Origin of the sequence: Thermaurantimonas aggregans (genome assembly GCF_003851885.1) — a bacterium.
GTDB lineage: Bacteria > Bacteroidota > Bacteroidia > Flavobacteriales > Schleiferiaceae > Thermaurantimonas > Thermaurantimonas aggregans.
Window position 1 is genome coordinate 1 of sequence record NZ_BHZE01000017.1, and the last position, 57,671, is coordinate 57,671.

At 43.3% G+C, this 57,671-nt stretch carries 41 protein-coding genes (1 of these 41 running past the window's edge); 13 read left to right on the forward strand and 28 right to left on the reverse strand.

The features are described from left to right. Positions 1–149: 149 nt before the first annotated feature. Both EIP89_RS08260 and EIP89_RS08265 read right to left on the reverse strand, forming a co-directional pair. Positions 150–2,303, reverse strand: coding sequence for a S46 family peptidase (locus EIP89_RS08260; protein ID WP_124398206.1), 2,154 nt, complete (start codon positions 2,301–2,303; stop codon positions 150–152). A gap of 148 nt (positions 2,304–2,451) precedes the next feature. After that, entirely contained in the window at positions 2,452–4,371 is a 1,920-nt protein-coding gene (locus EIP89_RS08265; RefSeq protein WP_124398207.1) for an alpha-amylase family glycosyl hydrolase, read from the reverse strand. Between the two features lie 63 nt (positions 4,372–4,434). Here EIP89_RS08265 and EIP89_RS08270 point away from each other — a divergent pair, with 63 nt between their 5' ends. Next, positions 4,435–5,757 carry a pullulanase X25 domain-containing protein gene (locus EIP89_RS08270; RefSeq protein WP_124398208.1) on the forward strand — a complete coding sequence of 441 codons (1,323 nt, stop codon included), beginning with the start codon at positions 4,435–4,437 and terminating at the stop codon, positions 5,755–5,757. A gap of 272 nt (positions 5,758–6,029) precedes the next feature. On the opposite strand, the gene EIP89_RS08275 is transcribed toward EIP89_RS08270, so the two are convergent. The 3 genes from EIP89_RS08275 to porX all read right to left on the reverse strand — a co-directional run bounded on the left by EIP89_RS08275 (position 6,030) and on the right by porX (position 9,153). Beyond that, entirely contained in the window at positions 6,030–6,800 is a 771-nt protein-coding gene (locus EIP89_RS08275; protein WP_124398209.1) for a S1/P1 nuclease, read from the reverse strand. A 75-nt stretch (positions 6,801–6,875) separates the two neighbouring features. Further along, the gene (locus EIP89_RS08280) at positions 6,876–7,577 is read right to left on the reverse strand and encodes a ComF family protein (RefSeq protein ID WP_124398210.1); all 702 of its coding nucleotides are present in this window, start codon (positions 7,575–7,577) and stop codon (positions 6,876–6,878) included. Positions 7,578–7,599: 22 nt separating this feature from the next. Then, positions 7,600–9,153 carry a T9SS response regulator signal transducer PorX gene (porX, locus tag EIP89_RS08285; RefSeq protein WP_124398211.1) on the reverse strand — a complete coding sequence of 518 codons (1,554 nt, stop codon included), beginning with the start codon at positions 9,151–9,153 and terminating at the stop codon, positions 7,600–7,602. Between the two features lie 24 nt (positions 9,154–9,177). Between porX and EIP89_RS08290 the strand changes: the two genes are divergently transcribed. Next, positions 9,178–10,452 (forward strand): HD domain-containing protein, encoded by a 1,275-nt coding sequence (locus EIP89_RS08290; RefSeq protein WP_124398212.1) that lies wholly within the window; start codon positions 9,178–9,180, stop codon positions 10,450–10,452. A 250-nt stretch (positions 10,453–10,702) separates the two neighbouring features. On the opposite strand, the gene EIP89_RS08295 is transcribed toward EIP89_RS08290, so the two are convergent. From EIP89_RS08295 to EIP89_RS08335, 9 genes are all read right to left on the reverse strand, one after another. Next, positions 10,703–18,211, reverse strand: a complete 7,509-nt coding sequence (locus EIP89_RS08295) for a GEVED domain-containing protein (protein ID WP_124398213.1) — start codon at positions 18,209–18,211, stop codon at positions 10,703–10,705. 85 nt (positions 18,212–18,296) lie between these two features. Then, the gene (map, locus tag EIP89_RS08300) at positions 18,297–19,094 is read right to left on the reverse strand and encodes a type I methionyl aminopeptidase (protein WP_124398214.1); all 798 of its coding nucleotides are present in this window, start codon (positions 19,092–19,094) and stop codon (positions 18,297–18,299) included. Between the two features lie 14 nt (positions 19,095–19,108). Then, positions 19,109–19,540, reverse strand: a complete 432-nt coding sequence (locus tag EIP89_RS08305; RefSeq protein WP_124398215.1) for a BT0820 family HAD-type phosphatase — start codon at positions 19,538–19,540, stop codon at positions 19,109–19,111. Between the two features lie 5 nt (positions 19,541–19,545). After that, positions 19,546–21,078 (reverse strand): 2,3-bisphosphoglycerate-independent phosphoglycerate mutase, encoded by a 1,533-nt coding sequence (gpmI, locus tag EIP89_RS08310; RefSeq protein ID WP_124398216.1) that lies wholly within the window; start codon positions 21,076–21,078, stop codon positions 19,546–19,548. 56 nt (positions 21,079–21,134) lie between these two features. Further along, positions 21,135–23,912 carry a TonB-dependent receptor gene (locus tag EIP89_RS08315; protein ID WP_124398217.1) on the reverse strand — a complete coding sequence of 926 codons (2,778 nt, stop codon included), beginning with the start codon at positions 23,910–23,912 and terminating at the stop codon, positions 21,135–21,137. A 105-nt stretch (positions 23,913–24,017) separates the two neighbouring features. After that, the gene (locus EIP89_RS08320) at positions 24,018–24,305 is read right to left on the reverse strand and encodes a P-II family nitrogen regulator (RefSeq protein WP_124398218.1); all 288 of its coding nucleotides are present in this window, start codon (positions 24,303–24,305) and stop codon (positions 24,018–24,020) included. After that, positions 24,296–25,246, reverse strand: coding sequence for a sodium-dependent bicarbonate transport family permease (locus EIP89_RS08325; RefSeq protein WP_124398219.1), 951 nt, complete (start codon positions 25,244–25,246; stop codon positions 24,296–24,298). The genes EIP89_RS08320 and EIP89_RS08325 overlap by 10 nt, the downstream gene beginning before the upstream one ends. Positions 25,247–25,255: 9 nt before the next feature. After that, a complete protein-coding gene (locus EIP89_RS08330) occupies positions 25,256–25,954 on the reverse strand; it encodes a hypothetical protein (protein ID WP_124398220.1) in 699 nt (232 codons plus the stop codon). 49 nt (positions 25,955–26,003) lie between these two features. Then, the gene (locus EIP89_RS08335; protein WP_245966129.1) at positions 26,004–28,046 is read right to left on the reverse strand and encodes a S9 family peptidase; all 2,043 of its coding nucleotides are present in this window, start codon (positions 28,044–28,046) and stop codon (positions 26,004–26,006) included. Positions 28,047–28,173: 127 nt separating this feature from the next. On the opposite strand from EIP89_RS08335, the gene EIP89_RS08340 reads away from it, so the two are divergent. Together EIP89_RS08340 and EIP89_RS08345 are read left to right on the forward strand one after the other, a co-directional pair. After that, complete coding sequence (locus tag EIP89_RS08340; RefSeq protein ID WP_245966130.1) at positions 28,174–29,049, forward strand: SDR family oxidoreductase; 876 nt, start codon at positions 28,174–28,176, stop codon at positions 29,047–29,049. Between the two features lie 253 nt (positions 29,050–29,302). Beyond that, complete coding sequence (locus tag EIP89_RS08345; RefSeq protein ID WP_124398223.1) at positions 29,303–30,193, forward strand: glycerophosphodiester phosphodiesterase family protein; 891 nt, start codon at positions 29,303–29,305, stop codon at positions 30,191–30,193. Positions 30,194–30,210: 17 nt separating this feature from the next. Here EIP89_RS08345 and EIP89_RS08350 read toward each other — a convergent pair whose 3' ends face one another. The 6 genes from EIP89_RS08350 to EIP89_RS08375 form a co-directional block, all read right to left on the reverse strand. Continuing rightward, on the reverse strand, positions 30,211–30,990 hold the full coding sequence (locus tag EIP89_RS08350; RefSeq protein WP_124398224.1) for a (Fe-S)-binding protein: 780 nt from the start codon (positions 30,988–30,990) through the stop codon (positions 30,211–30,213). Between the two features lie 9 nt (positions 30,991–30,999). Further along, on the reverse strand, positions 31,000–31,584 hold the full coding sequence (locus EIP89_RS08355; RefSeq protein ID WP_124398225.1) for a hypothetical protein: 585 nt from the start codon (positions 31,582–31,584) through the stop codon (positions 31,000–31,002). Continuing rightward, the gene (locus tag EIP89_RS08360) at positions 31,584–32,018 is read right to left on the reverse strand and encodes an LNS2 domain-containing protein (protein ID WP_124398226.1); all 435 of its coding nucleotides are present in this window, start codon (positions 32,016–32,018) and stop codon (positions 31,584–31,586) included. Before EIP89_RS08360 ends, EIP89_RS08355 begins: the two co-directional genes overlap by 1 nt. A gap of 21 nt (positions 32,019–32,039) precedes the next feature. After that, a complete protein-coding gene (locus EIP89_RS08365; protein WP_124398227.1) occupies positions 32,040–33,353 on the reverse strand; it encodes a 4Fe-4S dicluster domain-containing protein in 1,314 nt (437 codons plus the stop codon). Between the two features lie 34 nt (positions 33,354–33,387). Next, entirely contained in the window at positions 33,388–34,353 is a 966-nt protein-coding gene (locus EIP89_RS08370; RefSeq protein WP_124398228.1) for an MlaD family protein, read from the reverse strand. A 76-nt stretch (positions 34,354–34,429) separates the two neighbouring features. After that, on the reverse strand, positions 34,430–35,692 hold the full coding sequence (locus EIP89_RS08375; protein ID WP_124398229.1) for an N-acetylmuramoyl-L-alanine amidase family protein: 1,263 nt from the start codon (positions 35,690–35,692) through the stop codon (positions 34,430–34,432). Here EIP89_RS08375 and EIP89_RS08380 point away from each other — a divergent pair. Both EIP89_RS08380 and EIP89_RS08385 read left to right on the forward strand, forming a co-directional pair. Continuing rightward, positions 35,681–38,440, forward strand: a complete 2,760-nt coding sequence (locus EIP89_RS08380) for a putative LPS assembly protein LptD (RefSeq protein ID WP_124398230.1) — start codon at positions 35,681–35,683, stop codon at positions 38,438–38,440. The genes EIP89_RS08375 and EIP89_RS08380 overlap by 12 nt on opposite strands. 12 nt (positions 38,441–38,452) lie before the next feature. Continuing rightward, complete coding sequence (locus tag EIP89_RS08385) at positions 38,453–39,223, forward strand: TIGR02757 family protein (RefSeq protein ID WP_124398231.1); 771 nt, start codon at positions 38,453–38,455, stop codon at positions 39,221–39,223. A gap of 9 nt (positions 39,224–39,232) precedes the next feature. Here the strand turns inward: EIP89_RS08385 and coaD are convergent, their stop codons facing one another. The 4 genes from coaD to ruvC form a co-directional block, all read right to left on the reverse strand. After that, on the reverse strand, positions 39,233–39,691 hold the full coding sequence (coaD, locus tag EIP89_RS08390) for a pantetheine-phosphate adenylyltransferase (RefSeq protein ID WP_124398232.1): 459 nt from the start codon (positions 39,689–39,691) through the stop codon (positions 39,233–39,235). Further along, positions 39,691–40,674, reverse strand: a complete 984-nt coding sequence (locus tag EIP89_RS08395) for a D-alanine--D-alanine ligase family protein (RefSeq protein ID WP_124398233.1) — start codon at positions 40,672–40,674, stop codon at positions 39,691–39,693. The genes coaD and EIP89_RS08395 overlap by 1 nt, the downstream gene beginning before the upstream one ends. A 442-nt stretch (positions 40,675–41,116) precedes the next feature. Beyond that, entirely contained in the window at positions 41,117–42,010 is an 894-nt protein-coding gene (locus tag EIP89_RS08400) for a 3-hydroxyacyl-CoA dehydrogenase family protein (RefSeq protein ID WP_124398234.1), read from the reverse strand. A 93-nt stretch (positions 42,011–42,103) separates the two neighbouring features. Continuing rightward, complete coding sequence (ruvC, locus tag EIP89_RS08405) at positions 42,104–42,658, reverse strand: crossover junction endodeoxyribonuclease RuvC (RefSeq protein WP_124398235.1); 555 nt, start codon at positions 42,656–42,658, stop codon at positions 42,104–42,106. Between the two features lie 33 nt (positions 42,659–42,691). Between ruvC and EIP89_RS08410 the strand changes: the two genes are divergently transcribed. From EIP89_RS08410 to EIP89_RS08435, 6 genes are all read left to right on the forward strand, one after another. Then, complete coding sequence (locus EIP89_RS08410; RefSeq protein WP_124398236.1) at positions 42,692–43,783, forward strand: glycosyltransferase; 1,092 nt, start codon at positions 42,692–42,694, stop codon at positions 43,781–43,783. 16 nt (positions 43,784–43,799) lie between these two features. Next, the gene (locus EIP89_RS08415; protein WP_218019356.1) at positions 43,800–44,969 is read left to right on the forward strand and encodes a sensor histidine kinase; all 1,170 of its coding nucleotides are present in this window, start codon (positions 43,800–43,802) and stop codon (positions 44,967–44,969) included. A gap of 60 nt (positions 44,970–45,029) precedes the next feature. Beyond that, positions 45,030–48,812, forward strand: coding sequence for a type II CRISPR RNA-guided endonuclease Cas9 (gene cas9 / locus EIP89_RS08420; RefSeq protein ID WP_124398237.1), 3,783 nt, complete (start codon positions 45,030–45,032; stop codon positions 48,810–48,812). A 218-nt stretch (positions 48,813–49,030) separates the two neighbouring features. After that, positions 49,031–49,771 (forward strand): phage portal protein family protein, encoded by a 741-nt coding sequence (locus EIP89_RS08425; protein WP_371851066.1) that lies wholly within the window; start codon positions 49,031–49,033, stop codon positions 49,769–49,771. Next, positions 49,746–50,066, forward strand: coding sequence for a hypothetical protein (locus EIP89_RS08430; protein WP_124398239.1), 321 nt, complete (start codon positions 49,746–49,748; stop codon positions 50,064–50,066). The genes EIP89_RS08425 and EIP89_RS08430 overlap by 26 nt, the downstream gene beginning before the upstream one ends. A gap of 12 nt (positions 50,067–50,078) precedes the next feature. Next, positions 50,079–51,050, forward strand: coding sequence for a phage minor head protein (locus tag EIP89_RS08435; protein ID WP_124398240.1), 972 nt, complete (start codon positions 50,079–50,081; stop codon positions 51,048–51,050). 605 nt (positions 51,051–51,655) lie between these two features. Here the strand turns inward: EIP89_RS08435 and cas2 are convergent. The 4 genes from cas2 to EIP89_RS08455 form a co-directional block, all read right to left on the reverse strand. After that, positions 51,656–52,003, reverse strand: a complete 348-nt coding sequence (gene cas2 / locus EIP89_RS08440) for a CRISPR-associated endonuclease Cas2 (protein WP_124398241.1) — start codon at positions 52,001–52,003, stop codon at positions 51,656–51,658. A 4-nt stretch (positions 52,004–52,007) separates the two neighbouring features. After that, positions 52,008–52,910 (reverse strand): type II CRISPR-associated endonuclease Cas1, encoded by a 903-nt coding sequence (gene cas1, locus EIP89_RS08445; RefSeq protein WP_124398242.1) that lies wholly within the window; start codon positions 52,908–52,910, stop codon positions 52,008–52,010. Between the two features lie 162 nt (positions 52,911–53,072). After that, complete coding sequence (locus EIP89_RS08450; RefSeq protein WP_124398243.1) at positions 53,073–55,481, reverse strand: LruC domain-containing protein; 2,409 nt, start codon at positions 55,479–55,481, stop codon at positions 53,073–53,075. A gap of 12 nt (positions 55,482–55,493) precedes the next feature. Next, positions 55,494–55,853 (reverse strand): hypothetical protein, encoded by a 360-nt coding sequence (locus EIP89_RS08455; RefSeq protein WP_124398244.1) that lies wholly within the window; start codon positions 55,851–55,853, stop codon positions 55,494–55,496. Between the two features lie 387 nt (positions 55,854–56,240). Here EIP89_RS08455 and EIP89_RS08460 point away from each other — a divergent pair, with 387 nt between their 5' ends. Beyond that, positions 56,241–57,671 carry the 5' portion of a lipopolysaccharide biosynthesis protein gene (locus EIP89_RS08460; protein ID WP_124398245.1) on the forward strand. Its footprint extends 24 nt past the window's final position, so only the first 1,431 of its 1,455 coding nucleotides appear in the window; it begins with the start codon at positions 56,241–56,243; its stop codon lies off the right edge, out of view.

Consider the following 57,671-nt stretch of genomic DNA (forward strand, 5'->3'; position numbering starts at 1 on the left):
TTCAAAAATCAATTTTTTGAAATATCACTACCAAAAACCTGCTTTAAGTCTAATTCATTTTTTGTAACATTAAATACCATTTAAAAACTGATAAAAAAAAGCTGCCCTCTTTTAGGACAGCTTCTTCCATTTTAATTTCTAAGAGTAATTTATTTGCGAATTTCCATCTCTTCGAGTAAGTGGCCTGCATTGGCAAACTTATCGATGATGAAAAGCACGTATCGGATATCGACATTAATGGTGCGCTGGAGCTTTTCGTCGAAGATTACATCGCCTGCCATTGCTTCAATGTTTCCGTCGAAGGCGCAGCCGATGAGTTCACCCTTTGCGTTGAGTACTGGTGAGCCAGAGTTACCGCCAGTAATGTCGTTATCTGTTAGAAAATTAACGGGCATAAATCCAGCCTTATCGGCATATTGACCAAAATCGCGCGCATTGTAGAGATCAATGAGTCTCTTTGGTAAGTCAAATTCTTCGTCGCCAGGCTTGTATTTTGCGATTTTGCCCTTCAGGGTGGTGTAATAGTTACGAGCTGCGTCATTTCTCGGATCGCGGGGCAGAGCCCTCACAGTGCCGTAAGTGAGGCGCAGCGTGCTGTTTGCATCTGGATAGAAGGCCTTATTCGGATTAGCACGGCGGAAGCCGTCAACCATTAGTCTGAAAGCACGGCGGTATTTGGCTTCGAGTTGTTTCTGCTCCGGTGTTTCTTCGCGGTATTTTTCGAAGAGGGCAGATGAGATTTTGTAAATCGGATCTGCTTCAATCAGCGCTATATCGCCGAGTTCTATCACTGCCTTAATGCGTTCAGCTGATGAAAATACGCTTGCTTTCAGCGCGTTAGCTACATAAGGATGGAAGTTGTCGCCCGTGCGCTTGCGAAGTTCTTCGATGTAGGGAGCTATCGGATAGGGAGCGGACTTTGAGCTGTAGAGCGCCAGTTGTGCAGCTAGTACATCCTCTTCGAGCGGCATATACATGTCGGCGTATTGTTCATCGATTGTAGCGAAAATGCGCTCTTTGAGCATGTTGCGTCGTTCAGCATCAGCCTTCAGCAGTGCGTCGATGGAATTTTTGATGCGCACCGGGAAGATGGACAACGTCGCTGTTCGGAAAATGGTCATCAAGTAGTTGTCGTGGCGGGCTTTTAAGTTGGTAGCATCGTAATATGCCTGAATATCAGCCATCACACTGCCATAGAGCTCGCGGTTTTCAGGTTTATTAGCCCAGCGCTGAAAGATGCGCTCTTGCTTTTGGCGCGTAGCCACGGTACGGTGCTTAGTTAGGGCATCGATCATACCCTGGCGGTTTTTCCAATAGTTGGCCACTTGAGAGTATTTCGTTGCGTACATCAAGCGCACAGCATCGTCCTTGTCCATATATTTTTTCATTACATCCATACCGAGCTTTGATCCTTCAACCCAAGCCGGATATGCATATGAAACGTTTTGCTGAACACCGGCTGAAGGCAACCAGCGATTTGTACGGCCCGGATAGCCAAGAATCATAGCAAAATCGCCTTCTTTAATTCCGGCCAAAGAAATTGGGAAAAAGTGCTTTGGCTTAAAGGGCACATTCGCTTTGCTGTAGGCTGCAGGTTGATTGTCAGGCCCTGCATACACGCGAAAGAGTGAAAAATCACCTGTATGACGCGGCCATTCCCAGTTGTCGGTATCGCCACCAAACTTGCCAATGCTCTCTGGCGGTGTACCTACCAAGCGCACATCGGAATAGTCTTGATACACAAAGTAGTAATATTCATTGCCTTCGTAGAAGGAGCGCACCGAAACCACATATTTGCCCCCCTCACTGTTTTCGCGCTCGATTTTGGCAATCTCTTCGCGGATGATGCGGTCACGCTCCTCCTCGGTCATTGAGTTGTTTACCTTACTGAGGATGCGCTGTGTAACATCGTCCATGCGAATAAAGAAGCGCACGAAGAGCGACTTGGGCTTGAGCTCCTGATCGCGTGTCTTAGCCCAAAAGCCATCGCGCAAATAGTTGTTTTCAGGTGTTGAAAGTTCTGCTATAGCTCCGTATCCACAGTGATGATTGGTGAGCAGCAGTCCATCGCGCGAAATAAGTTCTGCCGTACATCCGCCATTAAACTGGACTACTGCATCTTTTAAGCTCGAATTGTTGATCGAGTAAATCTCTTCGGCCGTAAGCTGAAGGCCGAGCTTTTGCATATCTCTGTAATTGAGTCGGGCGATGTGCATCAAAAACCACATTCCCTCATTGGCCCGAGCTACAGGAGGTATCAGTAGTACTAGGGCAAGGCATAAGCCTACTAATCGTTTTTTCATCAGATTAAGGAATTAGATTCATTTAAAAGGCGAAAATAATACGGGTACGAATGTATTTACACTCAATAGACGCAAACTCTATCGCGTGTATGTTAAATGGACTTATTTAAAATTATCCTTTTAAATAAGGACCTTATTCTTTAAGAGGTTATTGAATTCTAAAAAGCGTAAAGGATGTAGGCGGTAAAACTAGCGTTTGCCTATTTTCACTTTCGCCAGACCATTCCACGAGATCTCCATATACGTATTTTAATTCTGCAAATTCAAAAAATTCTGCAGGAGTAAATGGCATGGGTTTATTGTTTACGTTTGATATAATGAGAAATGTGTTATAAGCATCTGACTTTGTATAAAAATAGATTCCATTGCGAGGCACATACTGCGTAAGCTTGCCTGTAGCCAGTGCCGGATGTTTTTTACGCAAGCGAATAAGGGTATTTATGAAGTTAAAAGCTTCGTTTTCATCAGGAGTTCTGCCCTTAGCAGTAAACTTGTTAATTGTATCATCAGGCCATCCGCCGGGAAAATCCTGGCGGATTAAACCATGTCCATCGGTATGAGCCATCAAGATTTCGGTGCCGTAATAGATACACGGAATGCCTCTTAAGGTCAGTAGCCATCCCAGAGCAATTTTGAGTTTTTGCAAATCCTTACCCAATACCCCGTAAATGCGCGCTACATCGTGGTTGTCGAGAAAGGTGACAAGCTTTTCAGGAGCTTTATACAAATAATCGGAAGCGAGAACGTAGTACAACTTGTTCACGCCCTCCGCCCATCCCGGCTGGCGATTGAGTGCCTCTTGAATGGCAAAATGGAGTTGAAAATCGGTTATACCGTCGAGATGCGTATTCGCTAGTCGGCGCTGCGGAAGGTCAGCATCAAAAAAGAGTTGAGGTGGCACGGTATGCTCCCAAATTTCAGCCACTATGTAAAGGTCGGGATAGTCTTTTTTTACTGCCTCGATCCAGCTCGACATAAAATCTTGATCGCAATAGGCATAGGTATCAATGCGAATTCCATTCAGTTTAGCAATCTCAATCCAATACAGCGTATTTTGAATTAAATAACGCGCCAGTTGGGGATTTTTCTGATTTAGGTCGGGCATATGCGTATCAAACCACCCTTCCGTCATCACACTGTGGTCAAATTCTGAACGGTAAGGGTCCATCAAGGTGGTAGCTCGATAGTTCGTGCGCGTAAAATTTGGCCACCAATGGTACCAACTTGAGTCTGGAACATCGACAAATAAGTAATTTTTATCGCCAAAATGATTGAATACCATGTCTTTTATGAGTTTAATACCATTTTGTTGAAGGCTTGCACTTAGATTGATGTATTCCTCGAGTGTACCCATTCGAGGGTCTATTTTATATAAATCGGTGATCGCATACCCGTGATAGCTTTCGTGTGGCTGATTGTTTTCTAATACAGGCGAAATCCACAAAGCTGAAACACCGATCTCTTTGAAGTAATCTATCTTAGAAGCAATGCCTGCTATATCACCTCCATGCCTGTCGTACGGCTCATTTCGGTTAGTAGATGATTGATAAAAGCCCTTCAGATGATCATTCGCTGGATTCCCATTGGCAAATCGGTCGGGAGTTATCAGATATATGACATCTGATGAAGTTATGGTTTGAAAATTTTTATGCGTTTTTGGGCGAATCGGTATTGAAAGTATCTGAGATTTTTTATTTGCCTTGATTCGCAATTTAATTTCCTGATTTTCAGGAATTTCAGGAATTTCAAGTGTCACATACAAGTATTTAGAACTTTTCGCTGACAGAACACTTTTTAGCACGGCTGAACCAGATACAAGCTCAACCATTGCATTTGTAAGGTCCTTTCCTTTAACAAGAAATTCCACTGTATTCCAGCACATGCCACTCCACCACTGGGGTGGATCGATGCGCTCTATCAATTGTGAAGATTTTTTTTGAGCGACAAGTATCCCTGTATTGAATACACTGAAAATAAGGGGGATCAGAAAATATCTCGAAAATTTTACACTGAAATTACCTGCATTTAACAGTGGGTCGTTGAAACCTGATAAAAATCGTGTTTTCATTTTTTAATTTTTGAGTACTTTCGCGGTAAATGTAAAAAGTACACTAACTAAAATTTGAAAGAGATGAAAAAAATCTACTTATTTCTCAGCGCAATGCTTACTGGGGGTATGCTTATGGCGCAAACAACATTTCCTGTCACCTTTCAGGTAGACATGGCCACTCAGACCGTCAGTGCAAATGGTGTGCGTATAGCCGGTAACTTTCAACAGGCTGCTGGATTTCCGAACAATTGGGATCCGTCTGCTACACAACTGACCCAGGTAGGATCATCTACCGTGTATGCTATCACGGTCAATCTTCCTGCCGGTTCGTATGAATACAAGTTTATAAATGGCAACGCCTGGGGAAGTGATGAAAGTGTGCCTGCAGCCTGCGCCGTAAATGGCAATAGAGGGGTAACTGTATCAGGACCGACTACCATACCAGTTGTTTGCTTTGGTATGTGTACTGCTTGTCCGGCCGGCCCACTTCCGAAATACAATGTCACCTTCCAGGTGGATCTTCAAAACTTTTGTGGATCTTTTGACTCAGTAACCATAGCAGGTACTTTGGCAAATTGGGGAGCTGGCGTAAAGATGAATTCTACTACTGCCAACCCTAATCTTTACACAGTTACTTTAGATGTTGATAGTGGTTCACATGAATACAAGTTCCGCACACATTCAGGCGGAAATACCAACTGGGAGGGGCTTCCTAACCGTCAAATTGTAATTTCAGCCAATCAAACCGTACCGGTTGTATGCTTTAATCAGACAACTCCATGTACTCCTAAGCCAGCAGATGGTCCGGTTACTTTTCGCGTTGATTTGAGCAACGGCCCAGTACCAGCTGACACTGTGTTCTTGATTGGCGATTTCACTACGCCCGCTTGGCAAGCAGGACGCGTACCTCTGACACCGATCGGAAATGGCGTATATGAAGTAACTATTCCTAATCTGTGTCCGGCTATTCTGTACTTTAAATTTGTTAACGGCGACGTAACAAACACTGCCAACGAAGAATCATTCCCCGACCCGAATGACAGAAACTGCGTTGAGCCAAATGGATTAGGTGGCTTTAACCGTAAATATGTCCGCACTGGTAATAATGATGTTGCTCAGTACAAGTGGAATAGCTGTCAGACACTGAACATTAGCGTGGATGAATTTAATGCTCAATCTTTTGCAATTTTCCCCAATCCATCAAGTGATTTAATGACTGTTCGTCTGGGCGAAAAATCATACACGCTGCGCCTTACTGATATCAGCGGTCGCTTGATCAACGAATGGAATAAAGCGACAGGCAACTTTAACATCTACAAAAACAACTTAGCTGCAGGCGTATACATGCTTCAAATCATTGACGCTTCCGGTAAGGTAACTACACAAAAGATTTCTTTCAGATAATATCTCAAATTCAAAAAAAGAAAAGCCGCCTCAATTGGGGTGGCTTTTTTCTTTGCTCTATTTCTTTGATCCTTATCGTTTGTCTTGTATTAAGATTTTATAGATAAAAAAAGATAATATCTAAAAACTTGACTCAAATTTATCTTTATCTTCCTAAAGACACTTAAAAATCTTTTATTATCCCTGCTATCGTAGATACAATAAATTAAAGTAAGTCTATCCCAAAATATTTTTATTAATTAGGTTAATGGGTTAAAAATCAAAAAAATTAATTATCCAAGCAAGGAATTGAGCAATGCAGCAATGCGAACACCAGCTTGCATCAGGCGCAGTTCGTAGAGATCGCGCATTTTGTAGTGATATAGATATCCAAGCGATTTATCGCGATCGAATGCATAAATCTCATCTCTAGGTTGCATCGACTCATAGGCCCATACTCGCGGATCGGTAGAAATCCACTGGTGAGCCTGATGCTGATACTTGCGATAGATGGCATCAGTGTACTCTGTGTATGAGAGTTGATAAGAGTCGATCATGTCGCTATCCCATACCCGATGCAGGTTCGAATTTTGACCAAACCAGCGCACGCGTATATCGTTACCACCGCGATCGTCTCCTCTGCCAACATGTAGCGGCTGATGAATATCACCTACTAGATGCACTAACATCATCAATGCATCACGACGAGCAGAGTCAGTCTGACTTCTGTCTTTAAGCACATTGCCAAGTCGATCGATGGCTTCGATTACATCGCCTTTTGGATTCTTCTCCGTCTGTTCATAGGTCTGACCATCAGGAATAGTCACCCAATGCCAATCGTGCGTATGATTGTATCTTGGATCACTTTTTATTTCATCCATCCAAGTACTTACAATGGCGAGCGACTGGTCACCAATGAGTTTCCGGATGTTTTTACGCGCTTTGGGCGTTAAGTATTTTTCTGCGATTTCTCCCGTAATGCGATGGCCTGTTTGGCCCCATGAAAAAGCCTTTGACCATAAAAAAAACATGAAAATACTCAATAAAAAAACAGATTTTTTCATAAACAATTGTAGTGAAACAGCACAAAAGTACTTGTGTACAAGATTATGTGCAGTTTTATGCAAATTTTTATCGTCTTAAATGCGCGAAGCAAAAGCTATTGTAAAGATTGAAACAGACTTTATATTGGCTTTTTTCACCTCGTTGTAGCATCGCTCAAGAGTGGCACCGGTGGTAAAAATATCATCGACTAAGATACAATGTTTGCCGGCTATTTCTTGTGGACGTTCGAGCATATAGGTTTCCTTTAGCGTTAGCCAGCGCAGCAATCTTCCTCTCTTTGTCAGTGTATCAGCATATTTTTTGCGCACTAATGCAGTTGAATTAATTTCAATTTTCAATACATCGGCCAAACCTTTCGCATATTCTTCTGCCTGATTATATCCGCGTTTTCTAAGTTTTTTGCGGTGCAGAGGTATCGGAATAATAACGGTATCAGTATCAGGTCGAAAATATGCTTCATCGCGTAGCAGTCTTGCATGTATTCGTCCCATATATCTGCCGATATCCGGATTGTTCTTGTACTTCAATTCATGCAAAATACTCTGAGCCACGGTATTTCTATAGAAATAAAGCAAGAAATGCGCATATCTGACCGGAATTCTCCCTTGAAGTATTTCAGTAAGTTGATTCTGGCTGATTGAATAATTTTGATTAAATCCCGCCTCAGCCTCACACCGGAAGCAGTAATACCACTCAGCCTGAGAAAGTTCGGTACTGCAGTGTATACAACTATTTGGATAAATGAGATCCAAGAAGTCTGTCAAAAGCGAACGCATAAGACATCATGTAATAAACTACTTACCTCGGCAGCAAGTAAGCTACGGGTATAAGCATTTCCTCGAGTGAAATACCTCCGTGCTGGTAGGTGTTGCGGTAATATCTCACGTAATGGTTGTAGTTATTTGGGTAAGCGAAAAAGTCATCTTTTCCTGCAAAAACATAGTGGGTATTTACTCCCATGCGAGGCAAGTGATAATCATCGGGGTTTTTAACTTCAAAAACTTCTTTCGGATTATACGACATATTGCGCCCGGCTTTGTAGCGAAGGTTTGTGGTTAATTCACGTTCACCGACGATTTTAATCGGGTTTTGAACATTGATGGTGCCATGGTCGGTTGTGAGCAGTACAGGCAATTTACGATCAGCACAGAAGCGCAGAATTTCAAACAAAGGCGAATGGATAAACCAGGTTCGTGTGAGCGAGCGATAAGCTTTGTCGTTATCGGCAAGTTCCTTGATCACATCCATTTCAGTTTTGGCATGGCTGAGTATATCTACAAAGTTGTATACTACTACATTCAAGTCGTTATCAACCAGCGTTTTGAGGTTTTCTACAAATTTTCTAGCAAAAGTTAATTGCGATATTTTAGCATAGCTCCATTTGATATGCCCTAAACCATAGCGCTTTAGGTTTTCTTCCAAGAAAAATTCTTCAAATTGATTTTTTGTTTCCTCCTCATCGTCGTCAAACCATTTGTCGGGATATCGGCGCTTGATCTCGGCCGGCATGAGTCCTGCAAACATTGCATTGCGCGCATATTGGGTAGCTGTTGGCAGAATGGAGCAAAAGATTTTTTCGCTCTCCACCACAAAGAGTTGCGCGAGTTCTGATTCGATCACCTTCCACTGATCGTATCGAAGGTTATCAATCACAATGGTAAATACTTTTTTACCTGCTTTTAAAAAGGGAAAGAGTTCTCTCGGAAACAGCTGTGGCGACAGCGTTGGAGCTGCCTCACTGCCTTTGAGCCAGGGTTGATAATTTTTTGATATGAATTTAAAAAACAATGAGTTAGCCTCTTTTTTTTGCGTCTCTAGCAAATCGCGATAAGTGCTGTTCTCCACATGGTCGAGGCTTAAATCCCAGCGAACTAAGTCTTTGTAAATCTTCACCCAATCTTCAATAGTAGCGGCCATACTCATATCGATGGCCAGTTGGCGAAACTCTGCTTGATAGTCTGTTGCAGTTTTTTCGTTAATGAGCTTTCTTTGTTCTGTAAGTTTTTTAATGGAAAGCAAAAGCTGATTAGGATTTACCGGCTTAATTAGATAATCAGCGATTTGTGATCCGATGGCCTCTTCCATAATGCGCTCTTCTTCGCTCTTGGTCACCATCACTACCGGTATGTTGCGATTGATTTTTTTGATTTGAACAAGTGTATCAAGCCCTGTCAAACCGGGCATATTCTCATCCAGAAAGACCAACTCATAATGATTCTCCTGAATCATATCGAGCGCATCGCGGCCATTGGTAGCCGTATCGATTCTATAACCTTTTTTTTCAAGAAAAATAATGTGTGGCTTTAACAGATCGATCTCGTCATCGGCCCAGAGAATGCGCGTACTCTCCATACTTTTGTGCTTATTAAGAAATAAATGTCCAGAATCAAAAATAAAACTAAGATCATTAACGACCCGATCTACGGTTTCATTATAATTGAAAGCCCCCTCATACTAAAAATAATTGATCATCCATATTTTCAGAGACTTAGGCGTATTAGTCAAACTGCCCTCACCTATCTGGTATATCCGGGTGCCACCCACACGCGATTTCACCACGCATTAGGTGCCATGCACCTCACTCAAAAAGCCATTGAAATTTTGCGTCGAAAAGGCATAGAAATTACATGGACAGAGGAGGAAGCAACTCTAGCCGCTATTTTACTACACGATATTGGTCATGGCCCTTTTTCGCATACACTCGAACATTCGCTTCTGCCGGTACGCCACGAAGAGCTCTCACTATTCATTATGGAGAAGCTCAACATCGAATTTGAATACGCACTTTCTACGGCCATTCGCATTTTCAGAGACCAATATCCTAAGCGCTTTTTACATCAACTTGTCAGCGGTCAGCTCGATATGGATCGCCTTGACTATTTGCGACGCGACAGTTTTTACACTGGAGTCCATGAAGGTATGGTCAACTCAGAGCGCCTTATCACTATGCTCCATGTGCACGAAAACGAGCTCGTGATCGAATCGAAAGGGATCTATAGTGTCGAAAAATTTTTAATTGCCCGCCGGTTAATGTATTGGCAAGTGTACTTGCACAAGACCGTACTTTCAGCTGAATTTCTCATGCAAAAAATCTTTGAACGCGCCCGTCAGCGCTACCGTGGCGGATATAAAATTCAGGCTGGACGCTCGCTTGAGGCCTTATTGCGTAGAGATATTACTATCGAGACCCTTCGCAACGACCCTGTTTGGCTCTCCATTTTTCTTTCGCTTGACGATACCGACATCTGGACATCCATCAAGCAATGGTATTACGATCCCGACCCTGTTCTCAGTAGTCTCTGTATCCGCTTGCTCGACCGAAACTTACTTAAAATCAAACTTACCGATAAAGAGATCAGCCATGACTACGTGTCAAAACTTCGCAGGATGGTAAGAACTGCTTTAGCCCTAAACAATGGAGAGGAGGAATACTTAGTTTTTGCCGGCAAAGTGGAGAATAAAGCTTACGATCAAAGCCAAAAATCCATTAAACTGCTACTCAGCAGTGGAGAGTGTATCCCTATAGAAGAACATCCTGACTTCCTACGGATCGAAGCACTTACTGAGCTCAAGGAACGCAACTTTATATGCTACCCTGCTATAGAAGGCCTGCTCGACGGTAAAAGCCTTAATATTTCACCAACCATTTAATTATCGTCGATGACATCTTCTTAGTTTACATGGTTGCGAACATTCTTGAAATTGTACGAAATATCGTAATTATATAAAAATATCCTTCTAATTAGTATTGCCAGGATTTCATTTTGATTATTTTTTACCACCATTCCATTCATGTAATTACTTATATCTCTTTTAAGACTTAAGTCGAAAACTGAATAGTTAAAAAAAAAACTGCCCCCCGGATTGGGAGGCAGTTCTTATTTAAAAGTAAGCGGAGTTCTTATTTTCCGATCACCACCTTTCGGTTAATGATTCCGGCTGAGGAGTGTACGCGAAGTAAATATGTACCTGCAGCGACATCTTCGAGTTTAATGGTTTCTCTAAATGTTCCACCTGCGCTTCTCCACTCAGTGCGATAAATCACTTTACCTGTGAGATCGACTACTTCTATGGGCAGGGAGGCCACGTCATCGCTAAAGGTTACCTCAAACACACCTGTATTTGGGTTCGGATACACTTTGAGGAAAGACCCAAGCAAATGCTCAGCAGTTGAAACCTTGAATTCAAGTGTATCACACACGGTAGTGTCACCACATTCATTAAATGCCGAAAAGCAAACTCCATATTTTCCATTTTGTGGGAATGTAAATGTGGCATTTAGCGTGTTTGCAGTACCCAAACCGGCAAAATCCCAATGTACAGAATCAGCATTTGTGGCTACACCATTAAATGTCACGGTATAACTAGTGGGTATCTGTGTGAAAGTAAATGAAGCAGTCGGTTTTGGTGTAGGTGTAATGATCACAGGTGTACGCACTTGTGAACATGCAGAGGCTTGGTAGTACACCGTAGCAGTCCATGAATTGGCAGGTACAAACTGGTAGAGGTCGTTGCAAGGACCTGTACCGCCATCTGGCCATGTTCTACCAACGTGCAGCTCTAAAGTAAGTGTATCAGAGTTAATAACTCCGTTGGCAATATTAAGTGTGCGTGAGTAGGCCTGTGTTCCACCCTGATTCAGCGCTGGACCAACTACTACTGGTTCAGCAGCATTGTTGTTGACTACCCGAATTCTCGAAAGCTGCTCTGAAATCCAACCACCACCAGTAGCAGTGATGGAGTAAGAAACCCTGATAGAGTCAATCACTGCACCTGCAGGCACTGCTATTTTAAGGATTCCCGGACAAGAACTGAAAGATGTAGCTGAATTAATGAAAGTTCCAGCACTTTGAACAAGTGGCCCATGTGTGGCTGAGGCTGAGTCACCAACAATCTGACGATATTGCAGATAATAATCATTCTTTGTTGAAATAGAAGGCACAAAGAAGGTATTACTTGTCGCAAGAGGTGTACCGCCAGTGGGCTGTCCATACCATTCGTACAACAGACCCGGACCTGGTTTTGCCTGAAGTGTGATAGTATCAATACCTGTACACACTGAGAATGGTAACACTACAGGGTTTCTTGGCTTTATAAATACCTGAAGATTTAACGAGTCATTGCTGGTCACCTGATCGTTGGGCAATGAGGTGAAGCTCAAAATGTTCAGGTTCAAACCTTGGAATCCATTAATTGTACCCATGTTGATTGTATCTCGAGCACCTGCTGCTAAAGAAGGTACTGATGCTGTAAATGTCTGCGTCAAATCACCTGTTATTTGACAGGTTACAGGCACATTTGATATCGGGTTTGCTCCCTCATTTTTCACCACTACACGTACATTCATCACACTGTCACCACATTGACCGTTTCTTGGATTTACAAGTGCTTCAAGTCGGGCATCGAATGCAATAGGAGTACATACCTGTACCGGACCAACCCATTGGCTGTACTGGTTAGGACCGCAGCTGTCGCGCACATACATGTCGTAGCATACATTCGATGAAAGACCAGTTACTGTGTATGGCTTTGTGGTGATGTTGGTGATCAAAGTTCCTTGAAGCGATCCTGGTGTAAAGCCTACAGGTCCCCATTCGATCTGATGATTATTGTCGAAACTACCCCAGTTGAGTGTAGCAGAAGTCGGGGTGGCACTCACTAAAGTAAAATTGAACGGACCTGTACATGGCAGCGGTACAAATTCCACAGCACCTGGGTCAGGCGTTGAAGTACGTGATACACCATTGATATCTGTGGGTACTACTGTTAGAAGGTTTGCACCGATATTGTTGAACTGTGGTGAACCTGGAGTAAAGTCATTAGCTGCTGGATTCACATAGAAGGGCTGACCGAACTGACTGTTGGAGTCAGGGTTACCAGTTGAGGCTTGCCAGTTAGCAAACGTATTGATGTTTGAACCGTTGAATCCAAAGAATGCAGAAGTTGAATTCGTTTGTCTCCAATAAGCGTTGTGATTATAGGTAATGTTAGTAACTGTATTAGATTGGTAAATGATATAGGATGTACCGGTTGTGGGTCTGCTGGTTGTAATGAGGTTATTTCTGATGTCGATGTTGCTCATTGTTCCCAGCAGGTAAATTAGATACTCCCCACCAGTTCCAGTGGAGTTATGCTCTATTGATATAGAGTTGTGGTACACATTCCAGTTACTAGAACCTGATAGGTAGAAACAATAGTTAAAACCAGTGTTTTCCCAACCATACATCCAGTTGTTGGCAAAGAGATTTCGGTTATTCGGGTTACCGCTTGAGGTGAAGTTATAGAATCCGAAAGCAGAACCAGTGATTGAAGTTGCCGAAGCATAAGGATTGCGGATTCTGTTGTTGGTAATCTTCGAGTTACGGATCTCATTGCTGATATAGATGCCGTAGAAGGTTGTAACTGTTTGACGATTCAAACGGTGAATATCATTTCCGTTGAATTCCAAACTATCCACACCCCTTGTGAAGAAACTGTAGATGTAGGCGTCTGCGAGCGTATTGTTCAGTATTTTATTTCCTACAGTAAATGGGCCTGTGGTAGCAGTATTACCTCCTAAATAAATGTTTTGGTAACCTCCTGAAATAAAGTTTTTCTCAATGGTAATGCGATCGCACACTTTACCAATTCCGGTAATGCTGCTTTCAGATATAGAAGCCAAAATACCGTTATAGTTGGTATTGGTGAAGTTCATCGGCATTACAATAGAACAGTTTTTAACAGTAATGTTTTCTGCATTACCTGTGATGTAAACACCTGTAGCAAATTGCGATATCGTACCTGTTGAACTTATGTTTAGAGAATCCAGTACAAAGTTTCTCGTACCTTCAAAGGCAATGATCGCTCTTCGATCGGTATTATTAGAGTTGAAAGAGATGGATTCTCCATTACCTTTTAATGTTACGGTATTTGCTACACTGGTGTTTGGTATAGTTCCAAAGTAAGCTTGCTCAACATATGGACCCGAACCTGGAACCACGTTTACAGTCACCGGTCCACAAACACCCACTTGGCTCAGGGTATTAGCAAAATCGGTGAAGCTCGCAAAGTTGCTACCTGATGTAGCAGAAAATGCATTGATGGTATAAGTTCCAGAGAGGCTTCTGCGAATACCGCTTCGCGTGAGCGTATTGTTTGATGGATCGGTATCTACACCAGGTCCGCTTGCAGTAATGGTAGCTGTAACGTTCACGAGGGCGTTTGCTGGAACGTTGAAAGTACCAAGTGTAATATTTACACTTTGCGATGATGCCAGCACCCCGGTCCAGTTTACAGGTGTTTGCGGTGTATTATCTACACTCCATGCAATAGTAAGAGAAGTGACAGTATCGAGACCAAGGTTAGCGATTTGTACTTGAGCTGTAGCAAAGGTATCACAAATGGCTCCGGTAGGCTGGGTGAATGAAACAATTGCGGGATCAGGGCCTGGTGGCGGGTTAAATTCTATAGCACCGGCATCTGGGAAGGCCCCGCGTGGTGTACCGAAGAAGTCTGTCGGTACCCAGTTTTGAAGATTAAAGCCCATACCGTTAAAGAGCACATTTGTTGGCTGTACATTACCTGTCCATATGCTCACAAAGTTCGGATTGGCATAGCGGCCCTGCTGATCAAAGGCATTGTTAGCCAAAGCCTGCCAATCAGCAAACGTATTTACGTTAGAACCTCTCCAGCCAAAGAAGTAATTGGTACCTACTGAGTCATGTATAAAATATGCATTGTGATTGATTAGCGGACGGCTGGTAGAAGAGTTAAGATACATAATGTACTTCTGACCTGTTCCAGCTCGCATCAGGTAGAACAAGTTGTTCATGTATCTGATGGAGTCGTTTGCAGTAGCATGCCATACAAGTCGTGTAGCACTTGATGAAACAGCATTGGGCAGATAGATGGCTATGGTATTGTGATATACCTTCCACCAGTTACATGAGCTGAGGAAGTAGATACCATAGATCAAACCATTGGTCTTGATGTCGCGTATGATGTTGTTGGCGATTAAATTCCATTGGCCCGCGTCAGAACCACCAGAGATGTAAATCGGATAAGCTGCTGACGTTGGGAAGGTAGTAGCTGCATTGAAGGCATTGTGAATTAAGTTTCCTACAATGCGGCAGTTATTGTAGTAACCGGAGAAAAGTACACCATAAAAAGTGGTATGAGTAGTACGCGTGGGCTGTGAAAACTCATTCCTGACCACTTCTAAGCTATCATTTGGACCAGCATACACACCTGCCAAATAGTAATCCAAAAACTTATTGTTTTGAATTCTATTAAACTTAGATAAGCCTGCTGAAGTCGAAGAAACACCCATTACGGTGAGGCCATAATAACCACCAATGATGGTATTGTCTTCAATGAGATTATAGTTACCACAGTTACCAAAGGTAGTTGAGCTTGTGTTAGTACCTGAAATAACAATAGGTACGTTGTTAAATGTTGTATTCAACGGGCACTCGATGCGGCACTTGCGGATGATGTTGTGGTCAGCATTGCTGGTAAGGTGGAAGCCCCAGCTGTTTGAAGCGTTGGTAGCTCTTACGTTCAAACTATCGAAAGTAAAGAAGTCGGCACCATTCAAGCGAATGACGAAGTTGGATGCTGAGTTGGTAGCATCGAATCGGATGGTATCACCATTTCCATTTATTGTGATTCTGTTTGTTGCACTTGCACCAACTATGGGGTTAAACTGTACTTGCTCAATGTAAGGACCTGAGCCCGGAACTACATTCACGGTAACCGGTCCACAAACACCGTTAGTATGTAAAGCATTAGCTAAAGCATTAAAGGATTGGAAATTTGTAGCTGAGGCTGGTTGACCTGCATTAATGGTATATGTACCAAACAATCCATTTGTATTATAAGCCCTAGAGGTAGTATCGTTGGATGGATTAGCATCTATGCCCGGAGCTACACTGTCGACGTATGCTACCAGATTATATGTCTGACCTGGAGTGGCTGCAAAAGTTCCTAGTGAAATAGATTGATTTACAGCCGTAGCTAAGTTGCCGGTAAAATTAACAGGGCTTTGTAATACACCATTTACACTCCATTGAATTCGCGCAAAGGTCAGGTTGGTGAGACCGTAGTTGCTAAGATTAACGGAGGCTGCAATATTACCCGTACATCCAGAACCAGGCGACGGTGAAATAAAAGTAGTGAGCACGGCATCTACACCAGGCAGCGGGCTAAATTCATAAGCTCCAGGATCGGGTGGTACAGTGCGCGTTATATTTAAGATATCATTCGGTACAATAGCAGTTAAGTCAAAGCCTATGTTATTTATCGCCGGATTAATGGGCTTAAGATTTCCAGCCGATTCGTTTTCATAAATCGGATTGGCGTACTCACCATTTTGCTCAAATGCACCTGAAGCCACTGATTTCCAGTTGCTCCAAGTTTTAACATTCGATCCACGAAATCCAACGAAGTTTACCGGATGGATGGTATCTATAAAATAGACATTATTATCAATAATGGGTGTATAAGTTGAACTCGAAAGGTATATAATATGATTTTGACCACTTCCTGCTGTACCACGAATACATGTAAAGACATTGTTGCGGATACGCATGCTGTCAGGTGTAGTTGAAATCCACACCAATCTATTCGCACTCGCTGAGTTAGCTGTTGGGTTATTAATCGAAATTGTATTGTGGAAGAAATCAAAATAACCAGTAGAACCAGTATGATACCAGGTATAAATAACACCATTTGTGCGAATGTTATAAAAGATATTATTAGCAATAAGGTTTCGGTCAGCAGCATTGGTAGCACCAGCTGTAAACCATATTCCGTAAAAAGAACTTGTAGTATTTTGCTGCTGCTCGAAAGGTGAGTGAAATCTGTTTCTAAGGATTTTATTTCTTCGGTTATTAGTACCCGAAATGTATAAGTAATAGCAAGTTGTCAGGGTATTACGTGTCAAACGATGCACATTGTTGCCCTCAAAAACCAAGTCATCCACGTTTTGACCCCATACTGAGTAGAGGTAAGAGTTTCGGATCTCATTATTTATGAATTTATTTCCTGTATTAGGTGTGGTAGCAGATCCATTCAATGAAATGGTGTAATAACCACCCTGGATAATGTTATTGATAAATTCATTATAGTTACCGTTATTTCCTTGACCAGTGGTTGAGGTTTTTGAGTTGGAAAAGACAATAGCACCTATATTGAAGGATGTGTTTTCCATATCGATATGACCGATAACACAGCCAACGAATTTGTTAGAGTCAGCGCTGTTTCTAAACTCCAATGCATGGCCATTGCTGACTCCGAGAGATAGAATTTGAAGGTTATTGAATTCAAAGTGCTTGGCGCCGTTTAGTTCAATTGTATGTCTGAGGGCACTGTTGACGGCGTCAAAACGAATGATGTTGTTGTTACCATTAATAACAATCTTATTAGTGGGAGAAGTACCTGGCACATAAGGTAACACAATTTGCTCAGTGTAAGGTCCGGAGTTTGGAGCCACATTTACAGTTACTGGGCCAGTGACTGAACCACAGGCAAGGGCATTGGCAAAAGCAGTAAATGATGTAAAATTATTTGGACCAGAACCTGAGGGGTTGATTGTATAAACACCGTTAAAATTGTTACCCGCAGCAATTACCTGACGTGTCGTAGAAGGCGTAGATGCACTACCACAGGTTACATTACATCTGAAAAAGGTGGTAGTAGAAACTGCTTGAGAATAGACTGGTGAAGTAGCACCTGTTATGTCGGTCCAGGGACCGGAAGCCGAAGGAGCTGACTGCCACTGATAGGTTTGACCAGCTCCAAAAGTGATGTTTGCCAATGAAAAGTTTACTGTAGTACCTGGACAAACGGAAGTGTCAGAGGCAATAGTGGTAGCTACTGGGGGAGGAGAAGTACAAGGAGCGGTAGGCAAAACGTTAATAACGTAATCTTCTGTCTCACCAAAAGTTTGAGGATCGCAAGGGCTTGTTGGTACAGCAACATAATTACACCTCACGCGCAACCTTACGTTGCCAGGGGGAGTACCTACAGGAATAGTAAAACTACCATTAAATGGTGTGGTAGCCCAAGTCACGGAGTTCCAGAGATCCTCGCCGGCATCCACGAAATCCCCATCATTGTTCCAGTCAGCCCAGATTCTAAAACCTTGAGACCAACTAGATCCTGATTGTACGGTGAAGTTTATCTGAGTTCCAGGAAGAGCTGTTACTACCTGGTTTGAAAAAAATTGATAACCATTAGGGGAACAACCACTATTGAGATTACTAATGTTAGTTACACCACCAGTGGTGGAGAAGTTCTCAATTTGGTCACCAGAAACGCAGCTATTGGTAGGGATACAATAGGTTTGTGCATAAGAAAATTGCACACCTGTAATTAGTCCCGTCAAGAAAAAGAGCTTAAGGAAAAGATTACGCGAGTAGATTTTTGTCATACCGATTGTGATTTTTACACAAATGTATGACTTCCGTTAAGATTGTAATAAATTTTTTTTGTGAATTTTTTATGCAAGCACAATGTTAATAGACAAAGTATTCAAGTGGATTACCGCCAAGTGCCTCATATATAAAATTAAAAGTTGAAAGAATTTCAGGCTTTCCGTTCAACACAGCTACGTTGTGCTCAAAGTGAGCTGAGGGTTTTCCATCAGCTGTTACGATGCTCCACCCATCCTTGAGCTGGCGCACACGATGCGTTCCGAGGTTGATCATGGGTTCAATGGCAATGACGAGGCCATCTTCAATTTTTTTGCCTTTGCCGCGCTTGCCGTAGTTGGGCACCTGAGGTTCTTCGTGCAACTGGCGCCCCAGTCCATGCCCTACAAGCTCACGTACAACTCCATATCCGTGAGCCTCTGTGTGCGTTTGAATGGCATATCCAATATCACCGATTCGATTGCCTGCTTTGCACTGATCGATGCCGAGATATAGACTTTCAAGGGTGATTTTTAACAATTTTTTTACTTCAGGTGATACCTCACCCACCATAAAAGTGTAAGCGTGATCACCCATGTAGCCATTGAGCTTCACTCCGCAATCAATCGAAACAATATCACCTTCTTTTAGAGGCTTTGTACCTGGTATGCCATGTACTACTACCTCATTGATGGAAATACAGAGGGTATTGGGGAAATTGTAAAGACCTAAAAATGCAGGCACCCCGCCGTGATCACGTATAAATTCTTCTGCTTTTTTATCGAGTTGCAGAGGTACAGCACCTGGTACTACCTCTTTTGCAAGCATTCCCAACGTTTTACTTACAAGCAAAGCAGCTTGACGGATCAGCTCTATTTCTTCTGCTGATTTGAGATAAATCATCCGATAATTTTTCCTTATCTTTTAAATAATTTGCTGAGAAACGATCTTTTCGACCTGTTTTTTCTGAGAATTTCCTCTATGTCTTCAGACGGGCCGTAGAGTTGCTGATAGATAACTCCCCAGCCGGGAAATCCACCGAAATTTCTATCATCTATAAAGAGGTCAGCATGTATTTTCCGAGATGTTTCTCTTTCGTCAAATTTTTCCTCTGGATACGATTTGTTCACTGCATAAAACTCAACACCGTGCTTTCGGCAAAATTCTACAGCTTCTTCTAATCGGCTTCCAGTACGATACGTCCACAGAATAAGCCGATGCCCGTCGGCCTGTAGTTTTTTAAGTGTTTCGAAAGCAAAAATCAATGGCTTACCTATCTCGGGATATTTATCCTCTACGATGGTGCCGTCGAAGTCGATGGCAATGATTTTAGAACTCTTTTTAATCAATTTACTCAGATTATTTCTTTAACCAAAACATCACCAGTCATTTCCTCAGGAATGGGTAGCCCCATTAAAGTTAAAATCGTGGGAGCAATATCGCCCAGCTTGCCATCTACGATTACATGGCGCTGCTTCGGTTCGCACAAAAAAACAGGTACCGGATTAGTGGTGTGAGCCGTATTTGGAGAGCCATCTTCATTGATCATGTATTCTGCATTGCCGTGATCAGCTAAGACGATACACGTGTAGCCGTTATCCAGTGCCTTTACTACGACTCTTCTCGTGCACTCATCTACGGCTTCACAGGCTTTTATGGCAGCTTCCATCACGCCAGTGTGGCCCACCATATCCGGATTGGCAAAGTTTAAGCAAATAAAATCGGTAGATTTGCTCTCGATTTCCGGCAAGATGGCCTCAGCTACTTCATAAGCGCTCATTTCCGGCTTTAGGTCGTAGGTGGCCACTTTTGGCGAAGGTATCAAAATGCGTCTTTCTCCCTTAAAGGGTTCTTCTCTTCCACCTGAGAAGAAAAAAGTTACATGAGGATATTTCTCCGTCTCGGCGATGCGGATCTGACTTTTTCCGTGCTTTTCGAGCACTTCGCCGAGCGTCATTGTAAGATTGTCTTTTTCAAAAAGTACCTCTACACCTCGATAGGTGTCGTCGTAGCGCGTAAGAGTGATGTAACGAAGGGGTAGAGTATGCATGCCGTACTCAGGAAAATCCTTTTGGGTGAGCACGGTAGTAATCTGCCTGCCGCGATCGGTGCGGAAGTTGAAATTGATGACTAAATCGCCCGGCTGTATGCGAATGGCTTCAGCAGCTGATGGTGCCACGACGATTGGCTTCAGGAACTCGTCTGTAACCTCTGCTTCATACTGTGCCTTAATGGCCTTGATGGGATCATCGGTATACTCACCTAGGCCATTTACCAGAGCATCGTAAGCTAGCTTTATTCTCTCCCAGCGCTTATCGCGATCCATAGCATAGTAGCGGCCTGTAATGCTTGCCAGCTTACCACCAGTTTTATGCAAGACTTCTAAAAGTCTCATTATGTAACCCACGCCCGACTTTGGGTCTGTATCTCGACCGTCAGTAAAGGCATGAACGGCTACATTTTTAACCCCAGCTTGCGAAGTTATTTCCAGAAGACCAATTAAATGATCGATATGTGAGTGTACACCACCATCGCTTACCAGACCGATGAAATGAAGCTTTTTATCCGGTTTACTTCTTAAATATTCAAATGCTTTGTTTAAGATGGGATTTTTGGCTAACGAACCGTCTTCAATGGCCAGTGAAATTTTAACGAGGTCTTGATACACAATTCGCCCGGCTCCTAAATTCATGTGGCCCACTTCGCTGTTCCCCATTTGGCCATCTGGCAGTCCCACATCGAGCCCCGATGTACGAAGCGTAGCATGTGGAAAACGCTTGTATAAACTATCGATAAAAGGCGTGTGCGCCTTGTCGACAGCCGAAACTTCTGGATTCGAAGCTATACCCCAACCATCGAGGATGCACAGCAAAACTTTAGAACTCATATGGCGCAAAGATAGATTTTGCTACCACTAAAAGAGGTGAAAAAAATCAGCTCCTTTTACCTTGGTGGCCCCATCATTGGGCTTTCTTCTCTGGGAGCGCGGTTACCGCGATAATTTCGAAACTGGTATAAAAACGAAATTAAGTAAAAGCGATTTAGTACGAGCGATTGCGTATCTTCTACATAAAGCTCAGTAACGGTTCGATTGATGCTGGTGTTTTGATTGAGCAAGTCGTACACCGACAATCGAAATTCCCCGGCTTTGTTTTTCAAAAACTTATATCCAATGTATCCATTTAAGCGAATAAAATTCGGATTAATCGCATCTGACAGGCCTATGTATCTTGTTTGAGTCACTTCTGCATTCAGCACTAGTCCCTTCCATGGCAGTATGGTAGCTGAGGCTGTATTCAGATTCAGCCAATAGTTATTGTTGAGCTCAGGCTGAAGTTTGTTGTTCACAATAAAGTAGGTCAGATTGGTTCGAAGATTAAAATCTACACGTTCGCCGAGATTACTGCTTATACCCAACCCACCGTTTGTAGAATAATTGTCTACCCGATTGTCAATACCATTAATTCTGGACGGGTTCTGCAGCCATCCCAAAGCACCATTCACATTTAAATTTATTCTGAGCTTTTGAATGGGCATATTAAAGGCACCAAAGAAATTGGCATTCGTGCGTGTATTTAAATTTTCAGGTACGATGACTTGTGTGCCTCTTTTAATTACTGTGCCATCAGGTAAAATGGAGTCTTGAAGAAGAATTTTTGAAATGTTGGCAATTGGATTGTTTGTCAATCCGTATGAAAGACTCATAAAACCGCCCCTCCCGCTGAAGTTAAAGAATCCGTAAGCAATGCGAATGTTGTGCGTATACTCTTGACCGAGATTAGGGTTACCGGTAGTTAAAATCAATGGGTTGGAATTGTCAATTACATTTTGAAGCTGGCTAACTGAGGGTAGATTGTTTGACGTAGTGTAATTGATTCTGAAATTTTGTCGCGGTCCTACTCTGTATCTAAAAAAGATTGAGGGAAAAACATTGTAAAAAGGCTTATCCACTTGCCTAAAGTCGGGGAATAACTGCTCGCTGTAAAGCCTAGTATAAGCAAAATCAACACCTGTGGTCAATGTAAATTTTTCATCCGTTGTGCGAAATTGGTGTTTTGCTCCTGCTCGCTGAGTGTGAATGAAGTTATCAAATTCATTGCTCAGCGCAGTGTCAGGCACATAAACGGTTTGCCCAAAGGCTGTAAGAGCAGCTGTGTACTGATTAGATCGAGTAATTCTGTATTCAGGAGCATAGTTGAATTCGATTGAGTGTAATTTACCTATAGGTTCGGTAAACGAAAAGCGGATATTGGTATTCAGAGCATCGTTTAGTCGGTCTTGCTTTTGGTCGCGGAAGGTGGTATCTACATTTCCGATGTAAAAAATGTTTTCTGCTAAAAGCAGGTTTAGGGTAGTAGTATTAGATTGATTGTAGTTCAGGTCTGCTGAAAAGGTTCTTCCTGGCTTTAAGAAGCGCTTTCTAAAAATCAGCTGAGTCTGTACTGCCCAAGTTTCAGAGCTGTTGTTTAGCAGGTTGAAACCTTCGTTTAGATTCTGAGTTTTTCCGATGGTAGTTTTTGTAGATGTTGTATCTAAACGATCCGAAATATTGTAGCTGACAGAAGGAACAAAAACGATCGAATGCAAAGTATCAAAATTATACTCAAAGCGTCCGTTGATGCGATGACTTTGGGTAGTAGTCTGAGCAATTCGATTTTCATCGGCAAACTGACTTGAGGTTTCGTTTAAAAATGTTTCTCGTACTCGTTTGGTTTCCAGATTATTTACATTATTTCGAAAGTTATACCCCGTAGTGAGTTTCCATTTTGTTCCCGCGTTTTGGTAGTTTATTCCAAATGTTGATAAGATATTGATTCCATCGGCAGGGGTCTCGGAGGGCATAAATTGTCTGAATCTTCTAAACTGAGAATTAGCAAGTGGATCTTCTTGACCTACATTCAGTTGATTTAAATTATTATGCTGTCCATTGATGCTGATGCGTTCTTTGTTCCGAAAGAAGTTGATGTTGCCTCCGAAGGCAAATCGGTCATTTGTACCTGATCCTGCTTCCAGCTTACCAAAATTTCCAAACCTTTTTTCTTTTTTAGTTACAATATTTAATACCCTTCTCTCCCGTCCATCGTCAAAACCTGAAAATCGAGCTTGCTCACTGCGCTCTTCGTAAATCTGAATGCGATCAGCAATATCAGCCGGTAAATTTTGAACAATGCTAAGTGCGTCGTTTCCAAAAAATTCTTCTTTATCGACCAATACGCGGTCAATCACCTGACCTTGTGTTTTGATCTGTCCGTTTTCGATGGTAACCCCAGGCAATTTTTTGAGCAAATCAGCCACTGTGGCATCCGGATTTACTTTAAAAGCATCTGCCGAATACTCGGTAGTATCACCTTTCACTTGAATAGGAATTACCTGGCCAATGACAATTACATCTTCAAGCAGACTTGTATCTGATTTTAATGCAATAATACCAAATACAGTGTCTTTGTTTAAAACAAATTCGGTCAGATAGGTTTGATATCCAATGAAAGATATTTGAATGCGGTATTCTACACCTTTTTTTAGTGAAATTTCAAATTTTCCTTTAGCATCAGTCACTGCAGCACCCGCCAGCTTGGCATCTGACTTTTTTCTAGCGACCACATTTACACCTGGTAAGGGTTGCTTGTCTGAAGAAGCTATTACTGTACCTCTTACTATTCCATTTTGTGCATGTAAAAGACCTGAAATGGCTAAGAGTATATATACAAGAATGTTTCTCATGCGATTTAGGATGTGCAATGACGATGTTTAGACCTTAAACATTCGAAAATGTTTAAAATCTGCCCGAAAATAGATTGAATACTTAGATGTTTTTTAAGAAAATATTTACAGTGTTTGTACGGTAGAAACGCTGGCTATGCCGCCTGATCTGGAAATGAGCTGCTTAATCGCTGGCGAAATACCTTCTACAACGGCTCCGTCGCAAACTACTATTACCAAAACATTTGTAAATGAATCGCTTAATCCCAAATTATCGCGATCACCTCTTTGACCATGACCTTTTACACCGTCAATTACGGTATAACCTTCGATTCCGGGGTGCTCCAGAATTTTTTTTAATCTCGGAAAGTCCGGTTTGGGTATTACTATTTCAAGCCTCGATCTCAATGCCATAGAAGTTGAATAACAGAATGATACAAAGGTATTCCGATCAAAATATTCACGGGAAATGTAATACCAAGGGCTAGAGGCACATACAGTCCAGGATCGGCCTCAGGCACCGCCGTGCGAAAAGCCGCTGGCACAGCTATGTACGATGCACTGGCCCCGAGAACCGCCATCAGGAGTGCATCACCTGCGCTTGCCCCCACTACATAAGCGAAACTGATAAAAAGTACTGCATGGATGAAAGGTGAAAACAAGCCAAATAAAATGACTTTTTTCCCAAGTTTGGAGAGAAAGCTCATCCTATGGCCTGCTACAATGCCGAGGTCTAACAAAAAGAAGCAAAGCATACCTTTAAAAATGTCTTGCGTGAAGGGCTTTATGCCTTGCATAAGATCATGGTCAGAAATTAGCCCGATTAAAAACGAGCCCAAAAGAATGAATACGGGGCCATGCGTAAGAGTTTCGAACACCAATTGGCGAAAACCCAGCTGTTGGTCAGGCTGATTTTTGCGTACGAAGAAAATTCCCTGAATTATAGCAGGAAATTCCATGAGGGCCAGCGCTGCTACCATATAACCGCCGAAATCAATGCCCTGTTGCTCTAAAAATGATACTGCTGTAATAAACGTAACTGCCGAAACCGAACCGTACGTGGCTGCCAAACCGGCAGCATTTTCAATACCTAAATTCTTTTTAAAAAAGTGAAAGACATACCATCCCGTAAACAGTGAGCCAGCCACACACACCAAAAGTATCGTTACAATACTCAGTGAAAAAGCGTTTTCATGTAGCTCATATCCACCTTTTAGCCCAATACTCATCAAGAGATAGTATGAAATAAATTTGGTGATGGGCTGAAGCAACTGAAAGTCGCTCTTAACAAAATGCGCTAAAACTCCTAAAAAAAAGAAAAGTATTACGGGATTTAAAAATTGATCAATATTCATGGTTATTCTTTAAAAAGAATTTAAAGACCAAATGACAGTACCTGTTCCACAATCAATTTCGAGAGCTTTCGATTGTGATTCTTCAAAAACTTTTAAAAGCGACTTTTTCACGGTGTTCCACTCTTCCTTTTCCCATTCATAACACGGCATATCCATTATGAGTATGTATTCGCGGTTGAAAAGAATGTAATACTGTGCCTCAGGATCCGTAATTTTTGACTTGCGGTTGGGCTTAATAGAGCTGTTTCTGATAAACTTTTTAAACCATACTTCAGCTGCCGACCGACATTCGTCTGGATCACTGTAGTAGTAAATAGTTAAGTAAATTCTACATCTTTTACCGGTTTCCGGGTTTTTATCTTTTCTAGTCAAAAGCATTTCAAAAGTGGAGACAGGGGCAGTTTCCCTAATCTTTCCGTGATCGCGTGAGGCTAGATTGTACAACTTACGATCGTATTTGTCAGCATTAGCCTGATAAAAAGCATTAGCCAGTTGTTTCAGTTCTTCCATCTGTGCATGGGCTTTTAACCCGATCGCCAATAGGAATAGCACAATCCATTTTGCTTCCAGATTTTGGAATATTTTTCCAAATATTGAACTATTTTTAACTAATTTATAAAGCATAAAATATTGATATTCAATGTTTTTTTTTTGAAAATTGGCTTTGGCATGATGATTGGCCAAACTTACTTGGAGTAGAGTTTTCATAGTTTTGGCTTTTGCCTCAAAACCCCGACGAGATGTCGGGGTTTTTTTTCTACAGCTCTTTTACAGCCAACTGGGCCATATCGAGTAGAAACACATATTTCATCGCAACTTCTTCCAGAAACGAATATCTGCCTGATGCTCCTCCATGACCGGCGTCCATATTGGTGTAGAGTAGAAGCGGATTGTTATCTGTCTTAGTAGCTCTCAGCTTGGCTACATATTTAGCTGGTTCCCAATATTGAACCTGAGAATCGTGTAAGCCAGTAGTGACCAACATTGGTGGATAAACCTTCTTATCAATATTATCGTATGGCGAGTAGCTCTTCATGTAGTAATAGTACTCAGGGTCTTTCGGATTGCCCCATTCCTCAAATTCGCCTACGGTAAGTGGCAGCGATTCGTCGAGCATGGTAGTTACCACATCTACAAAGGGCACTTCAGAAACGACGCCTGCCCACAACTCCGGACGCATATTAACTACAGCCCCCATCAGAAGACCTCCGGCAGAGCCTCCCCAGGCAAACAGCCTTTTTGGGTCAGCATATTTTTCAGCGATAAGATGCTCCGCACATGCTATGAAGTCAGTGAAGGTATTTTTCTTTTTCAAAAATTTTCCTTCTTCATACCATCTCCTCCCTTTTTCCTGACCACCTCTGACGTGGGCAATGGCATAAACAAATCCACGGTCGAGCAAACTAATTCTCGACGTGCTGAAAGTAGCCTCAAGGCTATACCCGTAACTTCCATATCCATAGAGCACACAGGGAGCCGTGCCATCGAGTTCGGTCGATTTCCGATAAACAATAGAAATAGGCACCTCTTCGCCATCGGCAGCCTTAGCATAGATATATCGGCTCTCATACTGTTCGAAGTCGTAACCAGGTACTTCCTTTGTTTTAAGCACTCTGGTCTCTCCGGTTCTAAGATTGTATTCGCGCGTGGAGGGTGGTGTTACAAAGCTTTGATATTCGAAGCGCACCCACTCCGACTGCTGATTTTCGTTGATTCCCAAATTGAGAGCATAAGTAGGCTCGGGCATTGATACTTCATTGAGCTTGCGCCCGCTGTAGTCGTAGATGGATAGGTGAATCTGGCCGCCGTACTTCTCCTCCACTACTAAATGGCTTTTAAAAGGTATAAAGTCTTCGATGAGCACATCTGTGCGATGTGAAATCAAATCCTTCCAATTGGCTCGAGCTGTTCTATTGAGCAGTGTAGTCATCAGCTTAAAATTCTCTGCCTGGTCAGTGTTGGTCTTAATGATCCATCGATCGCCTACATCTGCCACAGCATAGCGAACGCCTGTTTCTCTGAGTTGAAAGATTTTAAAAGCATCGTAAGGCTGATCAGCCGGCACATAGCGAATTTCAGAAGTAAGTGTGCTGCTGCTGCCAATTAAAATAAACCTTTTAGAAGCTGACGGATATACATAACAGCTGAATTTTTCATCTTTTTCGTGAAAGACCTCGTCAATGGCCTGCGTTTCCAGATTAAAACGCATCACTTTAAAGGAGCGCAATGCATCATCCTTTATGTTGAAAAAAACGGTCTTATTGTCGGCTGCCCACACCGCTTGCCCTGTAGTGTTAGGTATAGACTGTGGCAGTACTTCCCCTGTTTTTAGGTTTTTAAAACGTATCACATATTGTCTACGTCCGATCGTATCTTCTGAGTAGGCCAGCAGCTGATTGTCAAAGCTTACAGCCAACCCTCCGATGCTGTGAAACTTTTTGCCTTCTGCTAGTTTGTTTTGGTCGAGCATTATTTCCTCCTCTGCTTGAAGGTTTCCCCTTTTGCGGCAGTAGAGCGGATATTCTTTACCCGCTTCATAGCGATAGTAGTAGAAGTATCCATTGCTTTCGTAAGGCACTGAGCTATCGTCTTCTTTAATGCGCGACTTCAGCTCTTGTAATATTTTGTCTTTCAATGGCTTAAGCTCGCTGAAAATAGCCTCGGTGTAAGCATTTTCGGCCTTCAGATATTCAATCACTTTCGGATTTTCGCGTTCATTGAGCCAATAATAGTAATCAATCCTTCTATCCCCGTGAATTTCAAGTATTTTAGGAATTTTTTCGGCTATCGGGGCTGTCATTATCGACTTTTCATTCTTCATTTCACAAGAAAAAACACAAAATAATAAAATTACTATCAGCCCGTATTGCTTCATAAACGTTATTTGCGGGCAAGATTACTTCAAAATTCCCGACCATTTACACACTATGTTTTCTAAACCAAATACAGGCTCACTGATGCCTGCGGGCGTATTCCGCGAAAAAGTTTTTTGGGTGACAGGTGGAGGCACAGGTCTTGGCAAGTCCATGACCCGATATTTCGCTCAACTTGGAGCTACAGTAGTTATTTCCAGTCGCCGGCAAGAGGTTCTTGATGCCACTGCCTTAGAAATAAATGAATTAGGATACGAAGGTAAGGTAGTACCCATTGCCTGCGACGTGCGCGAGTACGAACATGTAGAAGCACTTACTGATCAGATCGTCAACACGTATGGTGCGCTCCACGTGTTGGTAAACAATGCCGCCGGAAATTTCATTTCGCCAACTGAAAGGCTCACTTCTAAAGCCTTTGACGTGGTAATCGACATCGTACTACGCGGTACAAAAAACACCACCCTTGCCGTTGGCAAAAAGTGGATTGATACCAAACAAGGAGGCGTAATGCTAAACATTACAACCACATACGCCTTTACCGGCAGTGGCTATGTAGTGCCCTCAGCCATCTCCAAGGCCGGTGTACTCGCCCTTACTCGCAGCCTTGCCGTAGAATGGGCCAAATACGGCATCCGTCAGGTGGCCATTGCCCCCGGACCTTTCCCTACCAAGGGAGCCTGGGAGCGACTCTTCCCCGGTGGCCTCGACCAGAAACTCAACGTCATCAACGAAATTCCCCTTCGCCGTGCCGGCGAACATCAAGAACTAGCCAATTTGGCAGCTTACCTCGTCAGCGACTACGCCTCGTATATCAATGGCGAAGTGGTCGTAATAGACGGTGGCGAGTGGCTCCAAGGTGCCGGCGAGATGAACTTCCTCGACGTGATCACACCTGAAATGTGGGACGAACTGACCAAGTACCGCAAATAACCTCTCCAAGTATTTTTTAAAATTTTTTGTTTTTTTTTGGGCGTGCCCCAGACAAGGCACCTGTGGTGCCTTTGTCTGGGTCGGTCCATTCCGGGCTCGCTGTTCGCTCGGTGCTTCGCTGCGCTCAGCCCTGCCGGCTTCGCCGTCACCCTCCATGCACCTCACGCGTTCAAGGTACTGCCAACGCACTTTTGTTTGTACATATTGCCACCTTTAGCACCATAATTGCACAATAAAAACTGCCCATTTTGCCATGAAACAAACCCCTTCCATTATTCTGTTTTTTTATTTGTTGTTTATCCCCTTAGCGTGCAAGAATTCAGAAATGGAAATTCAAGGCCATCGCGGCTGCAGAGGCTATTGGCCTGAGAACTCAATTTATGGAATGCTCGAGGCAATAAAGCAAGGAGTGGATGTGCTGGAAATGGATGTGGTGGTATCCAAAGATCTGGTAATCTTACTTTCTCATGAACCTTACTTTCACCATGAAATCTGCCTCGACCCAAACGGTAATCGCATTTACGAAAGCACCCAAGAGGCCTATAACATTTATGAATTTACTTACGAACAGATACGCAATACCCGTTGCGGCACTTTCGCCCATCCCCGATTCCCACTCCAGAAGCAGAAAAGTTATTACAAGCCCTCCCTTTCGGAAGTGATTGACACTGTGAAAAAGGTTACAGAACTTCTCGGTAAACAAATTGGCTTTAACATTGAAATAAAGGCACGAGATGAGTGGAACGGCATTTTTCACCCAGACTATCGCGCTTTTGCAGATCTAGTAGCCGGCATTATTTACCGACATGGCATTATCCAGCAGACTACCGTTCAAAGCTTTCACATTCCCACCCTTCAGTACCTTCACCGAGCTCATCCCAGTTTGAAACTTGTGCTTTTGGTCGATGAAGACGAAGACTTGGCAGAGAAATATAAAGAATTAGGTTTTACACCTGAGGTGCTCAGCCCGCACTTCAGCCACGTTTCAATGCCATGGATAAAGTTTGCCCATTCAAGAGGCATGAAGCTAATCACCTGGACGGTAAACGATGCTGAGACTGCGAGAAGGCTTGCAAATATGGGCGTACACGGCATCATTACCGATTATCCCGATAGCATTTTTAAGGCTGTAAAAATCAATTAAACTTTTCAGGCTACGTTTTACACGCTTTGATCCACGAGCTCAGCTATATCGAGTACTTTAACGGATTGCTCTTTTTCCTTGTGTTTTACGCCATCTGTAAGCATTGTATTGCAAAACGGACAAGCAGCTGCGATCACTTCACTTCCTGTAGCCAAGGCTTCTTCAGCACGCTCGATGTTAATGTCTTTCGTGCCTTTTTCTGGCTCTTTAAACATCTGAGCCCCACCGGCTCCACAGCACAATCCCTTGGCTCGGCTACGCTTCATTTCAGCTAAATCAGCATCCAGTGCTTCGATGATTTCGCGCGGGGCTTCGTACTCGCTATTGGCTCTTCCAAGGTAACAAGGATCGTGATAGGTGATTTTCTTACCTTTAAAACTACCGCCTTGAATCTTGAGCTTATTGTTTTTCAGCAAGTCGTTGATTAGCTGTGTGTGATGCACGACTTCGTACTTTCCACCCAGCTCGGGATATTCGTTTTTCAAGGTATTAAAACAGTGTGGACAGGCTGTTACAATTTTTTTCACCTCATAGGCATTCATCACCTGAATGTTCTGCATGGCCATCATTTGAAAGAGAAATTCGTTTCCAGCCCTTTTAGCTGGGTCGCCCGTACAACTCTCCTCCGTACCCAAGATACCAAAGGTGATGCCTGCCTTTTGTAAGATAGAAGCCAGGCTTCGGGTTATGCGTTTTGCTCTGTCGTCAAAAGAACCTGCACAGCCTACCCAGAAGAGAATTTCGGGACTTTTTCCCTCGGCCATCCATTCGGCCATTGTTTTAATACCTTGATTCATGTAATTTCGTTAATCAATCCACTTGTATTGAAGATTATTACCGCATTTGAAGCCGATAAATTTACCACCATTCTGCAATGAATAGTAAATAAGGGGCTTTTCAGGTGACCGCATGGTCAATACAGAAGTGTATTCTTGACCAAGCAGTTTCAGCGATTCTATATATTGACAATTTTTTACACAAACCATTTCTTTTGGTAAGTTGTTGAACATCATTTCATTTTCTTCCCCAAGATGAAATATTTTCATAGTCAATTCATCGTGTAGCCTCGATAGCGTGACAGAGTCATACTTTGCTTTTAGCTGAAATTCTATCTGCAATTGCAAATCAGTAATCGTTAACAGGTGTGTAATTACCTGATAAACAGGAACCTGATTGCTTGAAGCTTCACCCGCAACAAAGAGGGTGTCAGCTGAATGACGTGCTACAAACGTATCTCCGGTCTGTGAGATACAGTGCTTTAAATCTTTGAAATCTTTAAAGACGTCATGAGAAGATTTGTGTACGGGGATGATGATTTCGGATTTGTTTTTACATCCGAACAAAAACAGAGAGAAAAATGTGAATAGTGTGAAACTGGTAAATCTTTTCATCACTCTTCAAAAACCTCAATCGTCAGATTTCGTTCAACCAAGTCGGTAAATTTTCCTTTGTAACGGGTAGCGCGCACGATGTGGTTATCGATCCAGTGATAGTTGCCACCCCGTGGCTTTCCGAAGAGAATGCCATGGTATTTAAAACCATGCTTTTGCAGCCAGGCTTCAGTCACTTGCCGATGTTCCTCAGTACGAGAGGTAAAAAAAGTAATGATGTGTCCTTGATCATACCATTGATTGCAGATTTTCAAGGCATCAGGATACACCTCTGCATCGATCATCCTCCAGGGCTCTTCGTTAGGAATATCTTCGCAAATGGTGCCATCGATGTCGATCAAAAAGTTTTTAACGCCAGGTGGCAATTGGGGGCTAATTCTCTTGCCGTTTTCTTCGGCTTCCTGAAGCGGGGGAGTAGTGTTAATGTGTGTCATGGGTTTACAGAGTCAAGGAGATTATTGATGAATCCAGTTGGCTCTGTCTGCTTGAGAAAACTGCCAGGGGGCTCCGTTGTTTTCTACATTGGTCATCATCATGTTCAGGCTTTGCGGGGCCTTTGATTCTTCCATCACCACATATTGCCTGAGCTGCATGATGATGTCCAGCGGATCGATGAGCACCGGACAGGCCTCTACGCAGGCATTACAACTGGTACAAGCCCAAATTTCTTCTCGAGTGATGTAATCGTCAAGCAGACTTTTGCCATCATCCACAAACTTTCCGCCATTGGCATCCATTATTCTGCCAACTTCTTCGGCGCGGTCGCGCACATCCATCATGATTTTGCGAGGCGAAAGCTTTTTGCCGGTCTGATTGGCCGGGCATTCAGCAGTACATCTACCGCACTCTGTACACGTGTACGCATTCAGTAAATTGACCCAAGTAAGATCCATTACATCTTTTGCCCCAAACTTATCGTTTTCAGCAGTTTGGCCATTTTCAGGTGCAGCATACGGATTGGCGTTGGGGTCGAGCATAAGCTCTACTTCCTTCTTCACGCGCTCATTGATGGGAAACTTTCCTTTTGGTGTAAGCTTGGCATACCATGTATTCGGGAAAGAAAGAATGATGTGAAAGTGCTTCGAAAAGGGTAAGTAGTTTAAAAAGGCAAGTATACCAAGGATGTGCGCCCACCATGCTACGCGCTCAGCCAGGTGAAGGCTCTCTTGTGACCAGCCTGAAAAAATAGGTGCCAACATTGAAGATATCAAGAAAGGACCCGCCGGGGCATTGTCCATATTTGCCTCAGCAGCTCCAATCATCAGCAGGGCTACCATCAGCACTATTTCGATGATCAAAATGTTATTGGCGTCTTTAAAGGGCCAACCTTTGAGTTCTGGTTTTTGAAAGCGATCGATTTTCATCACATTGCGCCTCCACAGAAAGACTATACATGCAATAATTACTGCCACAGCAAGCACCTCAAAAAAGTTAATGGCAAAGGTGTAAACTCCGCCTAAAGGCTTAGCAAACAGCCGATGTGTACCCAACAAACCGTCTAAGAGTATCTCGAGTACCTCAATATTGATGAGCAGAAAGCCTACGTAGATGACAATGTGAAAAAAGCCCGCCACAGGATTGATGACCATTTTGCTCTGCCCCAGCGCTACACGCATCATGGTACGCCAGCGTTTTTCGGGTTGATCTGTTCGGTCTATATCCCTGGCCATTAAAATATTGCGCCGAATTTTCTGAACATTTTTAGTGAAGAAATAAATGGCTGTGACAAGGGCAGCTGCAAAGAGCACATTGCTGATACCGAAACTCATAATCCTCTCAATTCCAAGTTAGTGAAAAAACAGTTTAAGGCTTTAATGGTTTTTCATTTTTAAACTTTTCGCGCACCTCCTCATCAGAGTAGGGTTTAGACTTTTTACCGAATACTGACACATGAATGTACCTTCTTGGATTGTACTTCAGGTCAATAAGTAATTTGTTGAGCTGGTCAGTGGTAATGCGCAGATTATCATATAGGGTTGAGTCTTGTGTCAATTTTCCTAAATTTCCTTTACCAGCCTGTATTTCAGCAAGCAATTTGTTTAGTTCGTCGGTCGCCTGTTGCAAGCTTGCCACCAATCTCGCGGGATTCTCGGCTTTAAGCGAGTCGGTAATTGCAGCGGCATTGTTGAGCGTGCGATTAAGGGCAGAGTTATTCGCCGACAAGGTTTGGGTTAATTTTTCAAGGTTGCTAACAATAGTGCTGATGCGTTGGGTATTTTGATCGATTACTTCATTGATTTTAGCGATGCTTCTGTTCAGATTGCGCACATTGTTTTCGTCGAGGATGTGATTAACCTTAGTTAATAGCGAATCGATATTGTGAGCTATGTTTTCAAAATTGTCTTTAAGCTGAACGAGCTCTTCCGCAAATCCGTTGTCAAGGGCTGACTGCAGCGTATCACCTTCTTTGAGAAGTTCCGGTGAGTCGCCCGGCTTTAGCACAATGGATTTACCGCTTAGCAAATCGGTTGTAGAGATCATCGCGATGGTATTCTTTGGCAGCTTAATTTTTTCGCGTAAGGAGAATTCTACAATAAGCTTGCTGCCTGTAGCATCGAGAAAGGAGATGCTTTCAACCTGACCAACGTTATATCCATTTAGGATTACAGCCTGAGCGCGTGCCAAACCGTTAACGTTGTCGTAAAGTGCGTAATAACTTGTCTTGGTTACGAAGATGTCGTTTCCTTTTAAAAAATTGATACCCCAGTAGAGGAAGGCTATGGTGATGAGTGCAATGGATCCGGCCTTAAATTCTCTTGAAAACTTCAATTTTTAAAAATTTTGTGCAATATTACAAAGCAAAGCAGGACATCTTATTTGAGTATGCGCTAAACTAAGGCTGGAGTTAATTGCCCTTTCTTAAATTTTCAGCATCGATTACAGAGATGCGCTGTGCTCCATTGTAGGGCGCCACAAAGGCATCTTTAAAACCTTTTTTACGCATTTTGTTTTGTACGGTTAGGGCCTCGTTCATGCTTCGGAAGCAGCAAATTTGATATTTGTACAAATTGCCTTCCTTTACTTCAATTACCGATTCCTCTAGTTGAAACAGCCTATCGTCTTTCGGCTTTTGAGTAGAAGAAGTCTCGATTTGAACTCTAAAGTGTACTCCATTGGCCAAATGGGCTTCCGAAGGATTTTTTGAGGATTCTGCATGGGGAGTTGCTGATGGATTTTCTGCAATCATCTCCCGGGTAGATGCAGTCATATTGTTTGACTGGTTTTCCCCTCCAGGGATTGCCCTTTTTTGGGGTTCGATATTACCAGCTACATCGCCGGCAGGTGCCGGAGGCATAGATTTACGGCTACGAGCTTCGACGGTAGTTTTGTATTCCTTAACAGCGCGATAAATAGCCGAAGCCATGATCTCCTGCCCCTGGCGGGTGTTGAGAAAATCCTCTTCTGCTGGATTGGTTAAAAAACCTAATTCGATCAAAACGGCCGGCATACTGGTACGACTGGTCACATACAAGGGCTGCTGGCGCACTCCACGATCTTTGCGTTTTGCTCGTTCCCTGAACTGGTTCTGAACCATTTGACCAAATTCAATGCTTTGATTCAGATGGGCATTTTGGTATAAAGTAAGGGCAATATATGTTTCTGGCTTGGTAGGATCAAAGCCTTCGTAGCGCACTTTGTAGTCGTCTTCCAGAAAAATTACCGAATTTTCCTGAATGGCTACGCGCATATTCTCTTCGCTGTGATTCATCCCCATTACGAATGTCGTTGCTCCAAAGGCTACAGGTGAGGTGTAGGCATCGCAGTGGATGCTGATAAAAAGATCGGCCTTGACACGATTGGCTATGTTGGTGCGCTCATACAGCGGTACAAACACATCGCGATCGCGGGTGTAAACAACTTTTACGCCCGGCAGATTTTCCTGGATGTATTTGCCAACTAAAAGTGCAACTTCGAGGGAAATGTCTTTTTCTTTTTTTTGTTTTCTTCCTGTTCCTTTGTTTCCAGTATCGTAGCCTCCGTGGCCGGCATCAATTACTACCGTGCGGATGGTTCCATCGCTGGACAAATGAAATATTTCAAATCCAGGCAGAAAAATTTCCATACCGACTACTACTGCAATGAATTTGAAATATTTGTGAATTTTCATAAGCTTAAGAGCGCCAATCTTAACCAAGATTTTCAAAATTCGTTCCTAATACAAAATACTTTTGCCCGTTTTAATCACGAACTCTTTCCAAAATTAGTAGCTATTAACTTACAGATTTCTGAAAATATACACAACTTTTCAACGCTGCTATGTGTGTTGTTCCTTCTGATGATGGGAACCACTGCACGTGGACAGTCAAATGATTCGCTGGTGGTGCCGGCGTCACTTGGTGGCTCAAAACGGGTAATCAAAACTTCAAAAACCTTGCTCGATGTGGTGAAATACACAGCCGATGACACCATATCGATATCAGCCACCGATAACTACGCCTTGCTGTACAACAACGCTCGGGTGGAATACGAAAACATCTCGCTTAAAGCCGGCAAAATCATCATCTACCTCAAAACCAACGAACTGGTAGCTATGGGAATACGCGACTCAGCAGGCCGAGTGATTCAAAAACCGGTATTTACCGAAGACGGCAAGTCGTATAACACCGATACAATTCGCTATAACTTCGACACCAAGCGGGCTAAAATCAAAAAAGTTATCACTCAAGAAGGCGAAGGGTTTCTGCACGGTGAGGAAGTGAAGATGATGGAAGACCAGGTGCTTTACATCCGAAGAGCATCCTTTACCACTTGCAGCCACGAGCATCCCCACTTCCGCATCGTAACGCAAAAAACGAAAGTGATCCCTGGCAAGCAAATCGTTACAGGACCGGCTTTTCTCGAAATGCTCGACATTCCGACTCCAGTGATTGTGCCTTTTGGTTTTTTCCCGACCATTCAAAAGCAAAAATCTGGTTTTATACTGCCGGGCTACACCAACAACGCCGAGCGCGGATATGGCCTAACGAATCTCGGCTTTTACTGGGCAGCGAGTCCGTACTGGGACATGCAAATCTCTGCCGATATCTACACCATGGGCGGTTTTCAGCTGCGCACGGCCAACCGCTATGCCCGCCGTTATAAATTCAGCGGTAATGTAAACATGACCCTCAATCGACTGATTGTAGGTAAGCCTATCTATGCTGAATTTGGCAAGTACATTAATCAAAGCGACTTTCAAATCACGTGGTCGCACGCTCAAGACCCCAAGGCTCGTCCTGATTTAAATTTTACAGCCAACCTCAACTTCGTAACCACCAATTTTTACCGCACTAGCACCTTCCAGCAAAACAACGTACTGAACAACAACATCGGTTCGTCCATCAATCTGGTAAAAACCTTTCCAGGCAGACCCATTTCGCTGAACATAGGTGTAAACCACCGACAAAACCTCCAAAACGGCCGTGTGGACTTAAACTTGCCAGAACTGGCTCTCAACATCACACGGGTATTGCCCTTCAAAAAGAAAAATGCCACCAGACTGCCCCGCTGGTACGAGGAGATAGGCTTTAATTACTCGCTGAACTTCAGAAACTCTGTATCATTCATTTTGGATTCGATCGGAGCCAATCCTTTAGAACAACTTTTAAAAAGGTCCGTTAACGGCATCAGTCATCGGATACCTTTTTCAGGCAACTACCGCATTTTGAAGCATATTACAATGGTGCCCTCCTTTAGCTTCAACTCGAGGTGGTATTTCCAATCGTACTCTTATGCATACAGCGACTCGCTCAAGCGCGCAGTGATAACGGATACGCTGAGAGGTTTTAGTATGCTCAACGACTTTTCGACTTCCGTACAGTTCAGCACCAAGCTGTATGGAATTTTCAACTACAAGTACGGACCTCTAAAAGCCTTGCGGCATGTAATGACACCTCGACTTGGCCTGAGCTATACGCCCGACTTCGCTTCGCCCAGCTGGCGAGGATTTGCTGGTAATCCTTATCAACTCGTACAAGTGGACACCAGCGGAAAGCTCGGATTTCAAAACCGCTTTCAAGGGGCAGTTTTTGGCACGCCTGGCCTCGGTATGCAGGGATTAGTGAGCTTTGGGCTCGACAACATTTTAGACGCTAAATTCAAAAGCAAACGCGACTCGACAGGCGAAACCAAAGTAATGCTGATCGAAGGTTTTTCAATCGACGGAAACTACAACATGGCAGCCCCCGACTACAAGTGGAGCATTGTAAATGTAACAGCGCGCACCTCTCTCTTCAAGGGCAAATTGAACATCAACTATACTACTTCTTTCGACCCTTATTCCCTTGATTCGCTCGGCAATCGCATTCCTGTGCTCGAAATCGATAAAACTGGCCGACTTCTTCGCCAGCAGGCTACCACGCTAAACCTGGGCACGAGCATCAGCAGCTCCACCTTCGACCGTTGGTTTGGAAAATCGGCGGAAAGCAATAAGGACAATTCCGCAGGCTCAGTGCCAAAGGACGACTTCAACCCGGCAGGTGTTACGGCTGGTGACATCAATTACTACAGTCCGGTGACCTATGTGGACTATATGGCTAAGTGGTCGCTATCAGTTAACTATGCTTTGGCCATTAGCCCCAATCCAGCTCTTGGACAAACGAACATTGTACAATCTATGATGTTTAGCGGCAACATCGAACTCACCCAAAATTGGAACATCAATTTCAACTCTGGCTACGACCTGGTGCGCAAGCAAATCGGTTTTACAAACATCAATATTACTCGAAATCTCCATTGCTGGAATTTATCTTTTAGTTGGGTTCCGGTTGGCTTTCAGAAATCCTATTTCATCACCATCAATGCAAAAGCAGGCATGCTGCGCGACTTGAAATTCGACCGGCGAAGGGGTGTTGGCGACTTCCCGGCGGTATTATGAAGATGCGAGCGTATGGAAATTTTGGCTCTCAAGGAATTTTTAGATCAAAAAGCCCACTACTACGAAAGCGAAATATTTATTCCCGACGATCCTGTTTCGGTACCACATCGCTTTCGGCTGAAAAACGACATTGAAATCGCCGGATTGCTCACAGCCACCATCAGCTGGGGCAATCGAAAGTCCATCATCAAAAGTGCTAATTTTTTAATGCAATTGATGGACGACGCCCCGTATGACTTTGTGATGCATCATTCACCAAAAGAACTGAAAAGACTCTCTCGATTTGTGCATCGCACGTTTAATGCGGAAGATGCTCTATTTTTCGTTAAAGCACTGCACCAGTACTATCAGCGATTCGACAGCCTTGAAGAGGCTTTTTTACCAAAAGAGGGCGAAAAGGACTTAATGGAGGCTATTGCTCGGTTTCGCCAGTTGATGCTGCAGCTGCAGCCCACTACTCGAAGTGGAAAGCACATAGCCGACCCCTCCACCGGCTCAGCTGCCAAACGCATTCACATGTACCTGCGATGGATGGTTCGCAGCGAAAAAGGAGGTGTGGACTTCGGATTGTGGAGGAGCATCTCGCCGGCTCTTTTGAGCTGTCCGCTCGATGTACACACCGGAACTACCGCAAGAGCTCTGGGGCTCATTACACGCAAGCAAAACGATCGCAGGGCTGTGGAAGAGCTGGACAAGGTATTGAGAACTTTTGACCCCATCGACCCGGTGAAATACGACTTCGCCCTTTTTGGAATTGGAATGGAAAAGAAAATAAAACTTTAAAGGTCGGTTTTAAATTCTCACGGCATCAGGCACTAAGAGGGTGTAATCACCACCGTTGCGAATAACATCTCTTACAATGCTACTCGAGATGTACGAATGCCCTGAGGAGGTGAGTAAAAAAACTGTATCGAGCTCGGGCATTAACTTCCGGTTAGTTTGAGCAACTGCTTTTTCGAACTCGAAATCGGCCGGATTGCGAAGGCCGCGAAGGATGAAGCGCGCGTTTACCTTCTTGCAATAGTTTACTGTAAGGCCTTCGTATGAATCGACGCTTATGTTGCTGCGCTTTTCAAACGTCTTGCGAATCCACTCCATGCGTTGCTCAAGCGAAAACATGTAGGTTTTGTTGGAATTGACCCCTACGGCTACAATGATGTGGTCGAAAAGCTCGGCTGCACGACAAATGACGTCGTAATGCCCCTTAGTGATGGGGTCAAACGACCCCGGAAAAACGGCTATGCGCTGCATTAGGCTTGGCGTTTTAACGCGTTAAAAATACAGGCTGAAAATAGTTCAGGCAGCCCAATACCGAGATAAGCGGCTTGACGCGGTAAGATGGATTGCTCAGAAAGGCCGGGTACCGTGTTGATTTCGATTAAAACTGGATCTGATCTGTCGGGCACGATGAAGTCAATCCGACACAATCCGCTTAAATTCAGCAATTTGTACACTTCTTCTACAGTTCGCTTGATGTATTCTGCGGCTTCTGGACGTATGCGTGCCGGGGTGATTTCTTGCGACTTGCCACTGTACTTGGCGTTGTAATCAAAAAACTCACCTGCCGGCACTATTTCGGTAATTTCTAATGCTCTGACTTCACCAAAAACGCTCGTTACACCACACGACACTTCAATGCCCTTCACCATCTGCTCGATGAGGATGAGCTTATCGATTTGGCGAGCAACTTCAATGGCTTTGGGCAAATCATCAGGAGTAGTCACTTTTGATACGCCTACACTGCTGCCGCTTTTTGCGGGTTTTACAAAAACGGGGAAACCAAGCTCCTCCCCTACTTTTTGAGGATCGACAGCTTCAGTTGTATAAATGCCTTTGGGTACCATGAAGCCCATTTTTGCCAAGTAAGCATTGCACTCGGCTTTGCTGAAAGTGAGGGCCATGGGCAAAACGCCACCGGTGGTATAGGGCACGCGAAGCATATCGAGCATACCTTGAACGATGCCGTCTTCTCCAGGCGTGCCATGAATGGCAATAAAGGCTACATCGAAAGTGTACTCGGCATCCTCTGTACGAAACCCAAACGGGCTCAGCACAGCTGGAACTTCGCCTTGTAGGGTTTGGACGAATAATCCATCAGTGCGAACATCAACGAGGTATTTATCAAACGTATCTGAAGGCAAATGGTCGAAGACGACTTTTCCGCTTTTGAGGGAGATTTCGCGCTCGGCGCTATATCCGCCGTAGAGTACTGCTACACAAATTTTCTCTGACATGCTGTTTGCTCAGTAAGTGGCAACAAAGCTATACAGCGGTCAGTGATGGTGCACTGTGGAGTGAAGGGTGTGCATGGCTGAGGCTTTAAAAAGATAAATACTCAAGGTAGTTTGAGGTCGGGCATTTGGTCTCCTTGAGAAAAATAAAGTGACTATAAGTGGCAAAAATCTGATTGACAACGGATTGGAAAGTTTCAACGGACGAAAATGAGGCTGGAGGAGCCAGTACGCGCGTGGAACTGCTGAAACGATTTGGACTGTTCCTTTTGAGAGGGATAAAAGCGAATATGAGCGAATAGCAACAGACAAAGTCAGCTATCGCTGTTGTGTCTGGGTAAACCCTCCCAAAAAAGAATAAAAAAGTATGGAATTTCCGCTAACTAGCGGGAAATAAAAAAAGCCGCCTCAACGGGAGACGGCTTTGAGCAAGAAACAGAGTGTTTTATTTCTTGGCAAACATTCGACTGACCTTCGTGGCTTTTGGGCCTTCGGAGTAGTCGTAAAAGCCTTCACCACTCTTAACGCCCAGTTTGCCGGCAGTGACCATATTGATAAGCAGCGGACAGGGTGCGTACTTAGGATTGCCCAGTCCGTCGTGCAGCACTCTAAGGATAGCTAAGCACACGTCGAGGCCGATAAAGTCAGCCAACTGAAGTGGACCCATTGGATGAGCCATTCCAAGGCGCATAATAGAGTCGATTTCTTCAACGCCGGCTACTCCCTCGTGCAGCGCGATGATAGCTTCGTTGATCATCGGCATCAGGATGCGGTTTGATACGAAGCCGGGGTAGTCGTTACACGGCACAGGTATCTTGTCGAGGGCTTTGGAGAGTTCGGTGATTTTATCGGTAGTTTCGTCGGAGGTGCTGTAGCCGCGGATGATTTCGACCAGCTTCATGATAGGCACGGGATTCATAAAGTGCATGCCAATAACACGGTCAGGCCTTCGAGTGGCTGCAGCAATGCGTGTGATGGAAATTGAAGAAGTGTTAGAAGCTAAGATGGTGTGCTCTGGAGTACTGGCACAGAGGTCGGCAAAGATGCGCAGTTTTAGATCCAGGTTTTCGGTAGCTGCCTCCACTACGAGGTCGGCATTGGCCACGCCGGCTTTTAAGTCGGTGAAAGGAGTTATGTTTTTGAGGGCTTGTTCTTTATCAGCTTCAGTGATGGTGCCTTTAGCTACCTGGCGATCGAGGTTTTTTGCGATGGTGGCGAGGCCTTTCTGAAGGCTGGCATCATTGATATCGATGAGCGATACGCTGTATCCCTTCTGTGCAAAGACGTGAGCAATGCCATTGCCCATAGTGCCTGCTCCTACTACTGCTATGTTTTTCATTCCGTTGGCGATTGTTGGTTTTTAAGATATCGGGGCGCTAAAGTACTGTGCATTTGAGTGCTATGATAAATGAACTACAATGTCAAGTGCACATCAACGGATGCGGTCGGGATTGGAGCGTATAAAGGCCTCCCAAGAGTTACCGCCTCTGCTAGAGGGGAGGGTTTGTTGCTGATAAATGTGGGTAATAGCTACAGCGAGGGCATCAGTAGCATCGAGGGTGGCTGCAGTGGTTGGCAAGGTGTACTGAGCCGCTAACAGGGCTGCCACTTGCTCCTTAGTAGCGCTGCCACGGCCGGTGATGCTCTGTTTGATCTTTCGTGGAGAATACTCGGCTACCGATAATCCTCTGTACAGTGCTGCTGCGATGACTACGCCCTGTGCGCGACCCAGTTTGTGCATCGATTGCACGTTTTCACCGTAAAAGGGTGCCTCTATGGCCAATTCAGTAGGTGTGTAGCTGTCGATAATGTCGAGGATTTTTTCGAAAATGATTTTTAACCGCTGTAAGGCATCAGCTTCAGAGCGCAACCGCACGATATCGCAACTTGTAACAGTGATTTTGCTACCCAACTGTTCGGCTATGGCGTAGCCAAGCACCTGCGTACCGGGATCAACTCCTAATATTATTTTTTTTTTAAGTTCCATTTAATTTTTTTTGTGAATTACTACTTTTAGCTCGTGGAATGGGTCATACTTTCCATCACAAGTATTTCATTTGGTTGGTATCTGTACCTCTTTTATAATGGTAGTAACTACCTAAAAAACAGAGATATAGATAGCCAACATTTCTTTATAAACAGCACAAAGGTAACCATCGTCATTCCATTTCGCGATGCCACGGAAGAATTGCTCCTGTGGCTCAATGCCTTTGAAAAAGTGAAGTATGCTGAAAATGCCGAGATACTACTCATTAACGACGGCTCTGTAAACAGCCTTTTAAAGCTGCGCAAGCGAATACCCCTTTACCCCAATGTGCGCCTAATAGACCGCAGCCATCAAGGCAAGAAAAAAGCAATTGAGGTAGGTGTAAACCTTGCTTCACACGACATCATTATCTGTACGGATGCCGATACAGTGCCTCAACAAAACTGGATAGCCGGCATTTTGGCCTGCTTCACCTCAGATCAAGTGCAAATGGTCTGCGGTAGGGTGATTCCTTCCGGAGGATATTGGCTGGCTCAAATCGACTTTTTAGCGCTAATGGCAGCCAGTGAAGTGCTGATTAAAAAGAAGCTACCAGTAATGTGCTCGGGCAGCCATATGGCATTTCGCAAGTCAGCTTTTAAAGCTGTAGAAGGTTACACAGGTTATTTGCACTTTAAATCAGGCGACGATGTCATTTTGCTCCACAAGATCAAAAATCACTTCGGCAGCCAAAGCATAGGATTTAACGACTTTACACAAGCAAGTGTGCAAACACCTATGCCCGATACGGTTGGTCGGTTTTTGAGTCAGCGACAGCGCTGGGGTGGCAAGGCGGTTTTTTATCGCGATGGTTTATCGATTAGCCTCGCCGTGGTAGTTTTGATATGCGCCCTGATGACCTATGGCAGCTTTCCAGTGTTTTGGCACAATGCATGGGCATTGGGCATTTCAGTAATTCTGATTGCTGCTAAGATTCTGACCGATGTTGTACTGATTAAGTCGTATGCCAACGAAATGAGCGTTCCAGTCAAAAGCACTCAACTCGCTCTGGCTGTATTGCTCTATCCGGCGTATATTGCGATAGTATTTATGCGGATTCTAGTGAATCCGAATCCGAGATGGTAATAAATTCGACGATCTCTTGAAACGCATTTTAGCTTCCCGCCCTTCTTATACACATTTCTACGCCCGTAAAAACTTCTGGAAAGTCCTCTTGCTCGCATTTATGCTACTGATTGGAGGGGCAACTCTGTACTACACCGAAAATTTGGCCGGCGCCCTGCGCGAAGAAGAGCGCAAGAAGGTAGAACTCTGGGCTGAAGCCATCAACGTAGCTGCCTATGCCGAACCCGGCGAAGACCTCAATCTGGCCAATAAAATCATGGTGACAAACACCACCATACCCATTATACTAGCCGATCAAAACGACAGCATCATAAGCTACAACAATCTGTCAGAACACCAGTTGCGCCACCTGCCCGAAACGCTGCAAAAGATGAAACTCAAGGGCAATCGCATCGCCATCGATCTGGGCGATGGACTGGTGAATGTGCTCTACTACGACGAATCGAAACTGCTCACCCAACTGCGCATTTACCCGCGTATATTGCTCGGCGTCATCGGCTCTTTCATGTTGCTGGCCTATGTGGCCTTCAGCAGCGCCCGCAAGGCCGAACAAGACCGCGTATGGACCGGCTTAGCCAAAGAAACTGCCCACCAAATCGGCACACCGCTCAGCTCACTGCTTGGCTGGCTCGAGATACTCAAAATGGGTGAACTCGACCCACAGATGGTCGAGGAGATGCAAAAAGACCTCGACCGCCTACAGAAAATCACCGGCCGATTCTCTAAAATCGGCAGTCAACCCACCCTCGAAGAAGGCGACCTCCGCACCGTAATCGAAAGCAGTACCCTATACCTCAAAGCCCGCATCCCACGCCGGGTGCACATTCTGCTACAGTTGCCCGACGAACCCGTGGTGCTTCGCTTTAATCCTCTGCTTATGGAGTGGGTTCTCGAAAACCTCATCCGCAATGCCCTCGACGCCATCGAAGGCGAAGGCACCATCACCATTACCCTGAGTAAAAACGACAAACGCGTAGAACTCGCTGTAGCCGACACCGGCCGAGGCATACCGCGCCATCTGCACAAAACCATCTTTCGCCCCGGCTACACCACCAAAAACCGCGGCTGGGGTCTCGGCCTTTCCCTCGCCCGCCGAATCATCACTGACTACCACGACGGCAAAATCTTCGTCGCTCAATCCGAGCCGGGCAAAGGAGCTATGTTCAAAGTGGTGCTGCCGGTTTAATCATTTTTAAAGACATTTCATTATTTTAAAATAATTTTAATTTTGTGAAAATATCAACTTATGAGCTGTAAAAAAATTTTAGGTCTTGATTTAGGTGTAAGTTCCATTGGATGGGCTTTAATAAAAGAAGAAAACGAGAAGCCAAATGAAATCATTGGAATGGGAGTTAGAATTATTCCGCTAGACAAAGATGAAAGTGATGAATTTTCATCCGGTAATAAAATTACCAAAAATCAAAATCGAACATCAAAACGTACAGCTCGTAAAGGTTATTACCGCTACGTTTTAAGAAGAACGGCATTAACAGCTGAATTAAAAAAGCACAACATGTTTGATGAACAGCTTTTTAAAATATCTCAACTTGAATTATGGGAGTTAAGAGCCAAAGCTGTTACAGAAAAAATTAGTTTAAAAGAATTAGGACGTGTATTATATCACCTCAACCAAAAACGTGGTTATAAATCTTCGCGCAGCGAAGAAAATGCAGATAAAAAAGATACTGATTATGTAGCAGAAGTTAAGAACAGATATCAATTATTAAAAGAGGAAGGAAAAACCATTGGGCAAAAGTTTTTTGAAGAACTTTCAAAAAACAAACATTACCGAACAAAGCAGCAAGTATTTCCCCGTGAAGCATACATAGAAGAATTTGATGCCATTATGCAAAAACAAAAGGAATTTTATACTGATGTTTTAACTGATGCATTGATCAATCATTTGAGAGATGATATCATATATTTTCAGCGAAAACTTAAATCACAAAAAGGATTAGTAAGTATTTGCGAATTTGAAGGATTTCATGTAAAAAATAAAGATGGTAAAGAAATATTTACAGGACCAAAGGTAGCACATCGAAGTAATCCATTATTCCAGGTTGAAAAAATATGGGAAACAATAAATAACATTTCTATTAAAGATAAAAGAAACAATGAATTTCCGATTAGCTTAGAACAAAAACAAAAAATCTTTGAATATCTTGACAACCACGAAAAGCTTAGCCAAACAGAACTTTTTAAAATACTTGAAATAAAAGATAAAAGCGGATGGTTTGGCAATAAAATGTTAAGTAAAGGTTTGCAAGGTAATCTCACTAAAATTGCCATAAAAAATGCTTTAAACAATGATGAATTAGCTAAAAAGTGGCTAACTTTTAATTTAAACATTCAACCAACCGGAAGCAAAACATATCAATATAATCCCAATACCGGAGAAGTAATTAAAGAAATAGAAGCAAAAATAGTTTCCGAAAAATGCATTAATGAGCCCCTTTATCAATTGTGGCACACCATTTATTCCATATCCGATATTGAAGAATGTAAAAATGCACTAATTAAAAAATTTGGTTTTGATAATGCGACTGCCGAACGCCTTGCTAAAATAGATTTTACAAAACAATCCTATGGCAATAAATCGCTTAAAGCCATACGTAAAATTTTACCTTATTTAATGGATGGTTTTAAATATAGCGATGCTGCATCTATTGCAGGTTATAATCATTCCAACTCACTTACCAAAGACCAAGTTCTAGCTCGTCAATTATTGGATAAAATTCCATTGCTTCAAAAAAATTCGCTACGCCAACCGGTGGTTGAAAAAATACTCAACCAAATGATTCATATTGTAAACGATATAATTGACGAAAAACGCGGTTGGGTAACAAAAGAAGAAAGAGAAAAAGGACTGTTTGAAATTAGAATAGAACTTGCACGCGAATTAAAACAAAGCAAAGAAGAACGAAACGAAACCTTTAAAAACATTAATAAAATAGAAAGAGAAAACAAAGAAATTGAAAAACGCTTGCAAGAATTAGGACTAAGAGCCACACGAAAAAACATCATCAAGTATCGCTTATTTAACGAAATAAATGGAGAGGATAAAAAAGTAAATGCCATGTGCATTTATACCGGTAAAACATTCTCATTGACTGATGCTTTAAAGGGTAATGAAATAGATGTAGAGCATATCATTCCAAAATCATTACTTTTTGACGACTCGCAAAGCAACAAAACACTCACCTTTCGATGGATAAACCAGGAAAAAGGCGACCGCACAGCTTATGATTACATGGCCTCAAAAGGCGAAGCGGCATTAAATGAATACATCGAACGAGTGAACAAACTTTTTAAGGATGGTATTATTAAAAAAGCAAAGCATGATAAACTATTAATGCCGGGCGATAAAATACCCAAAGATTTTATTGAACGCCAATTACGTGAATCGCAATACATAGCCCGTAAATCAAGGGAGATTTTGACACAAGTTGCCAAAAATGTATGGAGCACATCAGGTAGCGTAACCGAATATATGCGCAGATTATGGGGATGGGACGATGTATTGATGAATTTGCAAATGCAACGGGTTAAAGAAATTATTCCCGACCCTTTAGCAGAAGGCATTACAGAAATTGTAGAATGGGAAACCCACGATGGGCAAAAACATCAAAAAGAAGTAATTAAAGATTGGACGAAACGCGATGACCATCGCCACCATGCCATTGATGCCCTAACGATAGCTTGTACAAAACAAGGTTATATTCAGCGTATAAATACATTAAGCGCCAAAGCTACACGCGATGAATTATATAAAGCAGTGAGCGAACGAAAAGAAGAATTTCGAGAATCCTTATCATTGTTAGACAAATATTTTATCAGTCAACGGCCATTTACTACAAAAGAGGTTGAAAACAAAGCCGCAGAAATTATTGTATCATTTAAACCCGGAAAAAAAGTAGCCACCTGGGGCAAACGATTTATCAAGAAAAACGGCAAACGAATCAAAGTACAAGACCATATACTTGTACCACGTGGCCCCTTAAGCGAAGAAAGTGTGTATGGAAAAATTAAAACCATTGAAAAAAACAAACCGGTAAAATACCTCTTTGAAAATCCTCATCTCATCTTTAAACCTTACATAAAAGAATTAGTTGAAAAGCGATTAGCAGAACACGAAGGCGATACCAAAAAGGCATTGGGCTCACTAAAAAAAGATCCTATCTATCTAGACGAAAACAAAACGATACCCTTGCAATATGGCACTTGCTATAAAGAGGAGTATGTATTGAAATATCCTTTAGGATATGGTCAAGGTTATCTATTTAGCGGGAAAGAAGATGATAAGAAAGCATTAAAAGTTATAGAATCAATAGTTGATAAAAAAGTAAAACAAATTGTCAAAGAAAGAATATTCCCAAATAATAAATTTGTTCCAATAAAAGATTCTTTAAATAATTTAGAAAAGAATCCAATTTATTACGATATTCTAAAGAAGATACCAATAAAAACTGTAAGATGTTTTACCGGCCTATCAGCGGTTGAACCGGTTAAATATAATAATGATGGCCAACCTATTGCCTTTGTAAAACCCGGCAATAACCACCATATTGCCATTTACGAAGATGAGCATGGCAATAAAATACCCCACTTGTGCACCTTTTGGCATGCGGTAGAAAGAAAAAAATACGGAATTCCGGTAATAATTGAAAATCCAAAAGAAGTATGGGATAAAATTTTAAACGATAAAGAAAAATATCCGCAAAGCTTTCTGGAAAAATTGCCGGGAGATAAATGGAAAATTCATCAATATTTTCAAACCAATGAAATTTTCTTTATACCTAATGCAGAGAAAAATTTGAAGTATAGCGATTGTCTTTACAGATTGCAAAAAATGAGTATTATAGGTAATCAAATTAACTTATGGTTTAGACAAATTTTTGAAACACAAATTAAAGACGATAAATTATCTAGTAAATCCCTGCGATTCTACAACGTTCAAAGCATCGGTGCTTTGGAAAAATTAAAATTGCAAAAAATAAGGGTAGATAGACTTGGATGTATAATAAAATAAAAAAGGGTGAGTTACCCCACCCTGTCTGTTTACACAACGGTCATTTAAGACCTTATTGTGATTTGCTTCTTCGCAAAGGTACAATTTTTTTTAAATCGACAAAGGCGCATGGGAGAAATATTCACCCATACTCCTATGTTGAAAAATGTAATTTCATAGTACTACTGCGATTTGCTTTCAATTTTTAATATTTTTAGGTTTTTGACATCCTCAACCGCCTGGCCCCCACCATACTGTTTAAAAAAATTATGATGCTGCTGTGGGCCGAATTTGGCGAGCGCTTCGGCATGCCCCTGGCCAAGGCCCGCACCAATACACGCGACCTTAACGCCGTCATCAAGCTCGAAAACTTCCTCCGCCAGATGGCCTCTAAAAGCTACGCCATCATCGACAATGCCGAAGACCTCGAATTTATAGAAAGCGTAAAGAGCGACAGCTACAATGTGTTCGACAAGATGATCGAGCGATGCAACAGCGAAATGAGCAAAGCCATCCGCCTGCAAACCCTCACCGGCGATGCCGGCAACCGCGGAGCCCGATCCCTGGGCGAGGTGCACCTGCTGGCCGATGAAGACGTGGCCGAATACAACCGCGACTACATCAGCGACCTGATCAACGAAACCCTGCTGCCCCAACTGGCGCAGCACGGCTTCGCCACCGAAGGGCGATACTTTCAATACGTCATCGCCAAGCAGGTGAGCGATGAGCAACACCGGCAGGATGTATGGCTCGACCAACACTTTGAAATAGACCCAGAGTTCTGGGCCGAGCGCTATGGCGTGCCCATCAGAGGGCGCAGGCAGCAGCCGGGGGCGCTGCCCGCCAATGATGTGCCGGATGCCAACGACCGCCAAATGATGGGCGCGGCTTCCATCCTGAAGCTACATGCCGACCTGCACCAATTATACCACCAACCCCACCACCACTGCACCGATGGCCAAGGATGCACTCACCGATAAACAATGGAATGCGCTGGTGGAGCGTTTGGCGCACCGGTTGTGGCAAAAGCGCCACAAAGGGCTTATTGACCCGGCCACCACCCGCGCCCACGCCCAAAAGCTCATGGAAGCCGTGCAGCAAGGGCTGGGCTATGGCTATGCCGATGACCTCAGCCCCAGGCAGGCGCAAACCCTCACCGAGTTGCAACGCAACGTGTACCATTTCAGTGGCGCCAAAAACTGGCACCAACTGCGCGAAATGAGCGCCCTGCTTACCGGTGAGGGCAAAGCCCGGTCGTTTAACGAGTTTTTATAAGGCGTAAAAGAAATTGATGCCACCTACAATCAAAACTACCTGCGTGCCGAATACAACCACGCCATCGCCAGCGCGCAGATGACCGCCAAGTGGCAACAGATGGAAGCCAATGCCCATGCCCTGCCCTATCTGGAATACGTGGCCGTGATGGACGGGCGCACCCGCGAAGAGCACCGCAAGCTGCACCACATCGTGCGCCACATCAGCGACCCCTTCTGGCGCACCTGGTACCCGCCCAACGGCTGGAACTGCCGCTGCAGCGTGCTGCAGTTGGACGAAGACGAAGCCGCAGGCCGACACACCCAACCACTACCCACAGAAATGCCCCCCATACAGCCCATGTTTCGCACCAACGTGGGCATCAACCCCATGGTGTATAGCCACAAGCACCCCTATTTTGCCACCATTCCTGCTACGGTGTTGGCAAAAATTCTGGAGGCTTCGGGCGAGTTGCAAAAGTTCAACCCGGAAAGGCTGGGTGTTTTGCTGCTTGACAGATCTAAGCAGTTTACCCCGCTCGATGTTCCCGGAAGGCGAGGTAAAGTGCTGTTGCACAAACTTGTCAATACCCATGCGAGCGACTATGAAGATGTGTTAGCCGAGGCAATGTTTAAAGCATCACAAGGCAATACCGTGGAGTTATTACCTGAACTAAATACAGAAGAAGTGGAAATTTTTTACAAAAAGGTTTTCCCTAACAGCAATCATCATGGCAAGCACCCTGACTACCGACTAAACTTTACTGACTATGCTGATTTAAAATGGCCCACAGGAAAAGGTAAAAACACTTTTAAGAACAACATTGGCAGCGCAGCTAAACAATGCGAACACGCTATTATTAAGTTGCGCCAAGTTCAAAGTTGGAAGCAACTAAAATCTGCCTGCCGCTTAAAAATGGAAAAAGATTACAAACACCTGCAATCCGTTGAAATAATTAACGGGCAATTGCGGAGAGTTTATACAAGAAAAAAGCTGGGCTTGTAAAAACCCAGCTTCAACATGGTGCCAAGCCTTAGGCTCGACTCCACGTTGCAAATATACGAACAAATTTTTTAAAAGTTCAAAACCCCAAAAAATATGCCCATTAAACACAGCGGGCTACCGCCCGAAAAATGGATAGCCGAAGCGGTTGTGATTTGCTTTCAATTTTTAATATTTTTGGGTCTTTGACATTACTATATCAAGTAAGTATTTTTTTTTTGCGTTGTGATTTGCTTTCAATTTTTAATATTTTTGGGTCTTTGACATTGTTCTTACATAACCTTTTCGTTTTTCATATGTTGTGATTTGCTTTCAATTTTTAATATTTTTGGGTCTTTGACATTACACCCGCCGGTACCATTTTATTTAACTATGTTGTGATTTGCTTTCAATTTTTAATATTTTTGGGTCTTTGACATTAACCTATTACGGATATTAAAATTACTTTTGTTGTGATTTGCTTTCAATTTTTAATATTTTTGGGTCTTTGACATTAGAACTCTATTTATAAAACTGATTATCAAAGACATGCGCTAAAAATAGGATTCAAAATCCGTCGCCATTTTGGCTTCGGATTTTGAATTTAACTAAAAAAATACCCTTCTAGATTAAAACAGTTCTAATTGGAGTTGTACCACCCTTTGCCCTGGATTTTTCTCTGCTTTTTTCTGGCCGAGTAAAAATTCCATCATTCCAAATTGCTTATCTGTAATTTCAAAAAGAATAATGTTTCCTTTTTCGGGCAAGATGTTTTTAACACGCTTCTTGTGTACCTCCAGGTTTTCGCGACTGGCACAATGCCTGGCATAGATGGAGTATTGAATCATCATAAAGCCATCCTTGAGCAGTTCTTTGCGGAAGAGGGAATATGCCTTTCGATCGGCTTTGGTATTGGTGGGCAAATCAAAATATACAAACAGCCACATGACTCGATAGGCATTTAGTCGGGTATTCATCTGATTACAACATTTCAGGATAGAGCATCTTGCGCGACTCTCCGCCAAAGCATGCAACCAAAGAAGCGGATGTGCGCTGTGTGGCAATCATCAGGGGGCTTTTCTGCCCGTCAATAAGGGTGTCGAGGGTGGGGATCACCAGCAATTCTTTTTTCAGAGCTGTGGTGAGCTGTTCAGGAATTTCGCGTAGTTGGGAGACAATGTTTAGCACGACCTGATCCACAAAAGGCCTGTAAGGTTCCATGACATCGTCGGCCAGACAAAAGGGATTGTATTTGTTGCGATGGTAGATGCCTACCATCAGCAGGCAGCCGCTGGCGCTCAGGCTTCGGGCGACTACTGCGCGCAATATGGCGTATCCGTAGTTGAGCAGGTTATTAGGCGGTGGGCCATTTCGATGGCGGTTGGCTTTGGTCTTTAGGTACTCAAAATACTTCTCCCAGTAGTAGGAAGCTGCTTTGGCCTCTACATTTCCTTTATCACCACTGGTCACTTCAGAGGCCCATCGATGCATAGGTGTGCTATCGATACCGATCGATGTGAGGAGGGCAGCCTGGTTGCGTATTTTTGAAACTACCGTCTGTTTCCACAAATTTTTCTTCAGTGGTTCGGAGGCTTCAAGCTGGTAGCGCACTTTTTCAGTAAAGGTGTTGTTCTGAGCTAAGGGCATCAACAGACCGGAGGGCATATGTTTCTCGTCGCAACAGAGGATGCAAGCATTGTTGTCAATTAAGGAGGCAATGACTGACTGAGTGACAGTGATTTGTTGGTTTTCGAGTATTACAAAACCAATGTCTTCAACAGGTACCTGATGCGTGGTACCTTGATTTTTTAAATCAATGATAAGCTGCCTATTTGAGATGTGGAGGTAGGCTGGTTGCGTGAAAAAGAGTGTTTTTTTAATCATGGCAAAAAAGTTATGAACAATATATGTTCATAAACTGAGCCATAATTGTTAATAAACATTGAACGACATTAAAATTGTTTGTGAAAACCGACTTTTTTGCAGTAACATAAAAAAAACCCCGCCCAAAAACAGGGCAGGGGTTTTTAAAAAGGGTTATGACAGTTAGTATATATTGGCCGGATTTCGGAAGCCGGTCTGGTTTTGGAACCAGTTGGGAAACTGTACTCCTCCGCTTTGTGCCCAAGGCACAAATTTCAAATGAGCGTCGATGATTTGTGCCTTCTCAATGGGATAGTCGAAACGCTCAACGATATTAATCGCCCAGGGTAGGTTGTTTTCAGTCACATAATATCGACCGTTTGATGGTATGGAGTTGTCATGACCGGTACCGAGCAATGCCTGGTTGGCCAGTGCTGTGGGGGCCATATTTGGCAGATGCACTTCGCGTCCACGGGTGAGGTTTACGAAGATAAAGGGATTGAAGTTTGCGATGTTTAGGTCGTTGTAGGTGTAGACTCCTATGGGGAAGGTGATCAGAATTCGGGTGGTATCCGGCTGCACATAGGGAGCGTTTGGAGTGGTGTTTACACCTATTCCTTGTCCGGGATGGGTCATGAGCTTATAGGTGTTGTCATATACGATGATGGTGGGCTTGTTTTGACCGGCTTCAAATCCATTGGACATTAGAGTGATGATGCCTTCGTGCAGCTTGCTGCCTGTGGCAGTTAGTTGGCTTACATTCAGTGCATTGGTATTAAACTGAAAGCCAAAACCATTGGAAAACCCTGCCCCAAATGCTCTGAGGACGAAAGTGGCTTCTACCTGAGTGACTTTGTTGTAGGCATCAGTGGTGATTTTGAAGCGGTAATCGATTACGGCATCGTTGAAGTCATAGTCACCCTTGAACGGCCAGAGATCTTCGAAGGCCAAGGTACCAAATCCAGCAGCCGGGTAAAAATTGTCAACCAACACATTGGCGATAAATGGCAAGGCTACTGAACCGGCAGTAGAGCTTTCAAAGCCGGCATTATCTAAGGCGCGGAAGGTAATGGTCACAGTCACAATACCATCTACAGGATCTACTTCTATGGGTTGTGTAGGTAATCCGTTAACCACAGGTACCGATACTCCGTTGGTGGGGAAGGTAGAGGCTGTGTACGTTGTGTTATTGATTTTTATAGCTGTGGCATTGGAGGGGAAGGAAGTGATTCGGATTGAGGTTACATTGCCGTCAGGATCGCTTGTCTGGAAATTATTTGGATTTACGGTCACAAAAACGCTTCCTCCGGGATTAGGCACTGCAGGTGCAGTAAAGGAACCGGTTGAAGGCAATTGCTGAATGCCGAAATTGGCGTTTTGTGTCAGGGAATTGGCAGTGATGGTAACAGCCAGCACACCATTAACTGTACCGTCGTTTCCGGTGCCGGTACCCAGATATTCTCCCGTATGCACCCAGCCTGCGGGCAGTGTAATGGCCCCCATCGGGCTGTTTACGGCAGTCTGGGTGGTACTGATGCGCACGGTGTAAGAGCCGGCTGGGTAATCAAAGAACGCATAAGATCCCGTAGTGAGATCCACGGGCTTTACGGCTACTACAATTCCACTGCTGTTTACTAGGTGAGCGTAAAGTTGTATGTTAGAAGGTTTTGCTATGGGTGTACCGTTTACAGTATTATCTGTCAAACCATTGATATCGTGGAATACCTTGCCTGATACACCTGGAATGGTTGGGTTTACGGGGTTATTGGCAAAGGTATTGTCTGAGAGACCAAAGAATTTCACATCAGCCTGATCCACACCGTTGAAGATACGAAGTCCATAGATGGGCTGAGAAGTACCAAACAATGTAATGGGCACCACGGTAAATGCCATTGCTTGATCAGGCACGTAGGGCATCGAATAGCCGGAGTTCCAGTCATAGCGCTCATATGCACCGCCCGAGCCGCAGCCAAAGCAAAGGGTATTACCGATTACATTGCCATTGATATCAAGTGCGCGAAGGCTAAAAGCTGAGTTCCCCCACCGCTCGGCTACAAGCATGTAGTCATCATTCGTATAGGCGTAGCCGAATACGATGTCAAAATCAGGAGTGGTACAGATGGGTGGCTGGGTATTACAAGGCAAATTTGTAGGGCTATCGTACCAAACCTTGCTGCGTATGTCGCCATCAAGTTGATAATTTTTTAGTGCAGTGCGAAATACATTGTTGGTAATGTTGTTATTGGCCAGAATATTTTGCCCTTTGTTCCAAACTCCTACGCCAGTAGTGGCATTGGTCAGATTCAGATTGCGGATCTGCACACCCTCGAAATTAAAGAAGGTCAATTGTATTGGTGTATTGTTAGAAGGTGATTTCTTTGCGTTCACTTCCACCAAATACACAGGGGTATTGCCTTGTACGGCGCCCGTAGCTTCAGTATTCTGAGTTATAATGGATGTATTGATTTTGTACTTAACTGACTGAATGGGACAGTAGTTATTGGTATTGTTTTTAGGATTTATGTTGATGGTAGTCTGTGCACTAACCATAAGTGAAGTCAATGCCATTGACAGGGAGAAGATCTTTTTCATTTGGGGGTAAGATTAAAAGTTGATTTTTTGGATTGGATTTTTTAAATCAGCTTTTTTGGTTACACCGTTGAGGGTAACCTCTACTTCCTTCATAAAGGCGGGTATTCCAAGGTCTACTTTATACGTTTCACCGGGTACGACAACCGCTCTGTGCAGGATTGTCTGCTCATGGCTGATTTCGACGATACCGACCTGATTTCCGGAGATTTCAAATTTAAAATCTCCATGAGTCTTCCAACTAAAATTGTCCGGCGCTTTCAAGTCGTTTATATCAGTGATCTGGGTCGGCGAAATCAAATCATCTTTTTTTTCCTTTTTACAAGCGATGGTCATCACACAAGCAGCAACAACCATCAGTATTAATTTTTTCATTTCAAGGGGTTGTTTGTAATCTTTTGAAATGTGTACAAAACATTTGTGCCAACACAACAGCTTTTACTTTAAACATTGATTACCAACTTTTTAACACTTGTATACACAATCATTTTTCTTCCCATTTCGGGAAAAAATTTCTAAATCAAAATAATTTTATTACATCAATTTCTTTCGTAATGGTTTTTTTTAATTACAGTTTTAATTCTAATCAGGTGTGATTTTCACGATGTAATAAGTGATTAGAAAAGGTACCTTTTTAGAGCATGACTGTATGCATCGACTTCTACTTTGATTTGAGGTACACTTTTGTTTTTCAAACACACCTTTTCGAAATGCACTACTGGTTCATTACTTTGGCCGGAGAATAAAGTCAGCTCAGATAAATTGTATTCCATTCGCACCTTAGCCGGTCAAACGGCCATTTATGGCCTGTCGTCGATCATCGGTCGCTTTGCTTATTTCTTGCTCACGCCATTGCACACAGCCGTACTGCAGCGAGCTGAGATGGGCATTAATACGGATATCTACTCTTGGATAGCGGTTTTTACCGTTGTTCTCACTTTAGGTATGGAAACGACTTATTTTCGGTTTTCCACCAAAGAGGGTTTGGACGAACAGGCAGTATTTCGCCAGACTTTTTGGTTTATGGCTGGGGCTGTTGGCGCTTTTGTGACGATTGTTTTGCTTTTGCAGAGTTCTATTTTGCGAGCTATGCGGTATGAGTCGCACCCTGAGTACTTGTGGCTCTTACTACTTATACTCTCGGGCGAGGTGCTGGCTACTTTACCTTATGCGCGTCTTCGTCAGCACAATAGGGCACTGCAGTTTGCTCTGATCAGACTTACTAATATTTTTGTAAACATCGGTTTAAACCTGTACTTTTTCCTCTTAACGCCTTTTTTAGCCGAAAGAGGAGTTCACTTACCTGCACCGAGCAATCCGGTCTTATCTATATTTATTGCCAATGGGGCTGCAGTCGTACTTCAGCTTTTGCTGCTTATTCCGGTATTGAGGCCAATTTTTGCTTTTGAAAAAAAGGGAATTGATCTTAAAAAGATGCTTATCTATGGACTTCCTGTCATGTTGGCAGGCCTACCAGGTATTGTAAATGAAGTTTTTGATCGTCAGTTGCTTAAATATCTATTGCCTGTAGAAACTTCTTTGGAACAAATGGGTGTGTATGCTGCCGTATTTCGCCTTTCGGTATTTATATCGCTGTTTATCCAGGCATTTCGATATGCTGCTGAACCTTTTTTCTTTAAAAATGCTGAAAACAAAAAAGCTCCTGAACTCTATGCACGAGTAATGGAGCTCTTTGTGTTGGTATCTGCAGGGGCAGTAGTGCTGCTGAGTGCCTTTTTACCAGTGGTGAAGTATTTCATTCACAGCAAGTTTTGGGACGGGCTGTACATCTTACCGCTACTTTTTGTGGCGCAAATGCTTCTCGGAGTAATTTTTAACCTGAACATTTGGTATAAAGTAACGGAAAAGACGTACTATGGAATTACCATTAGCCTATCGGGGGCCTTTGTGAATCTTTTGGTGAATGCTACTTTAATTCCTGTTTTAGGCATTATGGGGGCTGCTCTGGCCCTGCTGCTCTCGCATATAGTGATGGTGGTAGTTTCGTACCGGCTTAGTCGAAAACACTTCCCCATTCCTTACAGAGTTAATGCTATTTTGACACTGATCGTTACAGCTACCGCAGCTTCTTTTCTCTTGTTTCAGATAAATCATCTCATCGGAAAAGGCGTTGTATTTCTTCTTGCCTTTGTGCTCTTTTACCAAACTGAGAGAACGGAAATTCAAACCCTT

Coding starts and splice junctions, on each gene's coding strand:
- EIP89_RS08280 (WP_124398210.1), bottom strand. CDS start 7,577: ATGCGTTCGCTTTTGACAGACTTCTTGGATCTCATTTATCCAAATAGT.
- coaD (WP_124398232.1), bottom strand. CDS start 39,691: ATGCAGCGCATAGCCGTTTTTCCGGGGTCGTTTGACCCCATCACTAAG.
- EIP89_RS08330 (WP_124398220.1), bottom strand. CDS start 25,954: ATGAAAACTCTACTCCAAGTAAGTTTGGCCAATCATCATGCCAAAGCC.
- EIP89_RS08325 (WP_124398219.1), bottom strand. CDS start 25,246: ATGAATATTGATCAATTTTTAAATCCCGTAATACTTTTCTTTTTTTTA.
- cas1 (WP_124398242.1), bottom strand. CDS start 52,910: ATGATTAAAAAAACACTCTTTTTCACGCAACCAGCCTACCTCCACATC.
- cas2 (WP_124398241.1), bottom strand. CDS start 52,003: ATGAATACCCGACTAAATGCCTATCGAGTCATGTGGCTGTTTGTATAT.
- EIP89_RS08260 (WP_124398206.1), bottom strand. CDS start 2,303: ATGAAAAAACGATTAGTAGGCTTATGCCTTGCCCTAGTACTACTGATA.
- EIP89_RS08455 (WP_124398244.1), bottom strand. CDS start 55,853: ATGAAAAAATTAATACTGATGGTTGTTGCTGCTTGTGTGATGACCATC.
- gpmI (WP_124398216.1), bottom strand. CDS start 21,078: ATGAGTTCTAAAGTTTTGCTGTGCATCCTCGATGGTTGGGGTATAGCT.
- EIP89_RS08450 (WP_124398243.1), bottom strand. CDS start 55,481: ATGAAAAAGATCTTCTCCCTGTCAATGGCATTGACTTCACTTATGGTT.
- EIP89_RS08365 (WP_124398227.1), bottom strand. CDS start 33,353: ATGAGTTTCGGTATCAGCAATGTGCTCTTTGCAGCTGCCCTTGTCACA.
- EIP89_RS08355 (WP_124398225.1), bottom strand. CDS start 31,584: ATGAAAAGATTTACCAGTTTCACACTATTCACATTTTTCTCTCTGTTT.
- EIP89_RS08430 (WP_124398239.1), top strand. CDS start 49,746: ATGGCCAAGGATGCACTCACCGATAAACAATGGAATGCGCTGGTGGAG.
- EIP89_RS08290 (WP_124398212.1), top strand. CDS start 9,178: ATGTCCAGAATCAAAAATAAAACTAAGATCATTAACGACCCGATCTAC.
- EIP89_RS08385 (WP_124398231.1), top strand. CDS start 38,453: ATGGAAATTTTGGCTCTCAAGGAATTTTTAGATCAAAAAGCCCACTAC.
- EIP89_RS08315 (WP_124398217.1), bottom strand. CDS start 23,912: ATGAGAAACATTCTTGTATATATACTCTTAGCCATTTCAGGTCTTTTA.
- EIP89_RS08340 (WP_245966130.1), top strand. CDS start 28,174: ATGTTTTCTAAACCAAATACAGGCTCACTGATGCCTGCGGGCGTATTC.
- EIP89_RS08360 (WP_124398226.1), bottom strand. CDS start 32,018: ATGACACACATTAACACTACTCCCCCGCTTCAGGAAGCCGAAGAAAAC.
- ruvC (WP_124398235.1), bottom strand. CDS start 42,658: ATGGAACTTAAAAAAAAAATAATATTAGGAGTTGATCCCGGTACGCAG.
- EIP89_RS08345 (WP_124398223.1), top strand. CDS start 29,303: ATGAAACAAACCCCTTCCATTATTCTGTTTTTTTATTTGTTGTTTATC.
- EIP89_RS08395 (WP_124398233.1), bottom strand. CDS start 40,674: ATGTCAGAGAAAATTTGTGTAGCAGTACTCTACGGCGGATATAGCGCC.
- EIP89_RS08350 (WP_124398224.1), bottom strand. CDS start 30,990: ATGAATCAAGGTATTAAAACAATGGCCGAATGGATGGCCGAGGGAAAA.
- EIP89_RS08270 (WP_124398208.1), top strand. CDS start 4,435: ATGAAAAAAATCTACTTATTTCTCAGCGCAATGCTTACTGGGGGTATG.
- EIP89_RS08375 (WP_124398229.1), bottom strand. CDS start 35,692: ATGAAAATTCACAAATATTTCAAATTCATTGCAGTAGTAGTCGGTATG.
- EIP89_RS08265 (WP_124398207.1), bottom strand. CDS start 4,371: ATGAAAACACGATTTTTATCAGGTTTCAACGACCCACTGTTAAATGCA.
- map (WP_124398214.1), bottom strand. CDS start 19,094: ATGATTTATCTCAAATCAGCAGAAGAAATAGAGCTGATCCGTCAAGCT.
- porX (WP_124398211.1), bottom strand. CDS start 9,153: ATGGAGAGTACGCGCATTCTCTGGGCCGATGACGAGATCGATCTGTTA.
- cas9 (WP_124398237.1), top strand. CDS start 45,030: ATGAGCTGTAAAAAAATTTTAGGTCTTGATTTAGGTGTAAGTTCCATT.
- EIP89_RS08400 (WP_124398234.1), bottom strand. CDS start 42,010: ATGAAAAACATAGCAGTAGTAGGAGCAGGCACTATGGGCAATGGCATT.
- EIP89_RS08320 (WP_124398218.1), bottom strand. CDS start 24,305: ATGGCATTGAGATCGAGGCTTGAAATAGTAATACCCAAACCGGACTTT.
- EIP89_RS08335 (WP_245966129.1), bottom strand. CDS start 28,046: ATGACAGCCCCGATAGCCGAAAAAATTCCTAAAATACTTGAAATTCAC.
- EIP89_RS08275 (WP_124398209.1), bottom strand. CDS start 6,800: ATGAAAAAATCTGTTTTTTTATTGAGTATTTTCATGTTTTTTTTATGG.
- EIP89_RS08295 (WP_124398213.1), bottom strand. CDS start 18,211: ATGACAAAAATCTACTCGCGTAATCTTTTCCTTAAGCTCTTTTTCTTG.